General features: G+C 67.6%; 50 protein-coding genes (1 of these 50 running past the window's edge). 34 read left to right on the top strand and 16 right to left on the bottom strand.

Translation table 11 applies throughout. From position 1 onward, the window contains the following. The 3 genes from AC3WOH_RS19510 to AC3WOH_RS19520 all read left to right on the top strand — a co-directional run. Positions 1 to 133, top strand: the 3' end of a protein-coding gene (locus AC3WOH_RS19510; RefSeq protein WP_184857460.1) for a LysR family transcriptional regulator. It extends 776 nt beyond the left edge of the window; the window shows 133 of its 909 coding nt (coding positions 777–909); its start codon lies beyond the left edge, outside the window; it ends in the stop codon at positions 131 to 133. 120 nt (positions 134 to 253) lie between these two features. After that, complete coding sequence (locus AC3WOH_RS19515) at positions 254 to 1,645, top strand: 8-oxoguanine deaminase (RefSeq protein ID WP_492230959.1); 1,392 nt, start codon at positions 254 to 256, stop codon at positions 1,643 to 1,645. 186 nt (positions 1,646 to 1,831) lie between these two features. Next, entirely contained in the window at positions 1,832 to 3,142 is a 1,311-nt protein-coding gene (locus tag AC3WOH_RS19520; RefSeq protein ID WP_492230960.1) for a nucleobase:cation symporter-2 family protein, read from the top strand. Positions 3,143 to 3,151: 9 nt separating this feature from the next. Here AC3WOH_RS19520 and AC3WOH_RS19525 read toward each other — a convergent pair whose 3' ends face one another. After that, positions 3,152 to 3,994: an AraC family transcriptional regulator gene (locus AC3WOH_RS19525; protein ID WP_492230961.1), complete on the bottom strand. Its 843-nt coding sequence runs from the start codon at positions 3,992 to 3,994 to the stop codon at positions 3,152 to 3,154. A gap of 97 nt (positions 3,995 to 4,091) precedes the next feature. Here AC3WOH_RS19525 and AC3WOH_RS19530 point away from each other — a divergent pair, with 97 nt between their 5' ends. Further along, a complete protein-coding gene (locus AC3WOH_RS19530; protein WP_492230962.1) occupies positions 4,092 to 5,519 on the top strand; it encodes an MFS transporter in 1,428 nt (475 codons plus the stop codon). A 62-nt stretch (positions 5,520 to 5,581) separates the two neighbouring features. Here AC3WOH_RS19530 and AC3WOH_RS19535 read toward each other — a convergent pair whose 3' ends face one another. The 7 genes from AC3WOH_RS19535 to AC3WOH_RS19565 all read right to left on the bottom strand — a co-directional run bounded on the left by AC3WOH_RS19535 (position 5,582) and on the right by AC3WOH_RS19565 (position 14,233). After that, positions 5,582 to 5,902, bottom strand: coding sequence for a hypothetical protein (locus tag AC3WOH_RS19535; RefSeq protein WP_492230964.1), 321 nt, complete (start codon positions 5,900 to 5,902; stop codon positions 5,582 to 5,584). A gap of 128 nt (positions 5,903 to 6,030) precedes the next feature. Next, positions 6,031 to 7,566 carry a PepSY domain-containing protein gene (locus AC3WOH_RS19540; RefSeq protein WP_492230965.1) on the bottom strand — a complete coding sequence of 512 codons (1,536 nt, stop codon included), beginning with the start codon at positions 7,564 to 7,566 and terminating at the stop codon, positions 6,031 to 6,033. A gap of 15 nt (positions 7,567 to 7,581) precedes the next feature. Next, positions 7,582 to 9,774 carry a TonB-dependent receptor gene (locus AC3WOH_RS19545; protein ID WP_492230967.1) on the bottom strand — a complete coding sequence of 731 codons (2,193 nt, stop codon included), beginning with the start codon at positions 9,772 to 9,774 and terminating at the stop codon, positions 7,582 to 7,584. A gap of 121 nt (positions 9,775 to 9,895) precedes the next feature. Further along, positions 9,896 to 10,252, bottom strand: coding sequence for a DUF2946 family protein (locus AC3WOH_RS19550; protein ID WP_492230968.1), 357 nt, complete (start codon positions 10,250 to 10,252; stop codon positions 9,896 to 9,898). 78 nt (positions 10,253 to 10,330) lie between these two features. Beyond that, positions 10,331 to 11,770 (bottom strand): aldehyde dehydrogenase family protein, encoded by a 1,440-nt coding sequence (locus AC3WOH_RS19555; RefSeq protein WP_492230970.1) that lies wholly within the window; start codon positions 11,768 to 11,770, stop codon positions 10,331 to 10,333. A 157-nt stretch (positions 11,771 to 11,927) separates the two neighbouring features. Then, positions 11,928 to 13,025, bottom strand: a complete 1,098-nt coding sequence (locus AC3WOH_RS19560; RefSeq protein WP_492230972.1) for a porin — start codon at positions 13,023 to 13,025, stop codon at positions 11,928 to 11,930. A gap of 482 nt (positions 13,026 to 13,507) precedes the next feature. Continuing rightward, on the bottom strand, positions 13,508 to 14,233 hold the full coding sequence (locus tag AC3WOH_RS19565; protein ID WP_184857480.1) for a FadR/GntR family transcriptional regulator: 726 nt from the start codon (positions 14,231 to 14,233) through the stop codon (positions 13,508 to 13,510). A gap of 122 nt (positions 14,234 to 14,355) precedes the next feature. On the opposite strand from AC3WOH_RS19565, the gene AC3WOH_RS19570 reads away from it, so the two are divergent. From AC3WOH_RS19570 to AC3WOH_RS19600, 7 genes are all read left to right on the top strand, one after another. Continuing rightward, on the top strand, positions 14,356 to 15,174 hold the full coding sequence (locus AC3WOH_RS19570) for an NAD-dependent epimerase/dehydratase family protein (protein ID WP_492230973.1): 819 nt from the start codon (positions 14,356 to 14,358) through the stop codon (positions 15,172 to 15,174). Further along, complete coding sequence (locus AC3WOH_RS19575; RefSeq protein WP_492230975.1) at positions 15,171 to 16,064, top strand: SMP-30/gluconolactonase/LRE family protein; 894 nt, start codon at positions 15,171 to 15,173, stop codon at positions 16,062 to 16,064. Before AC3WOH_RS19570 ends, AC3WOH_RS19575 begins: the two co-directional genes overlap by 4 nt. A gap of 63 nt (positions 16,065 to 16,127) precedes the next feature. After that, complete coding sequence (locus AC3WOH_RS19580) at positions 16,128 to 17,105, top strand: TRAP transporter substrate-binding protein (RefSeq protein WP_184857486.1); 978 nt, start codon at positions 16,128 to 16,130, stop codon at positions 17,103 to 17,105. A 95-nt stretch (positions 17,106 to 17,200) separates the two neighbouring features. Then, entirely contained in the window at positions 17,201 to 17,689 is a 489-nt protein-coding gene (locus AC3WOH_RS19585; protein WP_492230977.1) for a TRAP transporter small permease, read from the top strand. A 56-nt stretch (positions 17,690 to 17,745) separates the two neighbouring features. After that, positions 17,746 to 19,038, top strand: a complete 1,293-nt coding sequence (locus tag AC3WOH_RS19590; RefSeq protein ID WP_492230979.1) for a TRAP transporter large permease — start codon at positions 17,746 to 17,748, stop codon at positions 19,036 to 19,038. Between the two features lie 141 nt (positions 19,039 to 19,179). Continuing rightward, positions 19,180 to 20,118: a DMT family transporter gene (locus AC3WOH_RS19595; RefSeq protein ID WP_492230980.1), complete on the top strand. Its 939-nt coding sequence runs from the start codon at positions 19,180 to 19,182 to the stop codon at positions 20,116 to 20,118. A 132-nt stretch (positions 20,119 to 20,250) separates the two neighbouring features. Next, positions 20,251 to 20,628 carry a DUF4288 domain-containing protein gene (locus AC3WOH_RS19600; protein WP_492230982.1) on the top strand — a complete coding sequence of 126 codons (378 nt, stop codon included), beginning with the start codon at positions 20,251 to 20,253 and terminating at the stop codon, positions 20,626 to 20,628. A gap of 47 nt (positions 20,629 to 20,675) precedes the next feature. On the opposite strand, the gene AC3WOH_RS19605 is transcribed toward AC3WOH_RS19600, so the two are convergent. After that, on the bottom strand, positions 20,676 to 21,518 hold the full coding sequence (locus tag AC3WOH_RS19605; RefSeq protein WP_492230983.1) for a hypothetical protein: 843 nt from the start codon (positions 21,516 to 21,518) through the stop codon (positions 20,676 to 20,678). 366 nt (positions 21,519 to 21,884) lie between these two features. On the opposite strand from AC3WOH_RS19605, the gene AC3WOH_RS19610 reads away from it, so the two are divergent. Then, positions 21,885 to 26,114 carry a DUF4347 domain-containing protein gene (locus AC3WOH_RS19610; RefSeq protein ID WP_492230985.1) on the top strand — a complete coding sequence of 1,410 codons (4,230 nt, stop codon included), beginning with the start codon at positions 21,885 to 21,887 and terminating at the stop codon, positions 26,112 to 26,114. A 261-nt stretch (positions 26,115 to 26,375) separates the two neighbouring features. Then, entirely contained in the window at positions 26,376 to 30,032 is a 3,657-nt protein-coding gene (locus AC3WOH_RS19615) for an Ig-like domain-containing protein (protein ID WP_492230986.1), read from the top strand. 47 nt (positions 30,033 to 30,079) lie between these two features. Here the strand turns inward: AC3WOH_RS19615 and AC3WOH_RS19620 are convergent, their stop codons facing one another. Continuing rightward, positions 30,080 to 30,988: a LysR family transcriptional regulator gene (locus AC3WOH_RS19620; RefSeq protein WP_492230987.1), complete on the bottom strand. Its 909-nt coding sequence runs from the start codon at positions 30,986 to 30,988 to the stop codon at positions 30,080 to 30,082. A gap of 127 nt (positions 30,989 to 31,115) precedes the next feature. On the opposite strand from AC3WOH_RS19620, the gene AC3WOH_RS19625 reads away from it, so the two are divergent. From AC3WOH_RS19625 to AC3WOH_RS19655, 7 genes are all read left to right on the top strand, one after another. Continuing rightward, positions 31,116 to 32,102 carry a Bug family tripartite tricarboxylate transporter substrate binding protein gene (locus AC3WOH_RS19625; protein WP_492230988.1) on the top strand — a complete coding sequence of 329 codons (987 nt, stop codon included), beginning with the start codon at positions 31,116 to 31,118 and terminating at the stop codon, positions 32,100 to 32,102. 25 nt (positions 32,103 to 32,127) lie between these two features. Continuing rightward, positions 32,128 to 33,348, top strand: coding sequence for a serine hydrolase domain-containing protein (locus AC3WOH_RS19630; RefSeq protein WP_492230990.1), 1,221 nt, complete (start codon positions 32,128 to 32,130; stop codon positions 33,346 to 33,348). 348 nt (positions 33,349 to 33,696) lie between these two features. After that, positions 33,697 to 36,888: an SIR2 family protein gene (locus tag AC3WOH_RS19635; protein WP_492230991.1), complete on the top strand. Its 3,192-nt coding sequence runs from the start codon at positions 33,697 to 33,699 to the stop codon at positions 36,886 to 36,888. 56 nt (positions 36,889 to 36,944) lie between these two features. Continuing rightward, on the top strand, positions 36,945 to 38,531 hold the full coding sequence (locus tag AC3WOH_RS19640; RefSeq protein WP_492230993.1) for a protein kinase domain-containing protein: 1,587 nt from the start codon (positions 36,945 to 36,947) through the stop codon (positions 38,529 to 38,531). 62 nt (positions 38,532 to 38,593) lie between these two features. Further along, positions 38,594 to 39,727: an aldose epimerase family protein gene (locus tag AC3WOH_RS19645; protein ID WP_492230995.1), complete on the top strand. Its 1,134-nt coding sequence runs from the start codon at positions 38,594 to 38,596 to the stop codon at positions 39,725 to 39,727. Positions 39,728 to 39,850: 123 nt separating this feature from the next. Next, complete coding sequence (locus AC3WOH_RS19650; protein ID WP_492230996.1) at positions 39,851 to 40,408, top strand: hypothetical protein; 558 nt, start codon at positions 39,851 to 39,853, stop codon at positions 40,406 to 40,408. A gap of 139 nt (positions 40,409 to 40,547) precedes the next feature. After that, a complete protein-coding gene (locus AC3WOH_RS19655) occupies positions 40,548 to 40,952 on the top strand; it encodes an SRPBCC family protein (protein WP_492230998.1) in 405 nt (134 codons plus the stop codon). A gap of 23 nt (positions 40,953 to 40,975) precedes the next feature. Here the strand turns inward: AC3WOH_RS19655 and AC3WOH_RS19660 are convergent, their stop codons facing one another. Together AC3WOH_RS19660 and AC3WOH_RS19665 are read right to left on the bottom strand one after the other, a co-directional pair. Next, a complete protein-coding gene (locus AC3WOH_RS19660) occupies positions 40,976 to 41,119 on the bottom strand; it encodes a hypothetical protein (RefSeq protein WP_492230999.1) in 144 nt (47 codons plus the stop codon). 72 nt (positions 41,120 to 41,191) lie between these two features. Further along, on the bottom strand, positions 41,192 to 42,472 hold the full coding sequence (locus AC3WOH_RS19665) for an RCC1 domain-containing protein (protein ID WP_492231000.1): 1,281 nt from the start codon (positions 42,470 to 42,472) through the stop codon (positions 41,192 to 41,194). 161 nt (positions 42,473 to 42,633) lie between these two features. Between AC3WOH_RS19665 and AC3WOH_RS19670 the strand changes: the two genes are divergently transcribed. The 10 genes from AC3WOH_RS19670 to AC3WOH_RS19715 all read left to right on the top strand — a co-directional run bounded on the left by AC3WOH_RS19670 (position 42,634) and on the right by AC3WOH_RS19715 (position 51,045). After that, on the top strand, positions 42,634 to 43,152 hold the full coding sequence (locus AC3WOH_RS19670) for a hypothetical protein (protein WP_492231002.1): 519 nt from the start codon (positions 42,634 to 42,636) through the stop codon (positions 43,150 to 43,152). 63 nt (positions 43,153 to 43,215) lie between these two features. Beyond that, complete coding sequence (locus AC3WOH_RS19675; protein WP_492231003.1) at positions 43,216 to 43,488, top strand: hypothetical protein; 273 nt, start codon at positions 43,216 to 43,218, stop codon at positions 43,486 to 43,488. 101 nt (positions 43,489 to 43,589) lie between these two features. Next, a complete protein-coding gene (locus AC3WOH_RS19680; RefSeq protein ID WP_492231004.1) occupies positions 43,590 to 44,003 on the top strand; it encodes a DUF4279 domain-containing protein in 414 nt (137 codons plus the stop codon). A gap of 169 nt (positions 44,004 to 44,172) precedes the next feature. After that, positions 44,173 to 45,699, top strand: coding sequence for a DegQ family serine endoprotease (locus AC3WOH_RS19685; RefSeq protein ID WP_492231006.1), 1,527 nt, complete (start codon positions 44,173 to 44,175; stop codon positions 45,697 to 45,699). A gap of 141 nt (positions 45,700 to 45,840) precedes the next feature. After that, positions 45,841 to 46,242 (top strand): DUF6088 family protein, encoded by a 402-nt coding sequence (locus tag AC3WOH_RS19690; protein ID WP_492231007.1) that lies wholly within the window; start codon positions 45,841 to 45,843, stop codon positions 46,240 to 46,242. Next, positions 46,239 to 47,198, top strand: a complete 960-nt coding sequence (locus AC3WOH_RS19695; RefSeq protein ID WP_492231009.1) for a nucleotidyl transferase AbiEii/AbiGii toxin family protein — start codon at positions 46,239 to 46,241, stop codon at positions 47,196 to 47,198. The genes AC3WOH_RS19690 and AC3WOH_RS19695 overlap by 4 nt, the downstream gene beginning before the upstream one ends. Positions 47,199 to 47,210: 12 nt before the next feature. Further along, complete coding sequence (locus tag AC3WOH_RS19700) at positions 47,211 to 47,870, top strand: response regulator transcription factor (RefSeq protein WP_492231010.1); 660 nt, start codon at positions 47,211 to 47,213, stop codon at positions 47,868 to 47,870. Positions 47,871 to 48,030: 160 nt separating this feature from the next. Next, positions 48,031 to 49,419, top strand: a complete 1,389-nt coding sequence (locus AC3WOH_RS19705) for an ATP-binding protein (RefSeq protein ID WP_492231012.1) — start codon at positions 48,031 to 48,033, stop codon at positions 49,417 to 49,419. Positions 49,420 to 49,482: 63 nt separating this feature from the next. After that, positions 49,483 to 50,478, top strand: a complete 996-nt coding sequence (locus tag AC3WOH_RS19710; RefSeq protein WP_492231013.1) for a 2-dehydropantoate 2-reductase — start codon at positions 49,483 to 49,485, stop codon at positions 50,476 to 50,478. A 285-nt stretch (positions 50,479 to 50,763) separates the two neighbouring features. Next, the gene (locus AC3WOH_RS19715; RefSeq protein WP_492231014.1) at positions 50,764 to 51,045 is read left to right on the top strand and encodes a hypothetical protein; all 282 of its coding nucleotides are present in this window, start codon (positions 50,764 to 50,766) and stop codon (positions 51,043 to 51,045) included. Between the two features lie 111 nt (positions 51,046 to 51,156). On the opposite strand, the gene AC3WOH_RS19720 is transcribed toward AC3WOH_RS19715, so the two are convergent. Next, entirely contained in the window at positions 51,157 to 51,621 is a 465-nt protein-coding gene (locus AC3WOH_RS19720) for a hypothetical protein (protein WP_492231016.1), read from the bottom strand. A gap of 149 nt (positions 51,622 to 51,770) precedes the next feature. Between AC3WOH_RS19720 and AC3WOH_RS19725 the strand changes: the two genes are divergently transcribed. After that, positions 51,771 to 52,562, top strand: a complete 792-nt coding sequence (locus AC3WOH_RS19725) for a hypothetical protein (protein ID WP_492231018.1) — start codon at positions 51,771 to 51,773, stop codon at positions 52,560 to 52,562. Positions 52,563 to 52,631: 69 nt separating this feature from the next. Then, positions 52,632 to 52,943, top strand: coding sequence for a hypothetical protein (locus AC3WOH_RS19730; RefSeq protein ID WP_492231019.1), 312 nt, complete (start codon positions 52,632 to 52,634; stop codon positions 52,941 to 52,943). Between the two features lie 28 nt (positions 52,944 to 52,971). Here AC3WOH_RS19730 and AC3WOH_RS19735 read toward each other — a convergent pair whose 3' ends face one another. Together AC3WOH_RS19735 and AC3WOH_RS19740 are read right to left on the bottom strand one after the other, a co-directional pair. Continuing rightward, positions 52,972 to 53,436 (bottom strand): hypothetical protein, encoded by a 465-nt coding sequence (locus AC3WOH_RS19735; RefSeq protein ID WP_492231020.1) that lies wholly within the window; start codon positions 53,434 to 53,436, stop codon positions 52,972 to 52,974. Between the two features lie 218 nt (positions 53,437 to 53,654). Next, positions 53,655 to 54,026, bottom strand: a complete 372-nt coding sequence (locus AC3WOH_RS19740; protein ID WP_492231021.1) for a hypothetical protein — start codon at positions 54,024 to 54,026, stop codon at positions 53,655 to 53,657. 409 nt (positions 54,027 to 54,435) lie between these two features. Here AC3WOH_RS19740 and AC3WOH_RS19745 point away from each other — a divergent pair, with 409 nt between their 5' ends. Continuing rightward, a complete protein-coding gene (locus AC3WOH_RS19745; protein WP_492231022.1) occupies positions 54,436 to 54,654 on the top strand; it encodes a DUF4287 domain-containing protein in 219 nt (72 codons plus the stop codon). Between the two features lie 225 nt (positions 54,655 to 54,879). Beyond that, complete coding sequence (locus AC3WOH_RS19750) at positions 54,880 to 55,485, top strand: hypothetical protein (RefSeq protein WP_492231023.1); 606 nt, start codon at positions 54,880 to 54,882, stop codon at positions 55,483 to 55,485. 72 nt (positions 55,486 to 55,557) lie between these two features. Here AC3WOH_RS19750 and AC3WOH_RS19755 read toward each other — a convergent pair whose 3' ends face one another. Then, positions 55,558 to 56,586 carry a hypothetical protein gene (locus tag AC3WOH_RS19755; RefSeq protein ID WP_492231025.1) on the bottom strand — a complete coding sequence of 343 codons (1,029 nt, stop codon included), beginning with the start codon at positions 56,584 to 56,586 and terminating at the stop codon, positions 55,558 to 55,560. Between the last annotated feature and the right edge of the window lie 138 nt (positions 56,587 to 56,724).

Genomic DNA, 56,724 nt, shown 5'->3' on the forward strand with positions numbered 1-56,724 from the left:
GCGCGACCCCCACCTCGCGCGCCAGACCCTGGTGCTGGCGGCGCGCGCCAAGGGGCAGCTCAGCCCCGCGGCCGAGCTCATGGCGGCCAACATCACGGATGCGCTGGCGCGCCTGTTCGCCACGGCACGCTGAAGCCAGGGCATCCTGGGTGTCCACATTTTGTGGACACTGCAAGCGCAATTCGGCGCTATCGCCAAGGCGCCAGCATTCCTAGACTGGCGGCATCGAATCTGCCAAAAGAGAAGCCGCCCCATGAGCACCCTGATTGCCCTGAACGCCGATGTCCTCGTCACCATGGACGCGCAGCGCCGCGAGATCCGTGATGGCGCCCTGGTGGCCGACGGCCCCGCCGTGCAGTGGGTGGGCCCCACGGCCGAGCTGCCGCTGCACTACCGCCGCATGGCCGACGAGGGCCGGGCCCAGGTGCTCGACATGCGCGGCCGCGTGCTGCTGCCCGGCCTGGTCAACACCCACCACCACATGTACCAGAGCCTCACGCGCGCCGTGCCCGCGGCGCAGGACGCGGAGCTGTTCTCCTGGCTCACCAACCTCTACATGCTGTGGTCGCACCTCACGCCCGAGATGGTGCATGTGTCGACCCAGACGGCCATGGCCGAGCTCATGCTCTCGGGCTGCACCACCACCAGCGACCACCTGTACCTGTACCCCAACGGTGCGCGTCTGGACGACGCCATCGCCGCCGCGCAGCAGATGGGCATGCGCTTTCACGCCGCGCGCGGCTCCATGAGCCTGGGCCGCAGCAAGGGCGGCCTGCCGCCCGATGCGGTGGTCGAAGAAGAAGAGGCCATCCTGCGCGACAGCCTGCGCCTGATCCAGCAGTACCACGACGCCTCGCGCCACGCCATGCTGCGCGTGGTGCTGGCGCCCTGCTCGCCGTTCTCGGTCACGCGCGGGCTGATGCGCGAATCGGCCCTGCTGGCGCGTGCGCACGGCGTGTCGCTGCACACCCACCTGGCCGAGAACGACAACGACGTGGCCTTCTCGCGCGAGAAGTTCGACATGACCCCCGCGCAGTACGCCGAGAGCCTGGGCTGGGTGGGCCGCGATGTGTGGCATGCGCACTGCGTCAAGCTCGACCCCGAGGGCATCGCCCTGTTCGCGCGCACCGGCACGGGCGTGGCGCACTGCCCCTGCTCCAACATGCGCCTGGCCTCGGGCATCGCACCGGTGCGCAGCATGCGCGATGCCGGCGTGCCCGTGGGCCTGGGGGTGGACGGCAGTGCCTCCAACGACGGCGCCCACATGCTGGGCGAGGCGCGCCAGGCCCTGCTGCTGCAGCGCGTGGGCCACGGCCCGGCCGCCATGGGCGCGCGCGAGGCGCTGGAGATCGCCACCCTGGGCGGCGCGCGGGTCTTGAACCGCGACGACATCGGCGCGCTGGCGCCCGGCATGTCGGCCGACTTCGTGGCCTTCGACATGTCCGCCGTGGGCTATGCGGGCGCGGGCCACGACCCGGTGGCCGCCCTGGTGTTCTGCACCCCCGCCAACGTGGACACCAGTGTCATCAACGGCCGCGTGGTGGTCGAGCGCGGCCGCCTGCTCACGGCCGACCTGCCCGTGGTGCTGGGGCGACACAACGCGCTGGCAAAGACGCTGTTCGAGCGGGCTGCCGCCGGCCACTGATCGTTCCATTTCCCAACTCCCACCGGGCTGCCCCTTCGCGGGCGGGCCCGGTTGGCCCTGGGCGCATGCCGCCCGCCACTGCACACAAGGAGCCGCTGCCAGACACCCGACGACCCCGTACCGCGCATCCCTCACATGACGACAAGTGCCCACAAAAAAAGGGCCAACGGACAAGGAGACAAGACCATGGAACAACAACTGCTCTACCAGGTGGAGGACCGGCCCCCGGTGCTCGCCACCGCCGTGCTGCTCTCGCTGCAGCACCTGCTGGCCGCGCTCGGCGGCATCATCGCTGTGCCCCTGGTGGTGGGCGGCGCGCTCAAGCTGCCGGCCGACCAGATCGTGGCGCTGGTGAATGCCGCGCTGCTGGGCTCGGGCATCGTCACCATCATCCAGTGCAGGGGCGTGGGGCCCGTGGGCATCCGCCTGCCCTGTGTCATGGGCACCAGCTTCGCCTTTGTCGGCGCGGGCATCAGCGTGGGCCTGGAGCATGGCGTGGCCGGCATCCTGGGCTCCTCGCTCGTGGGCTCGCTGGTGATGATCGTGGGCAGCTTCTTCATGCCGGTGATACGCCGCTTCTTCCCGCACACCGTGACCAGCGTGGTCGTGACCCTGATCGGCCTGTCGCTCACCCCCGTGGCGGTGGACTGGGCGGCCGGCGGCGTGGGCGCGCGCGACTATGGCGCCGTGGGCCACCTGGCGATTGCGGGCTTTGTGCTGGCCCTGGTCATTGCCTTTGTGCAGTGGGGCAAGGGCATTGTCTCGGCCAGCGCCGTGGTGCTGGGCATCGCCAGCGGCTATGTGCTGTGCCTGGCGCTCGGGCTCATCGACTTCACCCAGGTGCGCGAGGCACCGGTGTTCGCCATCCCGCAGCCGCTGCACTTCGGCATGGCCTTCCCGGTGTCGGGCATCGTCGCCATGTCCATCGCCTTCCTGGTCACCATCGTCGAGACCACGGGCACCTTCATGGCGCTGGGCGCGGCCACGCAGACGCGCATCCCGGGTAAGCGCCTGGCCAGCGGCATCCTGTGCGACGGCGTGGGTTCGGCCTTTGCGGCCGTGATGTCCAGCCCGCCGCTGTCCACCTTTGCGCAGAACGTGGGCGTGGTCTCGCTCACCGGCGTGGCCAGCCGCCATGTGGTCACGCTCACGGGCGTGCTGCTGTTGCTGGCCGGGCTGTTCCCGGTGCTGGGGGCGCTGGTGGTGACCATTCCGCAGCCCGTGCTGGGCGGCGCGGGGCTCATGATGTTCGCGATGATCGTCGCGGCTGGCATCCGCATGCTGGCCGGCACCGCGCCCTCGCGCCGCAACACGCTCATCATCGCCGTGTCGCTGGGCTGCGGCCTGGCCGTCACGGTGCGGCCCGACCTGCTGGCGCGCATGCCGGCCTTTGTGCGCGAGGTCTTCGGCTCGGGCATCACCGTGGGCGCGCTGGTGGCCGTGGCGCTGAACCTGCTGCTGCCCGGGCGCGAGCACGAGGAAGACGAGCCCGCCTGAAGGGCGCGCTCAGTCCTCTCGCCCGCTGCGCTGCGCAAAGTAGCGCGCGGGCGAGGTGCCGAACGCGCGGCGGAACATGGCGATGAAATTGCTCGGCGTGGCATAGCCCAGCGCATCGGCCACCTTGGCCACCGGCTCGCCGCGCGCCAGCGCCTCCAGCGCATGTACCAGGCCGGCCTGCTGGCGCCACTGCGCAAAGCTGGCCCCCAGCTCGGCCTGGCACAGCCGGCTCAGCGTGCGCGGCGACAGGCCGGCCCAGTCGGCCCACTGCTCCAGCGTGCGCGCGTCGCCCGGGTCGGCCAGCACGGCTTTGGCAATGCGCAGCAGGCGCCGGTCGGCCGGCATGGGCAGGTGCAGGGGCTCGTGCGGTGCGCTCTTCATCTCGTCAAGCAGCACGGCTGCCACGCGGCGCTGCGGTGCCGTCAGCGCCTCCTGGTTCGTCCAGGCCGCGGCGCGGCGCACCAGGGCGCGCAAGAGCTCGCTCACCCCGAAGACGCAGGGCGCCTGCGGCAGGCCGCGCGCCGCCTCGGGGGTGATGACCACGTTCCAGCCGCTGGTCACGCCGCTGATACTGGCCGTGTGCTCCTGGCCCGGCGGGATCCAGCCTGCGCGGTGCGGTGGCATGAGCCACGAGCCTTGGCGCGTGCGCATGTGCACCAGCCCGTTCTCGATGCAGAACAGCTGGCCTCGCAGGTGGCCGTGCCAGCCGGTCTCGCGCGTGCCCAGCTGGAATTCGCTGGTGGGCTGGTGCGTGCCCCACACGGCGATCAGCGCCGGCCCGTCGGCGCGCTCGCTCAGGTCGCGAAAGGCCTCGTTCACGGAGACGCGGGAATCAGGGGCGGAAGATGCCATGGCCGGATTTCATTGTTTTACGTCCATATGACGTTATCACTCCATGCCCCTCCCGGTCGAGACTGCAGGCTTGTTTTTTTGTTATCGGAGCCTGTCCATGTCCGCTGTTCCCCTCCCTGTCTCCCCGCCCGCGCCGATGCTGCGCCCCCACCTGCCGGCCTGGCTCATCGTCACCATGGCCTGCACCGCCTCGTTCATGGTCGTCATGGACGGCTCCATCGTCAACGTGGCGCTGCCCGCCATCGAGCGCGACCTGCAGCTGTCGCATGCCGCGCTGCAGTGGGTCATCGATGCCTACCTGCTGGCCCTGGGCGGCTGCATGCTGCTGGCCGCGCGCGCGGGTGACCTCTATGGCCGCCGCCCGGTGCTGCAGGCGGGCCTGGCGCTGTTCACGCTGGCCAGCCTGGCCGCGGGCCTGGCCGGCAGCGCGCCCTGGCTGCTGGCGGCGCGCGCCGTGCAGGGCGTTGGCGCGGCGGTGCTGGCCACCTCGTCGATGGCGCTGGTGATGGCCGCCACGCACCACGACAAGGCCGCCCGTGCGCGCGCCATGTCGCTGTGGGCGGCGCTCAACTCAGCGGGCTTTGCCTTTGGCGTGGTGATCGGCGGCCTGCTCACCGACCTGGCCGGCTGGCGCTGGGTGATGTTCGTCAACGTGCCCGTGGGCCTGGCGCTCATGGCCGGTGTCGCGGCCAGCCTGCTGGCCCCGCCGCCACGCAGCACGCGCCCGCCGCTGGACCTGCCCGGCGCCCTGGTCTCCACGCTGGCCAGCGTGGCGCTGGTCTACGGCATCACCCAGTCCACCGAGCTGGGCTGGGGCTCGCCCACCGTGCTCGGCGCTTTGGCCGCAGCGGCTGTGCTGTGGCCGCTGTTCGTGGCCATCGAGGCGCGCAGCGCCAGCCCGCTGGTGCGCCTGTCCATCTTTGCGCTGCCCAACCTGCGCGTGGGCAATGGGCTCATGCTGTGCCTGGGGGCCACGCTCACGGCCTCGGTGTTCCTGGTGTCGGCCATGCTGCAGCATGGCGCGGGCTACAGCGCGCGCGACACGGGCCTGGCCATGCTGCCCATGGGCGTGGCGCAGGCGGCTGCGCGCCTGGTGTTTGCCGGGCGCCTGGCGCGCAACGGCGCGGCGCGCCTGCCGCTGTGGGGCGCGCTGGTGGCCGCGGCCGGCCTGGCCTGGCTGGCGGCGATGCCGGCCGAAGCGCATTTCCTCACCCAGGTGCTGGGCCCCACGCTGCTGGTGGGCGGCGGGCTGGGCCTGGTGATCCTGGCGGCCACCCATGCCGTGACCTCGGGCGTGCCCCTGCAGGACGCAGGCCTCGCCTCGGGCCTGGCCAACACCGCGCGCCAGCTCGGCGGCGCCCTTGGCGTGGCCGCGCTGGCCACGCTCGCCGGGGCCGTGGCGCAGGGCGCCGGCGGTGTGCCCCAGGCCGCGCAGCTGGCGGGCTACCACGCCGCGCTGCTGGCCGCGGCGGGGCTCAGCCTGGTGTGCGGCGTGGTCTCGCTGGCGCTGCGCCGCGCGGACTGATGCCGGGGCCGCGCCCATGAAAAAGCCGCCCGAAGGCGGCTTGCCGATGGGGCCAATCGGCTTTATTCGTGCCAGTCGGCGTGTTTTTCGCAGAGCTTGTTCGTCTCCTTGCCCTTGCGCGTTTCGGCAAAGGTCACCAGGTTGCCCTTGAAGTCGTCGGGCGTCTCGTTCCACATGCAGGTGCACCAGGCCTGCGCCTTGGTCTGGCCGCGGATAGGGCTCTTTTCGTCGCCGCCCTCGTACAGCTTGGCGGCATAGCTCAGGCACTGGCGGTACTGGCCGTCGCCTGCGGGCGGGGTGTTGTAGTCGGTTGCGGCCAGGGCGGACGTGCCGGCGGCCAGCACGAGAAGGGCGCCCGTGAGCGCGGTGCGGATGGATTGCATGAAAGACCTCTGCCAGGTGGTTTTTGGTGTTGAAAATGGCGGGGCCTGGGGGCGCGCGGCAAGCGCTGCCTGCTGCGCGCCACCCAGGTGTTACGCAGTGTATATCCGAGAAACAAAAAGTTTCAAACTTATTTTGCCGCGGGCTGGGCCGCCTGCACCGGGCCACGCCAGGGCCGCACCAGCCGCCGCCAGCCCACCACCACGCCCGTGAGGCTGAGCACCGCGCCACCCAGGCTCAGCACGATGAGCAGCGCATCCCACAGCGGCCGGTGCGCGAGCAGCGGGCCCCAGTCCCAGCTGTGCAGCAGCGCAAACAGCCAGCGGCTGGCGCGGCGGTGGGTGTCGCTTTTGTCGAGCACGGCGCCGGTGTGCGGGTCGATGTGCACCCAGGTGGCGTGTGCGTCGGCAAACACCACGCGCAGCACCGGCAGGGGCTTGTTGTCGCCCCCGCCGGTCATGGTGTGCGCGGCGCGGCTGTAGTAGTGCAGGTCGTACCCGCGCAGCAACTCGGTGCGCGCCACGGCGTCGGGCAGCAGGCGCGCGGCGGCGGCCTGCAGGTCCGCCGGGTCGAGGGCCCGGGCCTGCGCGCTGGCGGCGTCCAGCACGGCGGGCGCGCCCGTGGGGCTGGCGGCCAGCACCAGGGTGTGGCCGGCATGGCGCACCCAGCGCAGCTCGCGCGTGTTGGGCGATGCCGCCGCCAGCAGGGCCTGTACGCTGGCAGCCCCTGCCGGCACGGTCAGTGCGCCGCCGTGCATGGCCTGGGTGCGCAGGGCCGGTGCGCCGCTGTCGAAGAGCTTCCAGGGGTTCATGGACATCAGGCCGCTGAAGATCCAGGTCAGCGTGACGGCGGCGAACAGCAGGCCGAAGACATGGTGCCAGCGCATCATGAAGCCCCGGTAGGGCGAGCGCGAGCCGCTCTTGTAGCGCCGCGTGAAGCGCCAGCGCATGACGCCCACCACCGTGCCCGTGATGGTGAGCACGATGCCTGCGATGGACAGCCCGTTCACGATGTCGGCCCACCAGGCATTGAACACATTGCCGCGAAACGGGTAGAGCCAATGGATCCAGGCGCCCACATAGTTCCAGCCGCGCTCGCTGCGCGTGGCGTCGCGCACCACCTCGCCCGTGGTGCCCGAGACATAGACCTCGGTGCCCGCCGCATCGCCCAGGGCCAGGCGGTGCAGCGGGCGGTGCGCATCGAGTGCGCGCGAATGGGTGAAGGCGTCCTCGTCCAGCGTGCCCAGGTGGCGCGGCGCGCCCTCCGTGGTGCCGGCAAAGGCCTGCGCCGTGGCCGTGGCCCAGGCCGCGTCCACGCCGCGCAGCACCTGGCCGGTGGTGGCATCGACCACCGTGGCCGGTTTGCGTTTGGGTGCGCCCTCGGGCTGCACCAGGTAGACCGCGCGCCCGCCGCTGGCCACGGCCAGGCGCAGGTCGGCCAGGGGCTGGCCGACCAGGCCCGCAGCGCGCAGTGCAGCGGCGGGCTCCAGCGCGATGAGTGCACCGCGCAGCGGCGCCAGGTGCTCCAGGCGCTCGGTGGCCGTGAGCTTGGGGTAGCCCACGTACATCATCACCACGCCCGAGACGAACCACATGGCGAAGAAGGCGCACAGCACCACGCCGGCCCAGCGGTGGACCAGGTACAACCAGCGCTTGGCGTGTTGCATGCTGCGGGCCCTCCGTCAGAACGCGGTGTGCAGCGTCAGGTCGGCCGTGCGCGGCGCGCCCAGGTAGACCTGGTCGCGCACCTCGGCCGCGTAGGTGCGGTCGGTGGCATTGCGGATGCGCGCCGTGAGCGTGGTCGCGGGGCCGAGCTTCCAGCCCAGGCCCAGGTCGAGCAGCGTGTACGAGGGCCAGTACTTGGTGTTGGCCGCATTGCCATAGACCTTGCCCACATGGCGCAGCCCCGCGCTGGCCGTGACGGTGGGCGTGATGGCGTATGACACCCAGAGGTTGGCCACGGCCTGCGGCACCAGGGCCGGCACCTTGCCCGCCATGGAGACGCCACCCTGCACGAAGTTCTCATACCGTGCGCGCGTGAGCGCCAGGTTGCCCTGCAGCTGCCATTGCGCGCTGGGGCGCAGGCCGGCCGACAGCTCCACGCCGCGCGAGGACTGCTCGCCCACCAGCAGCGTGAGGTTGGGGTTGGCCGGGTCCTGCGAGGCGATGTTCTGGCGCCGGATCTCGTACACCGCCACCGTGGCGCTGCCCTTGCCGTCCCAGAAGTCGAACTTGCTGCCCACTTCGACCTGGCGGCCCGTGGTCAGCTCGCTGTTGTTGCGCACATCGGCAAACGAGGCCGAGGCCAGCGAGCCCGAGGGCGGGTCGGCCGCGTTCGAGGCCTGGGCGTACAGGCTGGCGCCGGGCGCGATGTCCCACACCAGGCCCAGGCGGCCCGTGGTGGGGTGGTAGTCGCGGCTGAAAGTGGCGGGCGCGGCGGCGGTCACGGCGCGGCGGTTCACCAGGTCCAGGCCGATGCGCTCGTGGCGCAGCGCGGTCACGAGGTTGAGCCCGGGCACCAGTGCCGTGCGGTTTTCCAGGTACAGCGCCGTGGTCGTGGCCTTGTTGTCCTTGTCGGCGCTGTAGGTCGGCGACAGGCCCGGGATGTCGAAGAAATTCTCGGTGCTGAAGCGGGTCGGGTCCACCGTGCTCACGGTGAGCGATGGTGCCAGCGGAAAGCGCGTCTGCTTGTTCACGCTCACATCCAGGCCAAAGGCCCAGTCGCTCTTGCGGCCCGCCAGCTGGCCCTGCCAGGTGCCTTCGATGCGGTTGCCCAGCAGTGTCTGGTCGTGGCGCTGCAGAAAGGGCGAGCTGCGCGCCACGGCGGTGTTGGCGGCGTTGAAGGTGTAGATCTCCACGTTGCGGTAGTCGCGCAGCGCGTCGTAGGCATAGAAGGTGTTGCGCAGCTGCAGCGCGTCGGACACGCGCCACTGCGCCACCGAGCGCAGCCACTGCACGCGGTGCTCGTACACGCCGTCGGCGCTGTTGTAGTTGGCAAAGCGCGTGGCCGGGTTGATGTGCAGCGCGCCCACGGCGGGGTTGAGCACCGGCGTGCCCCAGTAGGGGCGGTCCACATGGTCCTTCTGGTATTCATAGGCCAGGGTGTGGGTGAAGCCGCCACCCAGGTCCGACAGCAGCGAGGTGGCCAGCTGCGTGGCCTGGGTTTTCGTGCCCGTGGTCCAGCTGCCCGCATCGCGGTGGTTGAGGTCGATGCGCGCGAAGTGCGCGGGGTCGGCGCTGCCTGCGCCACCTGCGATCTGCCGGTTCAGCCCCACGGAGACTTCCTTGAGCCCGTAGGAGCCGCCGCGCACCTGGCCCTCGGCAAAATTGCCGCGCTCGGCCGTCTTGGTCAGGTAGTTGATCGAGCCGCCCACGCCGCCCGAGCCGTAGAGAAAGCTCGACGCCCCGCCGATGGCCTCCACGCGGTCGTAGATCCAGCTGTCCACCGCGCGCGTGGCGCTGCCGTACTGCGGGTTGATGCCGTTGTACAGCTGGGCCACCGAGTTGGCCGTGAAGCCGCGGTAGCTGGCGGCCATGGAGCCGGGCGCGTTGTGCGCGCTGATGCCGGGCACGGCGCGCAGGATCTCCTGCGTGTCCTGCGCGCCACGCGCGTCGATGGTGGCGCGGTCCACCAGGGTGACCGAGGCCGGCGTCTCGCGCGCCGTGAGGCCCAGGCGGCTGCCCGTGGCCACCGGGGTGTCGAGCTGCAGCCGGCCATTGGGCTGGGCCGCGGCATCGACCACGTCGACCGGCTGCAGGGTGGGCGTCTGCGCCGTGGCGGCCAGCGGCACCAGGGCCAGGATGGCGGTGCACAGGGGCGACAGGGGGAAGAAGCGGGCGGGCGCGGCAGCACCGGCCAAAAGGGAACGGGACATGGCAAAAAACTCTCTGGCGGACGGCATGGCACCGGGCTGCCGGTGCGCACCGTCCGCGCACGGACGACGGGACAAGCTGCGCAACCCCGGGCGGTCCGGGGCCACGCGTGCGGCGGTCAGGTCAGAGAGAGGTCGGTGGCCCGCGCGCGGGCAGCGGCGCCGCGGTGATGGCCGCGATGCGCGCCGCCTCCACGGGCTGCAGGGCATGCGCCAAGGGCTGGGGCAGGGGCAGGGTGGCCAGTGCCACCGGGGGCGGGGCGCTGGCGATGGAGCACAGCGGGCAGTCCATGCCCATGCTGCCCATCTCCACGGCGCCATCGTCGGTCTGCACCAGCAGCTTGATGGTGCCCGCGCCCGAGCAGATCACCTCGATGGCCTGCGGGTTCACGAGCGGCGAGGCGATGGCCACGCCCATGGACGCCATGAACCAGGCCAGCACCAGAAGGCGCAGGGCGGCAAAGGTTCGAAGGGCGTGCATGGGGCGCAATTATGCCGGCAAGCCGCCCAAAGCAAATCGGGCGCCCAGGGCGCCCGATTGATTTCCGTCAAGCAGCCATCACGCCTGCGTGTACGCCGTCTTCACCGTGGTGTAGAACTCGGCGGCATAGCGGCCCTGCTCGCGCGGGCCGTAGCTGCTGCTCTTGCGGCCGCCGAAGGGCACGTGGTAGTCCACGCCTGCCGTGGGCAGGTTCACCATCACCATGCCGGCCTGGGCGTGGCGCTTGAAGTGCGTGGCGTGCTTGAGGCTGGTGGTGGCGATGCCGCTGGCCAGGCCGAAGGGCGTGTCGTTGGCCAGGGCCAGTGCTTCCTCGTAGTTCTTCACGCGCTGCACGCTCACCACGGGGCCGAAGATTTCTTCGCGGTTGATGCGCATGCCGGGCGTGGTCTCGGTGAACAGGGCCGGGCGCAGGTAGAAGCCGGGCGCGCCGTCGGCGTTCTTCTCCAGGGCTTCGCCGCCAAAGGCCAGCTTGGCGCCTTCCTGCTGGCCGATGCCGATGTACTCCAGGTCCTGCGCCAGCTGGCGGTCGTCCACCACGGGGCCGATGTCGGTGCCGGCCTTGCGTGCGTCGTCCACCTTCAAGGTCTTCATCTTCTCGACCATGGCGGCCACGAAGCGGTCGTGGATGCCTTCGGTCACCACCAGGCGGCTGCTGGCCGTGCAGCGCTGGCCGGTGGAGAAGAAGCCGCTGTTGATGGCCGCGCCCACGGCGACGTTGATGTCCGCGTCATCGAGCACCACGAAGGGGTTCTTGCCACCCATCTCCAGCTGCACCTTGGCGCCGCGCGGCACGCAGGCCGCTGCCACGCGCTGGCCCGTGCCCACCGATCCGGTGAAGCTCACGCCGGCGATGCGCTCGTCTTCCAGCAGCACCTGGCCCACGTCCGAGCCGCGGCCCATCACCAGGTTGAACACGCCGGCCGGCAGGCCCGCGCGGTGCAGGATGTCGGCCAGCGCCCAGGCGGAGCCGGGCACCACCTCGGCGGGCTTGAACACCACGCAGTTGCCGTAGGCCAGCGCCGGGGCGATCTTCCAGGCCGGGATGGCGATGGGGAAGTTCCAGGGGGTGATGATGCCGATCACGCCCAGGGGTTCGCGCGTGATCTCGATGCCCACGCCGGGGCGCACCGAGGGCAGCACCTCGCCGCCGGGGCGCAGTGCCTCGCCGGCAAAGAACTTGAAGATGGCGGCCGCGCGGCCCACTTCGCCAATCGCCTCGGGCAGGGTCTTGCCCTCTTCGCGGGCCAGCAGGTCACCGAGCTCGGCCTTGCGCGCGATGATCTCGTTGCCCACGGCATCCAGCACGTCAAAACGCTGCTGCGGCGTGGACAGGCTCCATGCCGGGAAGGCGGCGTGCGCTGCCGACACGGCTTCCAGCGCCTGCTCGCGGCTGGCCACGGCGTAGTCGCCGATCACGTCGCGGGTGTCCGAGGGGTTGGTGTTGCGGTAGCCGCGGACGCCTTCGGTCCAGGTTCCGCCAATCAGGTTTGCGTGCATGGTGTGGTGCAGGTAGTGGGAAAGTGGTGGCAACAGTGCCGAACGGGCCGCCGGCCCACCGCACGGGCCTGGTCGCAGCAGCAAGGCGCCTGCGCGAAGCAGTGCATTGTGCAGCGGTTGCCGGTGTGCGGTGCTGGGCGGTCCATTCTGACTTGCCTTAGAAAGCCGTGCGCACGCCGATCTGCGTGACGCTCTTCTGGCTGATGAAATCCTTGAGTCCGCCGGTCGATTGCGAGGCCGACGCATACAGGAAGGTGTTCTTGGACAGCGCGTAGCGCGCACCCACGGCGACCTTGCCCAGGGTGTCGTTCTGGCCGGCCGCGTTGGCGTACTTCACGCGCGTGTAGTTGGCACCCAGCAGCACGAAGGAGCCCACGGGCACTTCCACGCCGATGGTGCTGCCGTCGCTGTGGTCCATGGCGAAGGTGCTGGTGCCGGTCACCGTGAGGTTGTTGCCTGTGAAGGCGCCGTTCACCGAGGTGGTGGCCAGGTCGCGGTTGCGCTGCACGCCGCCCAGCACCTTGACCACGCCGAAGTTGTAGTTGGCCGCCACCGTGAGCGACTTGTTCACGTTGTCGCCCGTGGTGCGCGAGCGGTTCCACTCGTACGACAGCGCGCTGTTGAACGGGCCCTGGGCGTAGCTCAGCTTGATGCCGTAGAAGCGGTCGGCCGTGCCCTCGCCGGGCGCCACCTGGGCGGCGGCCTGGAAGCCGCTGTAGTTGATGGTCTGCACCTGCAGCACGTTGTCGGCACGCGGCGCGTTGAGCCACAGCGGCAGGGCCTTGCCGGCATTGGTCACGCCGGTGCCGGGGTTCAGCGTCAGGGCGTTGGTGAAGGGGTTGCTCAGGCCCATGACCGAGTCTTCCAGGATGTACTGGCGGCCCAGGCGCAGCTCGCCCACCGAGGCGGAGGACAGCCACACGAAGCCCTGGCGCCCGAAGGCCCGGCCGCCCTGGGCGAAGGTGCCGTTGTCGGCATTGAAGCCGTTTTCCAGCAGCACGCCGGCCTTCAGGCCACCGCCCAGGTCCTCCACGGTGCGGATGCCCCAGCGCGAGCCGTTCAGGCCGTTGGTGGTGCCGTCGTTCATCGAGGTCACGCTGCCGCCACCCGAGCGCGCGCCCGCGCTGTAGTGGCTGACGTTGAGGTCGACCAGGGTGAACAGAGTCACGCTCGATTGGGCCTGGGCCGCGGGCGCCGCGGCCAGCAGTGCCGCGCAGGCGGCCAGGGACAGCTGGGAAATGTGCTTCTTTTGCATGGTGTTTGTCTCTCTCGTCTCGTCTCTAGTTTTCTTCAGGGTTGATGAAAGCGTTGGATGGTGGAAATGGCGGATGGGCTCCTTGGGGTGGATGGGGCAGGCCGGGCCCTGCGCCAGTGGGGCGCGGGCCGGCAAAGGCAGAAAGGGGCGGTGGGTGCTGCGGGGGGAGGGGCCGCGGTGCTCAGCCTGCGGTGGCCGCACGGGCCGGCGCAGGCAGATGTCTGACCTCACAGGGTCCCATGCCGGCGGGCGGCGCGCATTTCGGTGGGGTCATTGGACACAGGCTCCCAGGCAATGAGGCGTACAAGGGCCTGCGCCGGGCCTTTCGGGGCGGTGGCGGTGGCCGTCATCTGGCAATTCGTTGTATGTCATCGTACAACAAATTGCCAAAGCGGGTGCTGCGGGTTAGTACTGACGCGCCCGCCTGGGCGGGGCGTCGGCCTGGGGCGTTGGGGGTGGAGGGAGGGGCCAGGCCCCGGGGCTCAGCCTGCTTCGGCCTGGGCGCGGCGGCGGCGCTCGCGGCTGTTGGCCAGGTGGGTGCGCATGGCCGCGCGTGCGCCATCGGGGTCCTGCGCGACGATGGCGTCGTAGATGCTTTCGTGCTCGCCGTTCACGCGGCGCAGGTACTGGCGCAGGTCGCCCTCGCTGTCGCCGGCTTCCAGCCGCGCACGCGGAATGATCATGCTGCCCAGCGTGCCCATGAGCTCGGCGAAATGGCTGTTCTGCGTGGCGCGCGCAATCTCCAGGTGGAACTGGAAGTCCGACGCCACGGCATCGCGCCCCTCGTCCACGGCCTTGGTGACGGCGTCGAGCGCCACGCGCATGGCGGCCACATTGGCCTCGGTGCGGCGCTGCGCGGCCAGTGCGGCGGCCTCGGTCTCCACGCCGATGCGCAGCTCCAGCACCGCGATCACGTCGCGCAGCGTGCTGAACTGCTCGGGCGTGATCTTGAAGCCCGGGGCCTGGCCCAGGCCCAGCACGAAGGTGCCGATGCCGTGGCGCGTCTCCACCAGGCCCGAGGCCTGCAGCTTGGAAATCGCCTCGCGCACCACCGTGCGGCTGACCTCGAACTCCGCCATGATGGCCGCCTCCGTGGGCAGCTTGTCGCCCAGCGCCAGCCGCCCGTCGCGGATGCGGTCACCCAGGGATTCAACCAGCTCCAGGGCGAGGGTGCGGGGCTTGCGGCGAAGGGCGATGGCGGTGTTCATTTCTCGGTGTTATCCCTATGTGATCGGGGGGCGCTTGGGAGTACATTGCATTCGCGTTGTACGACAACTGATGACGTGCAACAGAGCATACCGCCACTGTACCAAGAACCACCTGAATTTCCATGCCTTGTCACCCGACACCGATCCGATTCAACCGCCTGCTGCTCACCGGTGCCGCCGGCGGTCTGGGCCGTGAGCTGCGCACCCGTCTGAAGGCCTACTGCACCACCCTGCGCCTGTCCGACATCGCCGAACTGGGTTCCGAGGCCGCGGGCGAAGAAGTGCGCCCCGCCCAACTGGAAGACGCCGCCGCCATCCACGCACTGCTGGCCGGCGTGGACGCCGTGGTGCACCTGGGCGGTGTTTCCACCGAACAACCCTGGGACGCCATCCTGCCCGCCAACATCGTGGGCGTGTACAACCTGTACGAGGCCGCGCGCAAGCAGGGCGTCAAGCGCGTGATCTTTGCCAGCAGCAACCATGTCACCGGCTTCTACCGCCAGGACGAGGTCGTGGGCCTCAAAGACCCGGCGCGCCCCGATGGCCTGTACGGCGTCTCCAAGGCCTTCGGCGAAGACCTGTCGCGCTTTTACTTCGACCGCTACGGCATCGAGACCGTGTGCCTGCGCATCGGCTCCTCCTTCCCCGAGCCGCGCAACCGCCGCATGCTCGCCACCTGGATGAGCTACGACGACCTGGAGCGCCTGGTCGTCGCCAGCCTCACCGCGCCCGTGGTGGGCCACAGCACCATCTACGGCATGGGCGACAACACCACCACCTGGTGGGACAACACCCTGGCGCGCCACATCGGCTACCGCCCGCAAGACAGCTCCGAGCAATTCCGCGCCAAGGTGGAGGCGGCAGACCCCGCGCCCGACATGGCCGACCCCGCCGTCATCTACCAGGGTGGCCCCTTCGTGCGCACGGCGCCGTTCGAATGAGCGACGCTGTTGAACTGCTGTTGCCCGGGCACCGCGACCAGGTGGGCGAAAGCCCGCTGTGGAGCCCCGCCGAGCAGGCACTGTACTGGGTGGACATCGAAGGCCGCGCGCTGCGGCGCCTGCGCTGGGCCGACCGCCAGCTCACCAGTTGGGCCACGCCCGAGCGCCTGGCCTGCATCGCCCTGCATGCCGATGGCGGCCTCATCGCCGGCATGGACACGGGCCTCTTTCACCTGCGCCCGGCCGACGACGGCACGCTGGCCTGCACCCTGATCTCGGCCGTGCAGCACCCCGAGGAGGGCATGCGCTTCAACGACGGGCGCTGCGACCGTGCGGGCCGCTTCTGGGCCGGCACCATGGTGCGCGACATGGCCCTGGCCCGCCCCGCGGGTAGCCTGTACCGGCAGGATGCGCGCGGCCTCTCGGTGCCCCAGGTCGAAGGCCTGGTCACGCAGAACGGCCTGGCCTTCAGCCCCGACGGCGCCACCATGTACCTGAGCGACAGCCACCCCAGCGTGCAGAAGGTCTGGACGCTGGACCTGCACGACGACGGCAGCCTGGGCCCGCGCCGCCTGTTCGCCGACATGCGCGAACTGCCCGGCCGGCCCGATGGCGGCGCCATCGACGCCGACGGCTGCTACTGGATCTGCGGCAACGACGCCGGCCTGGTGCACCGCTTCACGCCCGCGGGCGTGCTCGACCGCTCGCTCGCCGTGCCGGTGAGCAAGCCCTCGATGTGCAGCTTCGGCGGGCCCGACCTCGATCTGCTGTTCATCACCTCCATCCGCCCCGGCCAGCCGCAGGGCGACGACATTGCCCACGGCGGCGCGGTCTTCGTGGCCCGCCCCGGCGTGCGTGGGCTCGCAGAAGCCCCGTACCGCGCTGCCTGAGCGCCGACGCCGCAGCCGCAGCACCGCACCGTACACCCCCTTTCAACCCAGGAGACAACCACCATGAACGTTCCACACCTTTTTGGCCGCGTGGCGCTGGCCGCCGGCGTGCTGCTCGGCAGCCTGGCCGCGCAGGCCACCGAATTCCGCTCGTCGGACATCCACCCCGAGGACTACCCCACCGTGCTGGCCGTGCGCCACATGGGCGAGACCCTGAACAAGGCCACCGGCGGCAAGCACAGCATCAAGGTCTACGCCAAGGGCTCCCTGGGCATCGAGAAGGACACCATCGAGCAGACCAAACTGGGCGCCATCGCCATGACGCGCGTGAACGTCGCGCCCATGAACAACATCTGCCCCGCCACCATGGTGCCCACCATGCCCTTCCTGTTCCGCGACAAGGAACACATGCGCAAGGTGCTGGACGGCGCCATCGGCGACGAGATCCTGAAGGACTGCGAATCGCAGGGCTTCGTGGGCCTGGCCTTCTACGACAGCGGCGCGCGCTCGATCTACACCGTCAAGAAGCCCGTCAAGACCCTGGCCGACGTCAAGGGCATGAAGGTGCGCGTGCAGCAGAGCGACCTGTGGGTCTCGCTGCTCGAAGCCATGGGCGCCAACGCCACCCCCATGCCCTTCGGCGAGGTCTACACCGCGCTCAAGACCGGCCTGGTGGACGCTGCCGAGAACAACTATCCCAGCTACGAAAGCTCGCGCCACTTCGAAGTCGCCAAGTACTTCAACAAGACCGAGCACTCCATGGCGCCCGAGATCCTCTTGTTCAGCAAGCGCGTGTGGGACACCCTGAGCGCCGATGACCAGAAGGCCATCCGCGCCGCCGCCAAGGAGTCGGTGGGCTACATGCGCAAGATCTGGGACGAGCGCGAAGAAAAGTCCCTGGCCACCGTGAAGGCCGGCGGCGCGCAGATCGTCGAGATCGACAAGGTCGCCTTCAAGGCCGCCATGAAGCCGGTCTACGACAAGTTCCTCAAGGACCCCAAGCTGCAGGACATGGTCAAGCGCATCGACGCCGTGCAGTAAGGAAAAGAGCCAGAGTGAGCCTTGAGGGCAGGCGGCACGGGGAACGAACAGCCCGCCGCCTGCCCCTTTCCAGTTGTTGTTATTGAATGTCCACTATGTACACGCGACTCTGCGCTTTCATTGCGCGCACCTGCCTGCAACTCGGGGTAGGGGGGCTCGTCCTCCTGGTCGGTGCGGTGCTCTACCAGGTCATCGGCCGCTACATCTTCAACGACACGCCCACCTGGGCCGAGAGCGGCGCCGTGCTGCTCGTGCTCTACGTGACCATGCTGGGCATGGCCGTGGGCGTGCGTGACGCAGGCCACATCGGCCTCGAATCCTTTCTGGTGCTGGCGCCCGACTGGCTGCGCGTCAAGCTCGAACTGCTGATCCACGCGCTGGTGCTGCTGTTCGGCGTCGTGATGGCCTGGAACTGCGGCGTGCTGGCCGAATCGGTCGCGCCCTACAAGATCCCCACGCTGGGTATCTCCGAAGCCTTCAAGTACGTGCCGCCCGCCATGGCCGGCGTGCTGGTGGCCATGTTCTCGCTGGAGCACATCATCGCCATCCTGCGTGGCGTCGAGGTCGAGCCGGCCTGGCATTGATGCCCAGCTTCTGAGCCTCCTTTCCGCTCCCTCACGTCCCTACAAAGATCTCCATCATGGCGTTGACCATTCTGTGCGTGACCTTCACGCTATTGCTGCTGCTGGGCGTGCCCGTGGCCTTCTCGATCGGCCTGTCCTCGCTGGCCACCATCCTCTATGAAGGCCTGCCGCTGGCGGTGGGCTTCCAGCAGATGATTTCGGGCATGAACCCGTTCTCGTTCCTGGCCATCCCGTTCTTCATCTTTGCCGGCGAGATCATGATGTACGGCGGCATTGCCGACCGCATCGTCAACTTCGCCAAGAGCGTGGCCGGCCATGTGCGCGGCGGCCTGGGCATGAGCAACGTGCTGGCCTGCACGCTGTTCGGCGGCGTCTCGGGTTCGCCCGTGGCCGACGTGTCTGCCATGGGCGCCGTGCTCATCCCGCAGATGAAGAAAGAGGGCTACCACGCCGACTACGCGGTGAACGTGACCACGCACGCCTCGCTGGTGGGCGCGCTCATGCCCACCTCGCACAACCTCATCATCTTCACGCTGGCTGCCGGCGGCAAGGTGAGCATCGCCGCGCTGATCCTCGCGGGCATCGTGCCCGCGCTGCTGCTGACCATCTGCAACCTGGCTGCCGCGTACTTCGTGGCCGTCAAGCGCGGCTACCCCGCCGGCACCTTCCCCGGCTGGGAGATCGTGTGGATCTCGTTCCGCGCCTCCGTCCCCGGCCTGGCCGTGGTGGTCATCATCATCGCGGGCATTCTGTCGGGGGCCTTCACGGCCACCGAGTCGGCGTCGGTCGCGGTGCTGTGGGCGCTGATACTCTCGGTCCTCGTCTACAAGAAGCTCACGCGTGAGCAGTTCCTCAAGGCTGCGTCCAAGGCCGTCAAGACCACGGGCACCGTGCTGCTGCTGATCGGCATCTCGTCCATGTTCGGCTACCTGATCGGCCTGTACGGCGTGGCCGAACTCACGGGCGATGCGCTCAAGTCCATGAGCACCTCGCCCTGGGTGATTTTCCTGTGCGTGAACATCATCCTGTTCATCCTGGGCACCTTCCTGGACATGGCGGCCACCATCCTGATCTGCACGCCGATCTTCCTGCCCATCTGCCAGCAGTTCGGCATGAGCACCGAGCAGTTCGGCATCGTCATGCTGATCAACTGCGCCCTGGGCCTGAACACCCCGCCCGTGGGCACCACGCAGTTCATCGGCTGCACCATCGGCGGCGTGTCGGTGGGCGAGGTGATGAAGACCATCTGGCCGTTCTACAGCGCGCTCATCGTGGCGCTGATGCTCGTGACCTACGTGCCGCAGTTCTCCATGTGGCTGCCGGACCTGGTTCTCAAAGGTGGTGGGTGAAGCGCAGGGGGCTCGGCGGCGAGGCCGGCCCCCTGCGTCTTTTTGCAATCACCGATAGCATCCACGAGGCGCCTATGGGCGCCTCGTTTCCTTTGGGGCGCACCTGGCGCCTCGTTTTCCTTTTGACAGAAAGATTTCCGCATGGGGGCTGTTTCCCGTTTCGCCGACCGCAAGGTCCTCGTCGCCGTGGCACTGCTGTGCTGCCTGCTCTGGGGCAGCTCCTACCCCGCCATCAAGACCGGCTACGCCTGGTTCGGCATCGCCAAGGGCGACATCCCCACCCAGCTCGTGTTCGCGGGCTGGCGCTTCGTGGGCGCCGGCCTGATCCTGCTGGCCTGGGCCATCGCCAGCGGCCGCAGCATCGTCGCCCTGGGCGCTGGCGCACCGCGCCAGCTGGTGCTGCTCGGCCTGGCGCAGACCGCGCTGCAGTACGTGTTCTTCTACGTCGGCGTGGCCCACACCACGGGGGTCAAGGCCTCCATCATGAACGCCACCGGCACCTTCTTCAGCGTGCTGCTGGCGCACTGGGTCTACCACAACGACCGCCTGAGCCACGCCAAGCTCTGGGGCTGCGTGGTGGGCTTTGCGGGCGTCATGGTGGTCAACCTGGGCCGGGGCAGCCTGGACCTCGATTTCACCCTGCTGGGCGAAGGCTTCGTGGTGCTCGCCGCCCTGGTGCTGGCCGCCGCCAGCATCTACGGCAAGCAGCTCTCGCAGCGCATGGACTCGGTCGTCATGACCGGCTGGCAACTGGCCATCGGCGGCGCAGCCCTGCTGGCCATGGGCTGGGGCGCGGGCGGCTCGCTCACCGGCTTCACGCCCGCATCCACCACCTTGCTGGTCTACCTGGCCCTGCTGTCCTCGGCCGCGTTCTCGCTGTGGAGCCTGCTGCTCAAGCACAACCGCGTGAGCCAGGTCACGGTGTTCAACTTCACCGTGCCCATCTTCGGCGCGGCCCTGTCGGCCGTGTTCCTGGGCGAGGCGCTGTGGGAGTGGAAGAACCTCGTGGCGCTGGTGCTGGTGTGCGCGGGGATCTGGCTGGTGACGCGCGATGCGGGGCCGGGTGGGGCGGGGAAGTGAGCGTGCGGGCTGTACCGGACAGGCCCTCTACTGCAAAATTCGCCGCAACCATGGACGCCATGGCGCAGGCGGGCCCCGCTGGTCGCGGCGCTGCACGCCCGCCACCACGCCTGCCGACCCCAAAGGAACCCCATGACCCACGACAAGAACCATTCTCCGGTGGGCTGGTACGTCGTCTCGTACCTGCTTCGCTTCGTTGAACTGGATGACGATGGCAAGGACGACGAGGAAGCGCGCTTCCTGTCGTGGGAAAACACGGTGCTGGTGCGCGCCGACAACCTCGATGCGGCCTATGACAAGGGCATGGCGATCGCACGCGGGCAGGCGACGCCCTACCGGGGTGGGCCGCAGGGCGTGCCCGTCCAATGGAAGGCCATGGGCATCACCGAGGTGCTGCCTCTGTACGAGCCCCTGGGCGATGGCGCAGAGATCATGTGGACCGAGCGTGCCCCGCGCAAGCTGCGCAATCTGCAGCAGATGGTCCGGCCCAGAGGCTCCTTCCGCCAGTAGCGGTTGGGGCCTGCGCAGGGCGCTGCGCGATCGCGCCCACCACTGCGCTACCGCGCCAGCCGCACAATCCCATACGGATTGAACTTGAAATCGTCCTCTTCGTAGCTGGACGCAAAGGTATGGGCAGCGCGGCGCTCCTTGAGCACCTGCGCCAGCCCGCGCTGCGCTATCTCGTCGACCACCGCATCCATCAGCGCCACCGCCTGCAGCTCCGTGCCCAGCGATTGCGGCACGTACACCTCCGGCAGGCCGACCAGGTGAAAGCCCACGCTTTGCAGGTAGCCCTTGTCCGATATCGGGCGCCGGGCGAAGGCCAGGCGGCCCACCCGTTGCTGTGCCAGCAGGTCGCCGGACTGCAGGGCCTGGGCGCCTTGGCGGACCAGTTCCCGCCAGCGCTCGATCCCGTGCGCGACGCCCGCGCTTTCGCCCTTGGCGGCCACGGCCCCGGCATCGAGCACGCGGCCCACCAGCTGCAGTGCGGCCATCGAGACCTGGACCGTATTCTGCCGGTCCATGGGCGGCCCTAGCACGTAGAGCACGGAGCGGTGGCTGGCGACGGCCTGCTCGTCCGCTGTGCTCCAGGCATGGGCGAGCACCCGGTCGCGGTTCACCTCGAAGGACCGCGGCATGCGCGCGTCGGGCTTGGCGGTGGAATAGTCCCCGTCCACACTGAAGCCGGTCGCGACATCGCGCACCGCAGCCGACGCGGCCTGCTGGAGCGGCGCCAGGTCGGCCGTTTTGCCGAGGAAGCACAGCACATGGCGCGGCCGCACCGACGACGGGGGCTCCGGCGCTGCCGGGGCCGTGGGCGGGCGCGCCTCGGCCTTCTGGCCCCAGGCCCCTTTCCAGCCCAGGGTGGCGGCAAGGCCTGCGGCAATGAGACGGCGCATGGTGTTCAAGGTTCGGTACCTGCTGGTGGTTGAAGGTGGTGGGGTTGGCGGCGCGGCGCGCGGGGGAGCGGGGGGGCTGCCCGCACCGCACCCTTCCGCCACGCAAGTGGCCGCCATCTTACGGCGGTCGGCGCAGGGCCCCCGCCATGCCATGGACCGGGGTCCTGCAATAAATTAACACTTCGTCTTGCCGCAGCTTTCTGGTAGAAAAGGGCTGTCGCGGCAGATCCCGTCCTGCGCTGAGCCAGCGCAGGACGTTGTGCCGTGTCCCGAGCCGAACGCCCCTGCGGGCATCCGGTCCCCCCAGAGCGATCTGCGGCCACAGGCATCCGGTCTCCTGGCCGCCAGCACGAGGATGCAATCAGCATGGCCTACCACCCCCTGGACCTCGCCCAGCCCACCCACGCGCACCGCAGCCCCGTGCAGGTGGTCTTTCTCTTCAACGACCTGCACGACACCGCGGCGCTGGCCACCGCGGCCCCCGACGGGGCCGAGTTGGTGCTGCTCGACGGCATGGGCGACGGCCTGGCGCAGATGGCTGCGCACCTGCAGGGGCGCAGCGGCATCGGCGCCGTGCATGTGCTCAGCCACGGCAGCCCGGGCCGCCTGCACTGGGGCACCACCGTGCTGGATGCCGGCAACGCCGCCGGGCATGCCGACCTGCTGCGCGCCATGGGCAGCGCGCTCGCCGACGATGGCGACGTGCTGCTCTACGGTTGCCACGCGGGCGCGGGCCCGCAGGGGGCCGCCCTGCTGCGCACGCTGTCCGACCTGTTCGGGGCCAACGTGGCGATGTCCACCAACCTCACCGGCTCGGCGCAGCTGGGTGGCGACTGGGTGCTCGGGCGGCAGCACGGCACGGTGCACACCCCGGCGCTGGTGGGCCCGGCCGACTATGCCGCGGTGCTGGCCGTGCCCGCCGACGAAAACTACGACTCCAATGGCATCACCAACTTTGCCACGGCCACCTTCACGCTCGACGGCATCAAGTACACGGTCACGGGCTCGGGCACCTACACCCACAGGGTCTCCAACGACAGCACCCTGTCGGCGCTGGGCAACGACGCGGGTGATTACTTTCTGCGCTTCGACCGTACCAACGTCTCGGGCATTTCCAGCATCAAGGTCGAGGCGGCCGATGGCAGCCCCTTCCGGCTCAATGGCCTGAGCTTCGGTGCATCGGCCGATGGCACCATCACCGTCACCCCCGAAGGAGGCTCGGCCCTGACCTATGCCAGCAGTGGCGCGACCATCCTGCAGCAGAACGTGAACACCACGGCCAATGCCAATTTTCAGAACATCACCAGTTTCACCTTCGCGGGAACCAACCTCTCCCTGGCCCTGGACGACCTGGATTTCGAGCCGGCCGTCGTATCGCTCGCCGCCATCACCGGCGCCACCTACAACGCATCGACCGGGCTGCTGTCCGTCACCGGCACCAACCTCACCAGTGGCGGCAATGTCGATGTCGGCAAGCTCGCCCTGGCGGGCCAGGGCGGCGCCAGCTACGCGCTGACCAGCAGCAACGTCAACGCCAGCAGCGCCACCACCTTCTCGGTCACGCTCAACGCGGTGGACCAGCTCAACGTCAACGGCCTGCTCAACAGCAATGGCCTCACGGCGGTGGACGCCACCGCCTTCAACCTGGCGGCCGCGGCGGGCTGGCAGTCGAGTGCCGCCGCCGACACCGCCGCCAACCCCGTCAGCGTCTCCGGCGTGGCGGCCCCCACCATCACCAGCGCCACGTACAACACCAGCTCCCATGTGCTCACCGTCACGGGCACCAACCTGGTCAGGACCGTCGGGGCCGACAACGATGTCACCGTCAACAAGCTGACCCTCACCGGCGAAGGGGGCGGCACGCGCGTGCTGCTCACCTCGGCCAACGTCGAGGTCACCTCGGCCACCAGCTTTGCCGTGACCCTCTCGGGCGCCGACATCGCCGCGGTGGAGACGCTGCTCAACAAGGCGGGCACCAGCTCCACGGGCGGCACTGTCTACAACCTGGCCGCAGACGACAACTGGAACAGCGTGGTCACGGGCGGCAACATCGCCGACCCCACGGGCAATGCCATCACGGTCACCATCCCGGGGCCGGCGCCCACCATCACCAGCGCCACCTACAACGCCACCAGCGGCGCCCTGGTGGTCACCGGCACCGGCTTCACCGCGCTGGCGGGCTCCGCCAACGACATCGTGGCCAACAAGTTCAGCTTCATCGGCGAGGGCGACACCGCGTACGCGTTGACCACCACCGGCAACGTGGAGATCACCAGCGCCACCGCCTTCACGCTCACGCTCAGCACGGTCGACCGCGTGGCCGTGAACCAGTGGATCAACAAGAACGGCACCAGCTCCACCGGCGGCACGACCTACAACCTGGCCGCCGCCGAGGACTGGGCCGCCGGCGCCGATGCCGCCACCGTGGTGGCCGACCTCACGGGCAACGCCATCACCGTGAGCAACGTCGGCGTGCCCGCCGCCACCAGCGCCACCTACGACATGGGCACCGGGCTGCTGGTGGTCACGGGCACCAACCTGCAGGCCAAGGCCGGCACGGCCAACGACATCGTGGCCAACAAGCTCACCTTCACCGGCAAGGCCGGCGGCACCTACCTGCTGACCGACACCGCCAACGTGGACCTGACCAACGCCACCACCTTCAGCCTGACGCTGAGCGCCGGCGACAAGGCCGCCGTGAACCAGCTGCTGGACAAGACCGGCACCAGCGCCACCGACAAGACCACCTACAACATCGCCTTCGCCGAAGACTGGAACGCCGGGGCCGATGCGGCCGTGGTGATCGCCGACCTCACCGGCAATACCATCACCGTCAGCGGCACGGCCGGCCCCTCCACCACGGTGGATGGCACGCCCGTCATCGTCAGCACCGCGGCCGATGGCACCACCACCACCACGGTGCCCGTGGTCGCCAGCAACCGGACCGACACGCCCGGCTCGGGCACCCCGCTGGCCGACATCCCCATCGTCAAGGCCGCCGACGGCCATGCCCTCGTGTCCGTCAGCGTGCCCACGGGCGTGGGCATCACGGCCGTGGGGCAGACCTTCGTCACCACGGGCTCGGCCGCGCAGGCCGAGCTGCTGCGGCGCATCGACTCGGTGGCGGGCAGCGGCTCCGAACTGGGCTCTCAGGCGCAGGACTTCCTGGGCACCCTGGGTGCCAGCGAAGCGCTGGTGGTGCAGACCATCCGGCCCACCACCGGCACCGGCTTCAACCCCGCCGTGCCGCTGGTCATCAACGGCAGCGCCGCGGCCGGTGACGGCAAGCAGGCCATCGTCGTCGACGCGCGCGCCCTGCCTGCGGGCACTGTCGTCCAGGTCGACAACGTGGAGTTCGTCGCCGTCGTCGGCGCCGTGCGCATCATCGGCGGTGCCGGCCAGAACATGGCCGTCGGCGATGGCGCCGCGCAATGGCTCGTGCTCGGCCCGGGCAACGACACCATCCACGGCGGTGCCGGCAACGACACCGTGGGCAGCGAGGCCGGAGACGACCAGGTCTACGGCGATGCCGGCGACGACATCGTCTTCGGCGGTGCCGGCAACGACACCCTCTCGGGCGGTGCGGGCAGCGACAAGCTCAATGGCGGCACGGGCTTCGACGTGGCGCTGCAGGAGGGCTCGCGCGGGGACTACACGGTGGTGCTGGAGGCCAATGGCATCAAGCTCACCCATACCGCCACGGGCGTCTCCGACTGGCTGGTCGACGTGGAACGGGTGCGCTTCGACAGCGGCCCCAGCCTCACCGTGGCCCACAGCGCGGCCGAAGAGGCCGCGGCCTACCTGTTCCAGAAGTGGCTGGGGCGCGAGCTCACACCCGGCGAGGGCACCATCATCCAGCCCTTCACCAGCACCACGGCGCTCGAAGTGGCCGCCCTGTTCGCCCAGTTCTTCCCGCAGCAAAGCGCCGGCAAGACGCCCGCGCAGCTGCTGGAGGGCATGGCCAGTGCCGGCGCGGTGCGTGTGGACGCGCGCGACACCACCGTCATTGGCGACGCCGGCAACAACACCCTCAGCCCCAACCTGGGCCTGGCGCGCATGGTGGACGGCGGCGCGGGCACCGACACGGTGGTGGTCCCGTCCACCTTCGCGCAGAGCCATGTGCAGCACAACGCCAACGGCACCTACACCCTGCAGCGCCTGACCGATGGCGCCATGCTCGACCTGACGCGCGTGGAGCGCATCAACTTCAGCGACACCAAGCTGGCGCTGGACCTCAATGGCAACGCCGGCCAGGCGGCCAAGCTGCTCGGCGCCCTGGGCGGCCCGGCCCTGTTGACCAACAAGGGCGTGGTGGGCGAGGTGATCCGCCTGCTCGACGCCGGGGCCACCAGCCAGGCCGTTGCGGGCATTGCCCTGCAGCTGCTGGGCGCGCAAACGCCATCGCAGGTGGCGCAGCTGCTGTGGACCAACATCATCGGCCGCGCCGGCTCGCAGGCCGAGCTCAAGCCCCTGGTGGACCTGATGGCCAGCGGCGTCTCGTTCAACGAGGTGACCGTGATGGCAGCCAACCTGGAGCTCAATGCCACGCGCATCGACCTGGTGGGGCTGACCAACAAGGGCATCGAGTTCTCCTGACGGCGAGGCGGTCCCACTCGCCTGGCGGCGATGGGATCGATTTCGCCTGGCGGCGAAGACCCCGCCGCGTTGCCGTCCCCGGTCGCGCGCCGGTGGTGGGGCCCACGCCCACGCCGCGCCTTGCGCGGGCGCGGCGGGCGACGCGCCCGCGCCCGGCCTGGCGCCCATGTCATCAGTTCTGGGGACAGACAGGGCCGGCCAGTGCTGCTACCCTGCATGTAGCAGGCACTACATACACACCCCACGCAGGCAGCAAACTCCATGGCCGCAGCACCGCTGGCGGCACCGGCCCTGCGCACCCCCGCGAACCGCATGAGCAACAGCATCACCTTCAGCGCCATCCACCTCCTGTCCGACACCGGCGCCAGCCACAGCGACTTCATCACCACCACCCAGGTCCAGACCGTCGGCGCCACCCTGAGCGCCGGCTTGGACGCGGGCGACACGCTGTGGGGCTCGCTCGATGGGGGCACCAGCTGGACCGACATCTCCAGCAAGGCCAGCGGCAGCACGCTGGCCTGGAGCGGGGCCGCACTGCTCTCCGGCAGCCACGGCATCGCGCTCAAGGTCAGCGACGGGTTGGGCGTCGACGGTGCCATTGCCAGCCAGGCCTACACGCTGGACCTGTCGGCACCCGGCGTCACCATCACCCACGGCGCGGCCGCACCGCTCAAGGTCGGCGACACGGCGCAGATCACCTTCACCTTCAGCGAGGCGCCCATCGGCTTCGCGGCAGACGACATCACCACCACCGGCGGCACGCTCGGCCCGTTGAAGGCCACAGCCGGCAACCCGCTCGAGTACACCGCCACCTTCGCGCCCCCGCCAGGCGCCAACCACACCACCGCCACGGTCAGCGTGACCGCGGGCAGCTACCAGGACACGGCGGGCAATGCCGGCACGGGTGCTGCCAGCCCGGCCATCACCTACGACACGCTGGTGCCCGTGGCCGCGCTCGTCGGGCAGCCACGGTTCAGCCAGGACTCCGGCAGCAGCGGCGCCGACCTGATCACCCGGGTGGCTTCGCAAACCGTGAGCGGCAACCTCTCCCAGCCCCTGGCGGCCATGGACACCGTGCGGGTCTCCTTCGACGGCGGTGGCACCTGGGCCCCGGCCATCGTGGCGGGCACCACCTGGTCGCTGGACACCGTTCTCACGGCCAGCGGCATGCTGCAGGTGCGCGTGGTGGACACCGCAGGCAACGTCGGCAGCGAAACCAGCACCCCCTACAGTCTCGACCAGTCCACGCCCACGGTCTCGATCACCAGCGATGTCGGCACGGCCAATGGCGTCACGCCGGCCGTCATCAGCTTCACCTTCAGCGAGGCGCCGGTGGGGTTTTCCAGCGGCAACGTCGCTGCCGCTGGCGGCACGATGGGGCCCCTGGCCGCCACCAGCAACCCCCTGGTCTACACCGCCACCTTCACACCCACCACCGGGGTAGCGGCAGGCAACGCCACGATCGTCGTCAATGGTGGCTACACGGACACCGCAGGCAATGCGGGCGCGGCGGGCTCCATCCCCGCGCTGCTGATCGACACCGTGGCGCCCACCGCTGCGGCCGGCGGCGCATCGTTCCTCACCGACACCGGGAAGGCGGGCGACCTGGTCACCAATGTCGCCAGCCAAACCATCTCGGGCAACCTCTCCGCGCCCCTGGTGGCTGGCGACAGGGTGCAGCTGTCGCTGGACCATGGCGCCACCTGGACCCCCCTGACCACCTCCATCGGCGACGTCAGTTGGTCCACCAACCGCACCCTGTCGGGCAGCTCCACCCTGGTCGTACGGGTGGCCGACGCCGCGGGCAACTACAGCGCCCCGTTTTCGGCCGCCTACGCCATCGACACCATGGCGCCCACCGCCACCTTCTCCAGCACCGCCAGTACCGTGGGCTACGGGCAGAGCGCCCAGATCACCCTCACGCTCAGCGACCCGGCCGCGCTCACCCTGGCCGACGTCGTGGTCACCGGGGGGAGCGTCTCCGCCTTCAGTGGCAGCGGCACCCGCTACACCTTCACCGTCACCCCACCGGACGGCAGCAAGCAGCCCATCACCGCCAGCCTGGGCGGCAGCCTGTTCACCGATGAGGCCGGCAACAGCAACTCGGCGGCAAGCCCGCTGATCCTGCAGGTCAACACCAACCCCCCGCCCGACACCGGTACCCCGCCCCCCGCCACCACCATCGACGGTGTGGCCGTGACCACGGCCGCCGGCCCGCAGGGCGCTACCGTCACCACGATCCCCGTGGTGCCGCCGGGCCGCACCGACACGCCGGGCTCGGCCTCGCCGCTGGCCGACATCCCTCTCGTCCAGGGCGCCGACGGCCACCCCATCCTCTTCGTCAGCGTGCCCGCCGGCGTGGGCCTCACGGCCGAAGGCCTGGCCAGCGGCAGCAGCGGCGCCGCGGCCCTGGCGGAACTCGGCCTGCGCATCGAACGCGTCACCGGCCCCAACAGCGAGCTCACCAACGCCGGCAACGTGTTCTACGCCACCCTGGGCACCAATGAGCGGCTGAGCGTGCAAATCATCAAGCCCACCCTGGGCCCGGGCTACGACGGCTCGCAGCCCCTGGTCATCCAGGGCAGCGCATCCGCCGCAGACGGCAAGCAGGCCGTCATCATCGATGCCAGCGCATTGCCCAGCGGCACGGTGGTGCAGGTCGACAACGTCGACTTCGTCGCCGTGGTCGGCAGCGTGCGCCTGGTCGGTGGCGCCGGGCAGAACATGGTCAGCGGCGACGCCAGCGCCCAGTGGATGGTGCTCGGCCCCGGCAACGACATCCTGCATGGCGGCGCCGGCAACGACACCATCGGCAGCGAGGCCGGCGACGACCAGGTCTATGGCGATGCCGGTGACGACACCGTGTTCGGTGGTGCGGGCAACGACATCCTCTCCGGCGGCGCAGGCAGCGACCACCTGAACGGCGGCACCGGCTTCGACGTGGCCCTGCAGCCAGGGGCGCGCGCCGACTACACCCTGTACCTCGAAAGCGGGGGCGGCGTCCGGCTCACGCACAACACCAGCGGCGTCTCCGACTGGTTCGTGGACGTCGAGCAGATCCGCTTCGAGACCGGCCCCATCCTCACCCTGACCCAGAGCGGGGCCGAGCGGGCCGCGGCCTTCCTGTTCCAGAAATGGCTGGGCCGCGACCTCACGCAAAGCGAAGGCGCCGTCATCAAGACGCTGGCAGGCCAAAGTGCCGAACAGGTGGCCAGCGCGTTCGCCCAGCTCTTTCCCACCCAGGCAGCCGGCAAGACAACGGCGCAACTGCTCGAGGGCATGGCCAGTGCTGGCATCGTGCCGGTGGATGTGCGCGAGGTGGCCGCGGGCGGCGACGCCGGCAACAACACCATCACCCCCACGCTGGGCCTGGCGCGGTATGTGGACGGAGGCGCCGGCATCGACACCGTGGTCGTCTCCGCCACGCTGGCGCAGACCTACGTGCAGCACAACGCCAACGGCAGCACTACCCTGCAGCGCCTGACCGATGGCGCCATGGTGGATATGAGCAACGTCGAGCGCGTCAAGCTCACCGACACCCAGCTCGCGCTGGACCTCTCCGGCCACGCCGGCCAGGCCGCCAGGATGCTCGGCGCCCTGGGCGGCCCCGCGGCCCTGGCCAACAAGGCCCTGGTGGGCGAGGCCATCCGCGCGCTCGACGCCGGCATGAGCCCACAGGCCCTGGCCGCCATCGGCCTCACCGCCCTGGGCGCCAGCACGCCCGCGCAGGTGGCCCAACTGCTGTTCACCAACGTGGCCGGCCGCCCCGCCACCAGCGCCGAGCTGCAGCCCCTGGTGGCCCTGCTGGGCCAGGGCCTGTCGGCCAGCGACGCGGCCGTGATGGTGGGCAACATGGAGGCGAATGCCACGCGCATCGACCTGGTGGGGCTTATCAACAAGGGCATCGAGTTTGTGTGAGGGCGGGGGCCGCCCGGCCCCTGCCATTCGCCCGCGCAGGGGCCGCCTCAGCCGCCGCCACCCCCCATGCGCTGCGCACAGAAGTCCCGCACCACCTTGAGCGCCGGCGCCTGCGCTATGCCTTCGAGCGTGACGAAGGCGAACTGCGAGGTCAGCCGCAGCGGGCGGGCCAGACGCAGCTCCACCAGCTCGCCCTGGTCGATGAGCGCGCGGGCGGCTTCGATGGTGCCCAGGAACACGGCGTCGGTGCTGCGCACCACGTCGAGCAGGCAGGCCACCTCGTCGGACTGGATCTGCAGGGTTTTGCCGAACTGCGCGCTGCGGCCAAAGTGGGCATTGAGGCTGTGCACCGCCTCGTCGCTCAGCCCCGTGCCGGCCAGCGGGTAGGCGCGCAGCTGGGCCCACGGCACCGGCGCCACGCCGTGCAGCGGGTGGCCGCTGCGGCACACAAAGCCCAGGCGCATGTCGGGGAACAGCTCCACCTCCAGGTCATCGGCCGGGGGCAGGGTGCGGCGGTGGATCACCAGCGCATCGAGCGTGCGTGCGCGCAGGCTTTGCAGCTGCAGTTCGGCCGGCCCGCTGGAGAGCGTGACCTGGATGCGCGGGTGCCGCGCCAGCATGTGCTGCAGCAGCGGCACCGCCAGCATGGCCGTGGGCGCCGGGCCCAGGCCGAGCTTGACCGCGCCGATCTCCAGCCCCGCCAGCAGGCTGGCGCTGCGCTTGAGCTCCGACACCTCCAGCCCGATGCGCCGCGCCCGCGCCGCCACCAGCACGCCCAGCGGCGTGAGCGCCTTGTGCTTGCCCGCGCGCTCGATCAGCGGGGCGCCCAGCTCGTCCTCCATCGCCAGGATGCTGCGGCTCAGCGCCGGCTGCGTGAGGTACAACTGCTCGGCCGCGCGGCTGAAGGAGCCCGTCTCGGCCACGGCCAGCAAATGCTCGAACTGCTGAAGGTTCATGGTGGGGCTCCAATGGTCATGGGCATGAGTTGTGGTAATGCGTTTTCAAATAATTATGCATTGGACGTACTGCCGCCCGGTGCCTAGCATGGCCTGGCATCCACTCATTGCGAAGGCAGCACGCACCATGGCTTCATCCACACGTCGTCTCTTCTCCGGGCTGGCGCTCGCTCTTGCGGGCCTTGCGGTCATGCCTGTGCAGGCCCAGCAGGCCTACCCCGCGCGCCCCATCACCGTGGTCGTGCCCGTGGCCGCCGGCGGCGCTGCCGATGGCCTGGCGCGCGCCTGGGCCGACCATGTGGGCAAGTCGCTCGGGCAGCCCATGGTGGTGGACAACAAGCCCGGTGCCAACGGCGGCATTGCGGCCAGCTACGTCGCCAAGCAGCCCGCCAACGGCTACACGCTGCTGTTTGGCAGCACGTCCAACATGTCGCTCAACCGCTTTTCGTACAAGACCCTCGCCTACGACCCGGTGAAGGACTTCGACCCCGTGCTCATGCTCGCGGGCACCTCGCAGGTGCTGGTGGTCAGCCCGGCCTCGGGCATCAAGACGCTGGACGACCTGGTCAAGCTGGCCCGCGCCAAGCCCGACACGCTCAACTACGGCTCGGCCGGCAAGGGCAACTCCACGCACCTCAACGTCGAGTTCCTTCTGCAGCACTTTGGCCTCAAGATGACCCACGTGCCCTACAAGGGCGCGGCGCCGGCCATGGTGGGGCTGATCGGCGGCGAGACCCAGGTCACCGCCGATGCCATCACCAGCGTGGTGCCCCAGGCCAAGGGCGGCAAGGTGGTGCCGCTCCTGGTGTTCGGCAGCCAGCGCTCGCCCGCGCTGCCCCAGGTGCCCACGGTCTACGAGGCCGGGCTCAAGGACTTCCCTGCCGGCGGCTGGTACGGCGTGATGGTGCCCAAGGGCACGCCCAAGGACGTGGTGGACCGCCTGAACACCGAGACGAAAAAGTTCTGGGCCGACCCCGCCGTCAAGGCCCGCATGGGCACCCTGTTCATGGACCCGCCCACCGCCTTGGGCCCCGAAGCCGTGGCCAAGACCATGCAGGACGAAGCGGCGGTGTGGGGCCCCATCATTGCGCGCCTGGGTATCCAGAACGAGTGACCAGGTTCCGAGACCCATCACTGTGATGACGACGACGCACCGCACCACCGAGCTCCCCATGACTTCCAACCCGCCTTCCGTCGAACCCACCCGCACCGCCGAGCCCCGCGTGCACCTGCCGCGCAGCGAAGACTTTCTGCTCTGGTCGCCGCCCCTGCAGGCCTACGGCTACCGCATCGTCGACCAGCTCTTTGCCACCCGCACCATCCGCCGCGGCAGCGCGCCCCGGCCCGTGGTGCGCGGGCCCGAGCTGCAACTGCTGCCGCACTACACCCATGGCGGCGAGCCGCGCACCGTCGAAGACTTCATGGACCGCAACGCCGTGGCCGGCCTGCTCGTCATGCAAGGCGGCAAGGTGGTGCTGGAGCGCTACGGCCTGGGCCTGCAACCCGGCGAGCGCTGGAGCACCATGTCCACCGTGAAATCCATGACAGCGCTGCTCGTGGGCGCCGCCGTGCGCGACGGCGCCATCGCCAGCGTGGACGACCCCGTGGTGCGCTACCTGCCGCAACTGCAGGGCAGCGGCTACGCCGGCGTCACCGTGCGGCAGCTCATGACCATGTGCTCCGGCGTCGCCTGGTCCGAGGTCTACACCGACAAGCAATCCGACGTGAACCGCTACAGCAAGTCCCTGGCCGACAAGGTGCCCGGCGGCGTGCTCGCCATGCTGCAGGCCCTGCCCTCACAGCACCGCCCCGGCAGCCACTGGCACTACAACACCGGCGACACCTACCTGCTGGGCTGCGTGCTGTGCGCCGCCACCGGCCAGCCCCTGGCCGACTACATGGCCGCCAAGGTGTGGCAGCCCTGCGGCATGGAAGACGACGCCTACTACACCCTCGAATCCGAAGGCGGCCAAGAGATCGCCGGCAGCCGCGCCGGCATGTCGCTGCGCGACATCGGCCGCCTGGCCGCCCTGGTGGCAGCCGATGGCGTGGTGGACGGCCAGCCCATCCTGCCCCCTGGCTGGGTCGATGCCATGGCCACGCGCGCCTTCGACGTCCCCGAAGACTTCCACCCCGCGCGCCGCTCGCTGGGCATCACCGGCTACGGCTACGGCTGGTGGCTCACCGACGACGGCGCCATGCTGGCCATGGGCCACTCGGGCCAGCGCATTTACATCCACCGCGCAGAGCAGCTGGTGGTGGTGAACCTGGCGGTGTATCCCGAGCCGCGCTATGTGGGCCCGCATGAGCATGATCGGGATGGGGAGCTGAACAGCTTCATCCAGGCGTGCAGGGGGTGAGGGGCTGCAAACAGCAGGGGGAGCAAGATGCTGTTCCGGCGTCACCCGTTTGGGGGGCAACAAATCAATTGCGTTGCTGTAGCAAATGGTTACGATGCACTACGCCCACCTCTAGAGTGCGATCAACCAGTCGGGTCTCGCGGGACGTGGATGGTGATGACACAGCCGTCGTTCGACGCTTCTGCTCGGGTTTTAAAACTCCAAATGGTCCGTCTCCTAGGGCTGCTGCGGAAGATGGGACGGGGGGCGGTGGGAACCTTCGGGGCTTGCACTAACACAGGGGAAAGAGGCCTTCCTCCGTATTAGTGTTCTGGAGCGGTGAAAGCCTCGGCGTGTTGAAAGCGACTGTTGTTCCATTCGGAGCGTGGCACAAGCGGAGTACTGCATTTGATCCAGTTACTGTCGGTGGACGCGATGGTGCGTTCGATAGGAATGTTGAAAGACCAGCCGCTACTGGTTTTTTTAGGGGCAGGTGCTTCCATGAGTTCGGGAATGCCATCAGCCACCCAATGCATTTGGGAGTGGAAGCGGTCGATCTTCCTCACCAACAACCCTGGGCTTGAGCGACAGTTTGATGAACTCTCACTGCCTTCTGTTCGGCAGAGAATTCAGCTCTGGCTGGATTCTCTGCAGCGATTTCCTAAGGAGGGTGCTGCGGATGAGTACTCGGTGTTTATCGAGGAGTGTTACACGCGCAGTGATGATCGCCGCCGCTATTTCCAGAACTGGGTGAAGGCCGCCAATCCCGGCCTGGGCTACCAGTTGTTGGCGGAACTAGCCAGGCGCGGTTTGGTGAGTTCGGTTTGGACGACAAACTTCGATGGACTTGTCGCACGAGCTGCAACCGCCCATGGGGTTGCCGCGGTCGAGGTTGGGCAGGACTCGAAAGAGCGCGCGATGCGTCCGATGGCCTTGGGAGAATTGCAGTGTGTTTCTATGCATGGCGATTACAGGTACGACCCGCTCAAGAACACTCAGGCAGAGCTTGCATCACAGGAGGCTGAACTCCGTGCGGCACTAGTCCCCTTATTGAGGTCCCATCCCGTGCTCGTTTGTGGTTACAGCGGCAGAGACGCGAGCGTGATGGAGGCATTCCTGGATGCATATCGGGACCATGGACAGCAACGCCTGCCCATGTTCTGGACGCAATATGGTGACGCTGCGGCTACCGGCGATGTGGCAAGGGTGCTGGAGACCCCAACTGGCCTTGAACCGCAGCGTTTCCTCGTGCCTGGGGTGGGCTTCGACGACGTACTGCGACGCATCACCTTGCATGTGACGCCACCTGATGATCGGCATCGGGTGGACGTTATCCTCGATAGGTTCAAGGAGGCGCCCACGACACAACGGACGGCTTTCTCCCTGCCAAACCTGCCGGTGAGCGGTCTGGTCAAGAGCAATGCATTTCCGATGCAGCCCCCTGGTGAGTTGCTCGAGTTCGACCTGAGCCAATGGCCAACTCGTGGAACGGTCTGGGCTCAGCTACGAGCACTTGGTGAGGAGCATGGGTTCGTTGCCGCGCCCTTCCGAGGCCGGGTGTATGCGCTTGCCTCACCGCAGCAGATTCACCGGGCTTTCGCCGGAAACCTCGCTTCAGACGTGAAACGAGTGCCACTCAATGACGAGGACCTGCGATACGAGGATGGGACGGCCAACAGCCTAATGCGACGGGCTATCGCTTTGGCGCTGGCAGCGAAATCAGGGCTACCATGCGATCGAGAAGGTCTGATCTGGTACCCCCATAACATTAGAAAGCATTGGGTGGAGCGACGGGAATGGACTGCACATTGGGCTGTCATTCTGCAGGTCAAGACTGTGAGCGGTGCATTGGCGCTTGTGTTGAAGCCGACCCTGTTCATTACCGATGCCGAAGGCAAGGAAGCGCCGCGAATAGTGGCCAACGCAGTCAAAGTAAAAGTACTCGGCTACCAGCACAACGCTGAGTTCAATGTGGCCCTCGAATTCTGGCGCGAGAGACTTCTGCCTGATCGCGACACTGCGCTTCGCTTTCCTGACGTTGATGAAGGTGTCAAGTTCTCCGTCTCGAATCGACCTTTCTTTGCCAAGATCACCGATGAGCGCGCTGAATCGGTCAGGCTGAGCGACAAGCATGAGCGCATAGCCTCTCAAGTGGGGTTGCAAATCAAGGAGCCTCGGCTGGCCTTCTTGCCGAAGTCGGGAAAAGGCACCGCGTTCGATACCCATCCCATCCGGGGTTTGATGCGAGATCGGCCGTTCGACGCATTGTTAACCGACAGCGGCATCGCTCCCAAAATTCGCGTTGCCCTGATCGCTCCTTCGAGGGATGGGCGCCGAGTCAGCGACTATCTCGGCAAACTGCAAGAGACAGTTGCCCCCACCCCTTCAGACGAAGATTACTTGCTGACCTTTCCGGGCTTCAGCAATGCGTTCAAGTGTGGACTGGAGGTGACGCAACCGGGCGGTAAAGGGTTCGTTGGTATAGATGAGCCCGCCGACTGGACGAGGGCGTCCGCACGTGAGCTGGGTGCGCGGATAGCGGCAGCCATTTCCTCATTGAAGGCGGCGGCGAATCCCAGTGTGATCTTCGTATTTGTCCCAGCCCGGTGGACCGCGCTCCGAAGCTATGACGCGGAGGGCGAAAAGTTCGACTTGCATGACTTCGTAAAGGCATCGGCCATCCCACAAGGCATCGCCACTCAGTTTCTGGAGGAGGACACCCTTGAGCACCCGCAGCAGTGCAGGGTTCGATGGTGGCTCTCGTTAGCCACCTATGCCAAAGCCATGCGAAGCCCCTGGGCACTTGATGGCTTGGACAGGGACTCCGCCTATGTCGGCATCGGATATAGCCTGCGGCATCGGCCCGGTGAGGAGGGGAATGTCATCTTGGGCTGTAGCCACCTTTACAGCCCCAACGGACTGGGCCTGCAGTTCCGACTGAGCAAGATCGAAAACCCGATCATGCGCAGAAAGAACCCCTTCATGGGCTTCGACGATGCACGGCGTCTCGGCGAAGGCATAAGAGAGCTTTTCTTTGAGGCCAATCTCAGGCTGCCCAAGCGCGTTGTCGTCCATAAGCAGACGCCGTTCTTGAAGGAGGAGCGCGAGGGATTGCAAGCGGGCTTGGAGGGGGTGGAATGTGTGGAACTCCTACAAATCCACATTGACGACACGTTGCGGTATGTATCGTCCAAGGCCGACAGGACGGGCACTCTGCAGATCGACGGGTACCCAATTCATCGAGGCACCACGATCGTTGTGGACGATGTGACTGCGCTTCTGTGGGTGCATGGCGCCTCGACGGCGCTCAGAGCCAATCGCTCGTACTACCAAGGTAAGCGACGAATTCCAGCACCTCTTGTACTGACGCGGCACGCCGGAACTAGCGACTTGATGACATTGGCTGCCGAAATCCTGGGTCTTTCTAAGATGAATTTCAACAGCTTCGATCTCTACGGACAGCTTCCGGCCACCATTGAGACGTCGAGGCGCGTTGCCAGGATCGGAGCACTGCTCGACAGGTATTCTGATCGATCGTACGACTACCGTCTTTTCATGTGAATCACCGCGAGGAGTTGCCTTTTAGCAGTTTCATTTAGTCCTCGAATGATAACTGCTTGCAACCGCATCGTCGAAAAATACCGGATAACAAATTGGAAAAAATGTCAAACTTCAGACTTGTCGAATACTTCAAAAATACTCCGGAATTGAGTACTGACGTTGGAGAATTCATCTTCGAGGAAATGATTGGTCAGGGCGGAAATGCCCACGTACTGAAATTCAAAAAAGGGCCATTGTTTTTTGCTGTAAAGTTCCTAGAGCACCAAGATGCTCGCAAATTGGGACGCCTTAGAGATGAGTTTTTTAGTACTGCACAGCTTCCAACTCATCCCAATGTGGCGCGGAGCTTTCACTTTGACCAATGCATATTGAGTGGACGCACATTTTCGCTGATCGTCATGCGCCTCTATGGGAAGAGTCTTAAGAAAATTGGCGCTCTGCCTAGTGACTTGGAGGAGGAGGAGCGGGCTAAGCGCGCGATGAAGCTCCTTGGAGACCTGCTGAATGGCCTGGACCATCTACACGCGAGTCAGGTCATCCATCGCGACTTGAAGCCTGAGAATGTTTTTTTTGATGAATCTTCGGATTCATTTGTCATTGGTGATCTTGGGATCGCCCATTTCTCAGAAGATTTTCCTCGTGAATCCGAGACGCGTGAAGGCGAGCGGTTGGGTAACTACCTCTTTAGTCCTAAGGAGCAAGGTATCCCTGGAAATGTCCCCATTCCCGCCAACGACCTGTTTTCGCTTGGGCAAGTCATTCAATGGTTTTTAACAGGCAGCACGCACAGAGGTGTAGGTCGCAAACGATTTTCGACCTCCACGTCCCATCTTGATTTGCGCATACTAGATGCGGTGGTTGATGCGTGTCTTCCTGACGACGCGACTGCCCGACTTCAGAGTGTTGCCAAGGTGGGCGAAATGATAAAAAAAATTAGAAATCCCGGGCGCGATGCTACTTTGCGTGGAGACGATCTGGAGCGTGCCATCTGCATGTCCTACGACAAGATTGATAAAACTTGGTTTTCGACAAAGTTGGAAGATATAACAGATTTCCTCACGAATTTTTCGCGTGAATGCAGAGTTGAGGAATTTTGCTGTGTGTACATGAACGGAGGTGACGATAAAGGCGTCAGATTCATCCGTTTGGAGGGCCATCGTTGGCTCCTCAATAACCTTGATGAACTCCTCATAGAAAACATAATTGCCTACCGAGACCTCAGTCGTAGTTATAGGAGCTTTTTTATCGTTCTCGCGGCTGCGGACGAGCCGTTTCAATGGATGGACTCCGATGGCGCTGTGGTCGGGCGACTTTCACCGAACGAAGATTTCGCCGATGCCGCTACGCTGTTCGATGGGCGCTACATGGACTCAGCCATCCAAGGACGAAGATATTTCAAATGCAATGGTGAGACTATTGAGGTTACTCGCGAAAAATTCTCTTTGCGCCAAAGACACTTAAAGAGGACCGCTTATTTGATTGTCCCTGATCGCTCTGCAGCATCACGCATGACGGATAGAACTCCGATGGAGAATTTACTCAAGTCGGTGGCTGTATCAGGGTGTCTAGACGAGAAGACATTGTCAGATTATCTCAAAGCGACGCGGGATCACCACGGCGATGAACTAACCATATGGGACTGAACCTCCCGCGCCGGGTATGCTGGTGGATACCGTTCTCCCCCTCCCCCGCATAAACTCCCCCCATGCCCCACACCCTCCACCGCGAAGCATTCCAACAAGACCTGCACGGCCAGCGCACCGACCTCTACACCCTGCGGGGCGAGGGCGGGATGCAGGTGGCCATCAGCAACTACGGCGCGCGGCTGGTGCAGATTGCGGTGCCCGACGGGCAGGGCGGGTTGGTGGATGTGGCGCTGGGCTATGACAGCCTGCAGGGCTACCTGGACGGCCAGCTCTCCATGGGCGCGCTCATCGGCCGCTGGGCCGGGCGGGTGCGCAACGGGCAACTGGCGCTGCCCGGCGGTACGCTGACGCTGCAGCTGCCCACCAACAGCGGCCCGCACCACCACCATGGCGGGCCGCGCGGCAGCCGCTTTCAGGTGTTTGCGGTGGACGAGGTACAGGCCGATGCCATGGTGCTGAGCCATGTGTTTCGCACCGAGGATGACGGCGTGCCCGGCACGGTGCGGCTCACGGTGCGCATCGCCGTCACGCCCGACAACGCGCTGCAGATGGCCTGGACGGCCGAGGCTGGGGGCGATGCGCCCACCATTGCCAACATCACGGGCCATGCCTTCTTCAACCTGGCGGGCCATGGCAGCACGCACCGCCACCAGTTGCAGGTGCCGGCCAGCCACTATGTGCCGTTGGCGCTGGACCTGTGCCCGCTGGGCCAAGTGGAGGAGGTGCAGGGCACGGTCTTCGATTTTCGCGAGCTGCGCACGGTGGGCGAAGCCATCGCCCAGCCTGCCAACCCCTCCAGCGACCAACTGGCCCTGGCCGGTGGGCTGGACCATTACCTGGTGCTCGGCAGCGGCGTCTCGGCCCGCGCGCCGTTTGCCTTGCCGGCTGGCAGCCCGGGCCTGCGCCTGGCGGCCCGCCTGCGCGAGCCCGTGAGCGGGCGCAGCATGCAGGTGTGGAGCACGGCGCCCGGCGTGCAGGTGTACGCAGGCCACGGCCTCAAGGCCGACCCGGCGCGCGACCGGGGCCGCGGCGGCAACGCCGAGGGCACGGCCGGCTGGCTCTGGCAGCCCGGCGACGGCATCTGCCTGGAGCCCATGGAGTACCCCGATGCGCCCAACCACCCGGCCTTCCCCAAGCGCTGGCTGGCGCCGGGCGAGGTGGAGCGCGGGGCCATCGTGTACCGGTTCATGTAGTGACCCGCGGGCCTGGCGGCCAGCCATCGCGCTTGCGTTAGCATGGACCCCTGCGCGGAGCCATCCGCCCCGCAGCCAGGCGCTGCCGTCGGCGATCGACGGAGCTCTCATCTGGCTGCGCCCATGACCACTACTTACCCACCCATCTTCCCCGCCGCGCTGCAGCAGGCCGCCTTGGCGCTGCTCGACGCACATCCCGCCGCAGGGTTTGCGTCTGCCATTCATCCCGGGTTCACTGTCTCCGTGCACGGGGAGCCGTTGAGCGCTCCTGGCCGCATCTACTGCGAGCCGGGCGATCTGCATGCGGCGATCGTGCAATCCAGCGGTGACACCCGGTTGCTGGCGCTCAGCCTGGGCACCCGGCATTGGAACGGGTATGTCCGTGAGGAGTGCCTGTGGCAGATCGTTGCCGTGGACCGGCCCTGGCTGGCCCCGTTCGTCGTCCAGCTCCTGGGCGAGTACGTGATCGAGATCGTCGAGGTGATCGCCGCGGACGTCCACGAGCGCGGCCCGGAGCGGCTTGCCGTATTTGCGCAGGAGAACCCGCGGTTCATGGCCACCACCCGGCGGCGTGCCACGAGTTATTGGCATTGCTACCACCGCAGCCGCTTTCCTGCGCTGCAGGCTTATCCGGCCATCATGGCCCTTGATGCGATCGAGCGCATGGCGCGCGGTGCGTAGCGGCGGTGCGCGCCGTGCCTGCGCTGCGCATGTCGGCTCTCCTGGACCGCAAGGGCGTGGATGAAGATGTCCGAATTCGGCGAGCCAAACTGCCAGCTTTTGCAGACACTTCGCCTGTCCAACCAAAGCGGAGGCGGCCGTGGCGTACTTCTCTCACACCATTTTGCTCAATGTCGGGGCTGACCAGGCCTGGGATGCACTGCGTGACGTTGGCAACCTGCACACCCGCCTGGTGCGGGGTTTTGTGGTCGAGTGCGAGTTCGACGGCAGTGCCCGCATCCTCAAATTCGCCAATGGGGTCAGCGCCACCGAGCGCATCGTCGCCATCAGCGAGTCGAATCGGCGCGTCTCCTGGTCGGCGATCAGTGAGCGCATTGCACACCACAACGCCTCTGCCCAGGTGGTGCCGGAAGGTCCGGGGTCTTGCCGGTTCATCTGGTCCGTGGACGTGCTGCCCGATTTAATAGCCCCCAGCATCGAGGCCATGGTGCAGGCGGGCCTCCAGTCCATCCAGCGGACGCTTGAGCAAGAAGGCGCCGCCTGACCTGTCGCGTCGCTGTGGCTTGGCTATTTGCGCGCCTCGCGCACCCACCGTGCCAGGGTGCCCAGGTCCTGCAACTGGCCGTTGGTCTCGGGGCCCAGGTACATCAGGTGGGGCGTGCCGTGGCCGTTGACGGCGAGGGTGCGGCCGTTGGCATAGTGCCGGCCCACATAGTTGCGCCCGGTCTCGTCGAAGCGCTGCCTGCCCAGTGCGGGAAAGGTGGCGGGCAGGGTGCGCTCGGCTCAGTCGAGTACGCGGTAGGCGTCCTCCAGCGGCGCCAGCGCGCCCACGGCAAATGGCGTGGCCGAGCGTGGTGGGTCGCAAATGGCGAGGGAGAACGTGGGGTTGGCGGACGGTTGGTAGCCGGTGTTCGGGTAGAACGCCCCGTAGGTGCGGCACAGGTTGTGCCCCAGCGCGGGCCCGGTGCCCCAGCACTGCACATAGCCGCCATCGAGCGCCGCGCAGGCATGCGTGAGCCCGGCGCTGAGGGCCGTGGCGTCGGTGATGCCCACCACCTGGCCGAAGGCCGTGGTCACGCCGTTGGCCAGGTAGCCCACGCCGAGCTGGTAGTCCGCAGCGTTGCCCCAGCAGTGCACGGTGCCCGCCACCATCAGCGCGCAGGCAAAGCCGTAGCCGGCGGCCACCGCCTTGGCCGGGCCGGGCAGGCCGGCCACTGGCACGGGCGTGGTCTGCGTGCCGGGGCTGGCGGCCGTGCCCAACTGGCCAAAGCCATTGCGGCCCCAGCAGGCCACCTGGCCGCCAGCGCGCAGCACGCAGGCGTGGCCATCGAAGAGGGAGACGTCCACCGCGTCGCTGATGCCGGGCAGCACCTGGGGCGCGCCGGGGTCGTCCTGCGGCTGTGCCAGCAGGCTGCCTGTGCCCACGCACACCACGCTGCCGGGGCGCAGCACCGCGCAGGTGCTGGCGTTGCCCGCCGCAATGCGCACGGCGCCCTGCAGGCCCTGCACCTTCACGGCGTAGCCCGTCATGGCCTGGGCAGGCTGCAGCAGGCCCAGCTGGCCCTGGCCGGCATCGCCCCAGCAGTACACATCGCCCTCGCGCGTGAGGCCGCAGGCATGGCGTGCACCCACGGCGATCTGCGTGGCGGCCAGCAGGGTGCTGCTGCGGTCCGCATTCAGGTAGCGCAGCGGCTGGCCCGGGTTGAGCGGTGTGTTCGCCCCGGTCTGGCTGAACGCGTTGCTGCCACCCCAGCAGATGACCGAGCCGCTGGCCACCGAGGCACTGGGCGCTGGGCCGCTGGCCAGCAGCGCGCAGCTGAAGCCGTTGCCCGCCCGGATGTCGGCCAGGCCCGTGGGGTGGACGGCCTTCACATCCAGCGGCACCGCGCCCCAGCAGGTCGCCACGCCCGCGTCGGACACCGAGCAGGAGTGCTCGGTCCCTGCGCTGATGGTGGTGGCCAGCGCCGGGGTGGGCGCGGTACACAGCAGCACCAGCCATGCCGCAACCGGCACCAGCAGCCTCGGCAGGGCGGTACGCAGGGGCAAGGCGCTGAAGGGGTGCATGGCGGTGGGGCTGGGGAGTGAAAGCAGTTCCGTTCCATTCTGGGGCAGGGCTGCGTGCGTGGGCCATCCCCCATTTGCCGTGCGCCGCTTGGCGGCCGGTGCTCGGGATGGAAGGGTTTGTTCCAGTACAGTAGGCCTGCCTCCACCACAGTGATCGAATCATGCGTATTCAGGCCTTGCTCAATGACCAACCCGCTGGCACTGCTGGCCTGGCCACCGGCGGCTTTGTCAGCGCGCACCTGAACACCGAAGTGCGCAGCACCGAGCCTGGCGTTCGGAATGTGTTGCGCCTGGTTGGCATCGAGACCCACCCCACCGAGTCGGTGCATATCGATTGGCCGGTTGTCAACGTCAAGGAAGGCGATGTCGTCACGCTCAAGCTGCTGCCAGACGGTCCATGCTCCGAGCCGGCCCAGGTGATGCGCAGCTCCGAGGCACCATCGAATCTGTTCACCAACACAGCGCTCGCCAGCCGCGTTCTGGCCGTCTGCTCGGCGTTTGAGGAGCAGCTTGCAGGGCTCCTTGCTGAAGCGGTGTCTCTGGAACCACCCACCGAGGCCGCCAAAATTCAGCGTGCGCATGTCGAAATCGCTGCCAGTCTGGGGGAGCACCTGATCTACCCCGTGTACCGCAATCACGCGTCGTTAATACCACCAGGTTTGCAGGGAGAGGTACTGTGAGGTTTGCCGTTGCTTTTCGCCAATCGCAGCGGGGCAGGTCTTCAACGATGACAAGGTACAGCCATGCCGCCTGAAGATACCAATGGTTGCCCGGTGGAAGTCGGCACAACGGTGCAGATCCTCTCCCTTTCCGGCCAGTGGCTGGACGATTTGCCCGGGGAGGAACGGGCCGATGTGCTGTCGATGATCGGCGAAGTATTCACCGTCGAGGAGATCGACAAGTACGGGCAGCCGTGGGTGCGCAAGTCCTGGCCCGATGAGGCCGAGGGCCGGTGCCACGGCCATTCAATTGCGCTGGAGCCGTACGAGATGGTGGTGGTGCAAAATTCTGTCTAGCGTTTCGCTGCGCAGCCCCCAGAAGAGACCTGTGTCCAAAATATCCACTCGCCGCACCCATCCCGCAGGGGCCGCACAGCACATTGCGCGGGGCTGAACTGATGCAAGAGCGCCGGGACGTCTATGCGTACTTTTGGGTCGAGGGCTACCTTGTCTCCCACGCCGACATATCGGCTCGCCTTGGCCTCACGCCAAGCTCTACCCGCAGCCTGGGCGAGCAAGGACGCAACGGTACGCCGGCACGGGCCAACAGGTGGGAGCTGCTGAGCCCACTGGCGCGTGGGGAAGGGCTTCTTCAAGACTACCTGGAATCGCTCCTGGATCTTTTGGAGGGCCGCGCAGCCGCTGTCCGCGAGCTGGCTTCCGACTACTCCGCTGGCATCAACTGTGTCGGGTACTACCACGGTGCCAACCCCGGCCTGCATCTGTCCCGCCCATTGATCGCGCGCCTGGCCGCACTGAATTTGCCAGTGGACTTTGACCTGTACAACTACGGTCCCGACGGGACTGCGTGACGCGCTGCGGCACCCGGCATCCGCGCGTACCGCAAGAGACGGCAAGCCGCTATTGCCCTGCCAGAACCGCTTCACCCAACGGCGCCAGGCGCCTAAGTTTCGCCTAAGTGTCCACCCAGAAACTGCCCTCCATCACAGCAAATCCCTTGCTAGGAAAGGCAGATTCACCATGGACACCTCCAGCTTTGTCGCATCCACTCCCCGCCGCCTGATCGCCGCGCTGGTGGCCGCAGGGGCCCTGGGCGCCGCGAGCGTCGGGCTCATCAGCGGGCACCAGGCGCGGGCCTCGGCACCTGCGCCGGCGCCCGTGGTGGCGCAGGCCGCGCTGCCCGCCGGCGCGGCCCTGCCCAGCTTTGCGCAGATCACCGCGCAGAACGGCCCGGCCGTGGTCAACATCAGCGTGACGGGCAGTACCCGCGCCTCCCTGAACGGCGACGACGATGACGAGCAGCCCACCGCGCGCCAGCAAAAGCGCCAGGCGCCCGGCCTGGACCCCGATGACCCGTTCTACGAATTCTTCCGACGCTTCGGCGTGCCCGGTGCGGGTGGTGGTGCGCAGCCCAATGTGCCCACGCACGGCCAGGGCTCGGGCTTCATCGTCAGCCCCGACGGGCTGGTGCTGACCAATGCCCACGTGGTCAAGGGCGCGAGCGAGGTGATGGTCAAGCTCACCGACCGGCGCGAGTTCCGCGCCAAGGTGCTGGGCGCCGACCCCAAGACCGATGTGGCCGTGCTCAAGATCGACGCCAAGAACCTGCCCACGGTGCGCCTGGGCAGCACGCGTGATTTGCAGGTGGGCGAATGGGTGCTGGCCATTGGTTCGCCCTTCGGCTTCGAGAACAGCGTGACGGCCGGCGTGGTCAGCGCCAAGGGCCGCTCGCTGCCCGATGACAGCCTGGTGCCCTTCATCCAGACCGACGTGGCCGTGAACCCCGGCAACTCGGGTGGCCCGCTGTTCAACGGGCGTGGCGAGGTGGTGGGCATCAACTCGCAGATCTACAGCCGCTCGGGCGGGTACCAGGGTGTGTCGTTCGCCATCCCGATCGAGCTGGCCGACAAGATCAAGGGCCAGATCGTGGCCACCGGCAAGGTGCGCCATGCGCAGCTTGGTGTGGCCGTGCAGGAGGTGAACCAGGCGTTTGCCGAGTCTTTCCAGCTCGACAAGCCCGAGGGCGCGCTGGTGGCCAGCGTCACCAAGGACAGCCCGGCCGACAAGGCCGGCCTGCAGGCGGGCGACGTGATCCGCCAGGTGGACGGCCAGCCCATCGTGGCCTCGGGCGACCTGCCCGCCTGGGTGGGCCAGGCGCAGCCCGGGCAAAAGGCGCGCCTGTCGGTATGGCGCCAGGGCAAGCCCGTGGAGCTGACCGCCACCCTGGGCGATGCCAGCGACAAGGGCAAGGCCGTGGCCAAGGCCGACGAGGCCGTGGGCAAGGGCCAGCTGGGCCTGTCGCTGCGCCCGCTGGACGCCGATGAACGCCGCGAGACGGGCCTGGGCGCAGGCCTGGTGATCGAGCAGGCGCGCGGCCCGGCCGCCGCCGCCGGCGTGCAGCCCGGCGACGTGCTGCTGGCCATCAACGGCGCCCCGGCCAAGGACATCGAGCAGGTGCGCGCGGCCATGGCCAAGGCGGGCAAGTCCGTCGCCTTGCTGATCGAGCGCAACGGCGACAAGATCTTTGTGCCGGTGCGCCTGGGCTGATCGTTCTCGCGTGAAAGGGGCTGCTTCGGCGGCCCCTGTCATGCATTGCGGTAGATGATCGTGGTTTGCGAGAAAAAACAGTTATGTTTCAATGACTTGCAGCCCATGGCATACTAAGGTCAACAAGCAGGAGCTGCAGCTATGTACATCGTAGACCGCCTCAAGCGTTCTCTGGCGAATCGCAACGCCGATGTCTTCCTGCGTGCGGAGTTCGATTCGTTCGGCAGCCCGGCGCAAGTGGGTAGGGCGCTGGCGGAGCTCAGGGATGAAGGCGTACTGGTCAAGCTCGGGGTTGGCGTGTATGCGAAGGCCAAGCCCAGTGTGCTGACGGGCAAGCCGATCCCCGCGAAACCCCTGGAAGTCCTGGCCCCTGAGGTGCTCAAGAAGTTCGGAATCCAGGCCGGGCAATCACGCCAGACCCGCGAGTACAACGCTGGCACCAGTACCCAGGTGCCCTCGGGCATCGTTCTCAACACGGGCAAACGCCGTATCCAGCGCAAGCTGGGATTCAACGGCAAGCTGGTTCAATACGAGCGCACATGAGGGTGCTTGCCAACGATCGTGCCGAATTGATCGAAGCGCTGGTCGCTGAATCGGGCCTCGGCGGTATCACCACGTCCTTGCTTGAAAAAGACGAGCATCTGACCGATGCGCTGCGGGCCATATTTGCCTTGCAATTTGAATGCGTGAGCCTGGTGTTTTGCGGTGGTACGAGCTTGTCGAAAGCCTACGGCCTGATCGAGCGCATGTCTGAAGATGCCGACCTCAAGGTGGTGCTCACCGATGCTGGGCGAGCCTTGAGTCGCAGTGCGCTCAAACGCTATCTCGGCGACGAGGTCCGTGGGCGCGTGGCGCGGGCACTTGCCGACATGGGCCTGGTCGAAGATGCCGAGCGCGCGCGAGCGCTCAACGAATACCGCTACATGCACTCCCAGTGGACCTATGAGCGCCGATACCCTGTCAGTACCGGGTTGCGGCCGAACCTGCAACTGGAACTCACCATGCGTGCTCCGGCGCTACCGCCAGCGCGCGTTCCGCTGTGGGCATTGGCCGATCGACTGGCAGGCATCAAGGGAACGCCTTTCGAGGTGTTGACCATTTCCGTGGCCGAGAAAGTTCTTTCGTTCCTGCGCCGGTTTGCGCAGCACCGTTCCGGCCAGATGCTGCAGGCCTGGGATACCGCGCTGGTGCGACACATCTACGACGTTCATTGCATCGTGACGCGCGACCCTGAAATCGTTGACGTCAGCGCACCGGCATTCAATGAATTGCTGGCCGGGGACGTGGCCGAGTTTGGCAGGCAACAGCCGGATTTCGCGGAGAGCCCCGTTGCCGTGCTGGCGAAGGCTCTTACCCAGGTGCGCGCGGAAGCACAAACCCACGCGGAGTACGAGTTGAATCTGCTGCCACTGGTCTACGGCAACTTCAAGCCCCATTTCAATGAGGCGTTTGCCTCCTTCGAGCGCGTAGCCCGCAGGCTCCTTGGCATTTCGAATTAGCGCTTGGCCCCCATGCGACTGCTGCTCGTTGAAGACGACCCCATGATCGGCGAAGCCGTGCAGGACCTGCTGCGCGCCGAAGGCTATGCCGTGGACTGGGTGCGCGATGGCGACGCCGCCGACACGGCCCTGCGCGCCAATGCCTATGACCTGGTGATGCTGGACCTGGGCCTGCCCAAGCGCGACGGCATTGCCGTGCTGCGCGACCTGCGCACGCGCAAGGACCGCACGCCCGTGCTGGTGGCCACCGCGCGCGATGCCGTGGCCCAGCGCATCGAGGGGCTCGACGCCGGAGCCGATGACTACGTGCTCAAGCCCTACGACCTCGACGAGCTGCTGGCCCGCATCCGCGCGCTGCTGCGCCGCGCTGCGGGCCGGGCCGAGCCGGTGTACGAGCACAAGGGCGTGAGCATCAACCCCAGCACGCGCGAGGCCAGCGTCAACGGCGTTCCCGTGGTCCTCTCGGGCCGCGAATGGGCCGTGCTGGAGCCTTTGCTGGCGCGCCCTGGCCTGGTGCTGTCGCGCCAGCAGCTCGAAGACAAGCTCTACGGTTGGGGCGACGAGGTCAGCAGCAATGCGGTGGAGGTGTACATCCACGGGCTGCGCAAGAAGCTGGGGGCGGACATTCTGCTCAACGTGCGCGGTGTCGGCTACCTCGTACCGAAAATGTGATGGCCCCCCCTGAGTCGCTTCGCGCCTTCCCCCTCTCTCTCGCATTGCTGCGCAATGCGGGGAGGGGGACGCCCCCAGTGCGGCGGGGCGGCCCTTGCACGGGGGCACTGGCCAAGGCCGCGCCCTGTTTGTCTTCCGTGGGCGGTGGGCGGGCACGATGATGGAACGACTGGCAACCCCTTGGCGCAGATCGCTGAAGGCGCTGCTGCCGCGCTCGCTGCGCGCACAGCTGCTGGTCTTTCTGCTCGCGGCCATTTTGCTCGCGGGCGCGGTGCAGGGCGCGCTGGCCTACCGCAGCGCGCTGGACGAGGCCGACACGCTGTTCGACTACCACATGCAGCAGACTGCGCTGGCCCTGCGCTCGGGCCTGCCGCCCGACATGCGCGAGCTGGGGCAGGGCCTCTCGGGCGAGGACGAGAACCACGAATTCATCGTGCAGGTGTGGACCAACGAGGGCCTGCGCATCTTTGAATCGGCCGTGGGCGCCGCGCTGCCGCAGATCGCGGTGCTGGGCTTCACCAACGTGCAGGCGCGTGGCGGCACCTACCGCGTGTTCTCGCTGCAGACACGCGCCCAGGTCATCCAGGTGGCGCAGAACATGGCCGTGCGCAGTGGCATGGCGCGCACCCTGGCGCTGCGCACACTGGCGCCGCTGGCGGTGATGGCGCCGCTGCTGGTGCTGGCCGTGTGGTGGGGCGTGAGCCGGTCCCTCGCGCCCGTGGAGCGCGTGCGCCGCCAGCTCGCGCGCCGCCAGGCCGATGACCTTTCGCCCGTGAGCGACGAAGAGCTGCCCGACGAGGTGCAGCCCCTGGTGACCGAGCTCAACCTGCTGTTCGAGCGCGTGCAGGGCGCCTTCGCCGCGCAACAGCACTTTGTGGCCGACGCCGCGCACGAGCTGCGCTCGCCCCTGGCCGCGCTGCGCCTGCAACTGCAGGGCCTGCAGCGCGCAGGCCACGACGATGCGGCCCGCGCCCTGGCGGTGGAGCGCCTGTCCGCCGGCATCGACCGCGCCACGCGCCTGGTGGAGCAGTTGCTCACCCTGGCCCGGCAAGAGGCCGCTGCTGGCAGCCCGACCGAAACGGTGGACCTGCGCGCCGTGGCCCAGCTCGCCCTGGCCGACGCCGCCCCCGCAGCCCAGGCGCGCAGCATGGACATGGGCCTGCTCGACTCCGAAGCCGCGCCCATCCCCGGCCGGCCCGAGGCCTTGCGCATGCTGGTGCGCAACCTGCTGGACAACGCCGTCAAGTACACGCCCGAAGGCGGCCAGGTGGACCTGCAGATCCAGCGCACTGCCGATGGCGCCATGGAGCTGGTGGTCGAAGACAGCGGCCCCGGCATCGCGCCCGAGCACCGCGAGCGCGTGATGCAGCGCTTTGTGCGCGAAACCGCCACCGCCGACAGCGCCCCCGGCAGCGGCCTGGGCCTCGCCATCGTGCAGGCCATCGCCCAGGCGCATGGCGCCACGGTGGCGCTCGATGCTTCGGCGCGGCTGGGCGGGTTGCGGGTGGTGGTGCGGTTTCCTGTCGCCGCCACGACTCAGGTCGCATAGGCAGCACACGCGGCGGCTGCATGGCCCCACAATGCGCCTCAACATCAAAGGGGGCTGCATCGTATGAACTTCATCGTGTTGGGCGCAGGCGCCATCGGCTGCTATGTGGGTGGGCGCCTGGCGGCGCAGGGCCAACGCGTCTGCCTGGTGGGCCGCCCCCACGCCATGGAGCCCCTGGCACGCGAGGGCCTCACCGTCACCGACCTCGACGGCTACCGCGCCCATGTGCCCGCCGCGCAGCTGCGCCTGGCCGGCACCCTGGCCGAGGCCGCGCCGGGCCCGGGCACCGTGATTCTGCTCTGCGTGAAAAGCGGCGCCACCGAGAGCGCCGCGCGCGAGCTGGCTGCCGCCTGTGCGCCCGGCACACCCGTCATCTCGCTGCAGAACGGCGTGGACAACGTGGCCCGCATCGCGGCACAGGCCCCCGCATTGAAGGCCCTGGCCGGCATGGTGCCCTACAACGTGGTGCTGCGCGGCGCCCAGGTGCACCGCGCCACGGCCGGCGCCATCCAGCTGCAGCGCGATGCCGCCACCGAGCCCGTGGCGGCCGTCTTCAACGCCGCCGGCCTGGCCACCGTGCTGCCCGAGGACATCCGCGCCGTGCAATGGGGCAAGCTGCTGCTCAACCTGAACAACCCGGTCAACGCCCTGTCCAACCTGCCGCTGCGCGAAGAACTGCTCGACCGCGACTGCCGCCAGGTTTTTGCCGCCCTGCAGACCGAGGCCCTGGGCGTGATGGCGCGCGCCGGCATCACCCCTGCGCAGGTCACCGCCGTATCGCCGCACATGCTGCCCAGGGTCATGCGCCTGCCCAACTGGCTCTTCACCCGCCTGGCCAAGCGCATGCTGCAGATCGACGCCAGCGCCCGCTCCTCCATGTGGGACGACCTGGAGGCCGGCCGCGTGACCGAGATCGACGCGATCTGCGGCGCGGTGGTGCGTCTGGCCGCGCAGCACGGTGCGCAGGCACCGCTCAGTGCGCGCATGTGCGAGCTGCTCAGCGGGCCGAGGCTGCGGTTGACGGGAGGGGAGATGAAGAGGGCGGTGGGGCTGGGGTAGCCGCTTGCATTTGGGGGGCCGATGCGTGCCGCACAGAGTTGGACCGCCCTCTCGTTGCCCGCTACGATAGTGGCAAGGGGCCAGCAGCCATCCACCATCAGGCATTGACATCGGTATCTGCTGAGGTGCGGGGAGGAGCAGAAAAAGTTACTCGAAACGATCCGGCGCATGGGGATCTGCTTCCTGGTTGCAGCCACCATTGGAGCCGCGGTGTCATTGGTGAAATCTGCAATCACACCGAAAGTCTGAATAGGCGAAAAGCCGCGATCAAGGAAAAGGTTCCATGTGAGCAAGTTGCTTCGTCTTGCAGAGTTCTTGATCTGTTGCAGTGGTCCCGGCTGTTTTATATACACCCGGCACTGGTTCGATAAAACCCTTCGGGCCGGGAAGGCCGTGCCGGATGCCGATTACACAGTGCTCGTGACCAACCACGATGGTCTGTACCGATATATCACGGCTGCGCAGAACGCCCATTACGAACGCCTGAACTGGGCCACTGGGGTGTTGATGGTCGTGTTCTTTGTCCTGTGCTATCGAATGCAACGTCGGCAAGAGCAGGAACTCTAAAAGCGGATAGCAAAACTCAGCGAAGCGGTTCTGGCTAGGCGCTGCGCCGCAGGCAGTACGAGTAGTACGACAAGGCGCAGCAACGACGCCAGAAGAGTTTTGTTAGCCGCTCTAAGAGCCACCAGTGGCAGAGCCATCCAGCGGCGCATGCTCATAGTAGAAGCTGACTCCCATCTCGGCGCCGTGCAGCGACAGCAGCGCTACGGCTTCGTGCGTGATCAACGGGCCTCCACCCGTGCCGTTTCCGCCCCAGAACATGGAAAACCAGTAGGTGTAGCCCTGGGCTGTCAGCGCAGAAAGCAGCGAGCCTTTCGTCAGTTGACCCAGCAGCCAGGCCAAGTGGACATGGACGTCATCGCCCGCCACCCTTCCATCCGTATCCAGGTTCCACCAGTAACGAGGAAGATTGGGTTGCTCCCTGAAACCTGCGGCTCTCATGCGCTGGCGGCTTGCCCGGCGCTCGGCAGACTCCTGGTCGGTGAACTTGAACTTCTTGACTGCCGGGCCTCGAAACATGCCCATCGGCAGGCTGGCGTGGTCCGATGAGTGGATGATCAATGTGCAGTAGCAGGTCACAAGGCTTCCCGGTTCTTTGTCGAAAGTCGAAGTCTAGTAGGCCAATGGGTGCAGTCCAGCCGGTGTACCCACCGTCTTGCTCCTCGGGAATGCGTTGGCGGCGATCATTGCGCGTTGTGCTGAAATTCAGGCTGCTCCCCATTCTGATCATGCACAAATCCATCCTCCTTGCCGCCACGCTGCTGGTGCCATCGCTGCCCGCCTTCGCCGCACCACCGCGCATGGAAACGCTGGCAGTCACCCAATCTGAAGAGGGGTCGGCGCGCGGCTGCACGCCCGACCAGCTCTGTGTCGCCATCGCCCCCTCCCAACCTGGCTGTGAAGGCCAGGCCTGCACCACCGACGTCAGCCTGCAGCTGCCTGGCGGCCAGCGCGATCCAGCCCAGGCGGCCTACCGGATGGCGGGCGTGCCGACTGCGGGCGACAGCGTGTCGATGGCGCCATGGCCGCAGCTCATCCGCTTCGAGGGCGGCATCCTGGCAGGTGTGCTGGTGCAGGAGCGCAGCATGTACTCCGGCGGCGGTGCCAGTGCCACCACGCTGCACCTCATCGCCTTCGTGCCCGGCCAGCCGCCGGTGCAGGTGCTGAGCGTGCCGCACAGCGGCCATGCGTCGATACGCGCGTGCTTCAGCGAGCGCGACATGAAGCAGCGCGCCGACGCCTGCCACGACGAGTACACCTTCGATGCCACATTGGCCCTGGCAGGCACAACCGCTGCGGGCATGCCGGTGCTGCGCTACCGCAGCAAGGCCACCTCGTTCCCGGGGCGTGTGTCGCGCTCCAAGGATTCGCTGGCCGCGCGGCCCCTGCGCCAGCGCGACCTCGTGACCGTGACCGACCCGCAATGCAGCTACCAGCGGCTGTACCGCTTTTCTCCGCAGGCCGGCGCCTATGTGCCCGATGCGCCGGTGCCCGACTGCTCGAACTACACCGTGCCCTGACCTCGCATGGTGCAGCCCCGGGGGCCATCGGCCTGGGCGAGTGAGTGAGCGGCGATACTGCACATCACCATGAGCCTGTTGCATGCGCTTCGCCGCGACCGCACCCTGCCGCGCTGGCTGTCTCCTGCGCCATGGATGCGCACTACCGCCAAGGCCCTGTGGGCGGTCTTCAGCTGCCTGTTCGGCATGGGGTTGGCTGCGGCCGCCCCATTTGCGCCGTTCGGTGGTTTGCTGCTGGTGCTGGTGGGCGCTGCCATCGCCTTGGATGGTGCACCCAAGGTGCATTTCCATCGGTATGCCATCGATGGCATCGGGGCGCGGCTCTACGGCGCGGCGTGGTTGCTTGCGGGCCTGGCCTTGCTGGCACGGCATTGGCTGTGATGCGCCTGCGCGCGTGCCGCCGTGGCCCTCACGGCCGGTTGTCCGGATCGGTACGTCGCATGAGCAATTGCCCCATGCGCGGCGACACATGGAACTGTTCCTGCGACGCAGAGGCATCGGTGCACGACCAGTAGGCCACCGTGCCCGCATGCAGTTCCCAGTTCGCCAGCAGCAGCGGTGCGATGGACTCCCAGGAGCGCTCTGCCTGGGGATCGTCCTGCAGATCGTCCAGGCACTGGACCATCATTTCCATCAGCGAAAAACGCTCGGCGTTGGTGAGGTCCGGGCAGTCGCGGTAGGCGGCAGTGAATTCCTGGATGCGCTGCGCGTCGGCAACTTCCCACTCCCAGTCTTGCATGTCTGGCGAAAACGGCAGGCCGAACCGCCTTGCCAGCGACTCCCGGGCGGCGGTGGTGGGAAAGGAGCGTGGTTCTTGCATAGGCGGCGTTTGGCTTCCGGACGGCCGTCTTTCAAGCAACTTGTGGGTGGACACGGTGTGCAGGTAGCAGGTCCAAGGGAAACGGTATTAGACACGCAAGGCTTGCTGGAGATGGCGGATGCGTGCTTGTCAAATGCCCCCGCGGCCTGTTCATTCCCTGGGTCTCTTGCGCCAGAGAATGGCCAGGACGCCGTGCGGGCCCGTCCGCACCCCGAGTCAGCACGGTTCACGGCCGGGGCTCCAAGGCAGGGCGCACAAGGATTCGACGGACGTCACCGGTCCCACACCAAGGCCTTCCGGGACTTGTTCAGGATGTCCTGGCAGCCGGCGGCCACGTCGTGCACGCCCAGCATGCCCAGCAAATGCGCGGCAATGTCCGGTCGCATGCCGATCGCGAGGATGCCGTGCTTGGACACCTGCACGGTTTTCACCGCCGTGTATTCGTCGAAGGATTCGCGCACGATGGCCTCGTGCAGCGAAGCCACATGGCCCGAGCCGCAGGTGCCCGACACCCGGTAGATGGTGAGCGGCAGCATGTCCGTCGGCACCTGGCCCCAGGCGGGGGCGGAGAGCCAGGCACCCAGCAGCGCAGCGGCAGCGGCGGCTCTGAGCAGGCGGGGTGATCGCAGGATGGTTGGTGGCATGGGCACGCCCTAAGAGCGGCTAACAAAACTCTTCTGGCGTCGTTGCTGCGTCTTGTCGTACTACTCGTACTGCCTGCGACGCAGCGCCTAGCCAGAACCGCTTCGCTGAGTTTTGTTATCCGCTCTAAGCAGTGGAGTCTGGAGCGCATGATCTCAGCCGGTTCGCCGCACGTCCACCAATAAACGGCAGGGGCCATGCCCAGACAGTCAGGCCGCCTGTGCGGCCCGCAGAAGCTACGATGGCGGTGAGCGCACGGGAGAGCGCTGACCAACGGTACTCCGCAGATTTTTTTCGAGCAGCCTGTCGATATCCCGCCGCTTCGTTCGTCGTAGGTTCAGGCACGCACGGCACCTGCCGGGCGCAGCGCCTGCCTTCCGACCAAACCCCATCCACCCAGGAGACCATCCCATGCCCGATTCCAGCGCCAGTCCCGTCAAGGGCCCCGCCTCGTACTTCCCCTCCATCGAGGCCAAGTACGGCCAGCCCATCAGCCACTGGATGGAGGTGCTGCGCGCGGCGGGCGAGCGCAAGCACATGGAGTACGTGGCCCTGCTCAAGACCGACCACGGCATGGGCCATGGGCATGCCAATGCGCTGGTGGCGGCGTTCCTCGCGCAGGGCCGGTAGCGGCTTGCCCGCGCGGCAGCGCAATGGCAGTGCAGTGGACAGAATGTCCACTGCCAGGGGGCCGCGATTGCGTACCATCAGGGCGACCCCGGCGCGGGGTTCCGTTGCTTGCTGCTTGCCTGTGTGACAGATCGCTGCGGCATGGTTGCGGACGCTGCGGATGCACTACCGCACCGGCCAACCACCTCCATCCGATTTGTCCATCACGCAAGAAAAAAGGAATCCATGTCCCTCACACTCCATCTGCTCCTGCCCATTCGCAAAGAGGCTTTCGAGAACCCCGCCAACACCCGCAAGGCGATCGACCTGCTGGTGCAAAAGGGCCTGGTCTCGCTGGACATGCCCACCGAGGGCTGGATCCATCCCTACGACCGTGAGCAAGATGATTACGGCGCGAAGCAACTGCCGTCCACCACGCTCGGGCAACTGCGCGATGCGCTCGATGGCTTTCGCGATGAGATCAACTTCGACGTGGGCTTCAGCCGGTACAGCGCGGAATACAAGGACTTCGAGGCGCAGGGCCGGCTGCCGGGCATCAACGCGCTGACGGAGCAACTGCAGGACCACATGAGCGCGTTCTGCGAAGAGCACGACATCGACGAGACGCTGGATGTGTATGGGAGCGTGAGCATCGGCTTCCTGGGCGAGGAGGGCGAGGACGACCTGGGCGCGATCCGCGGCATCGGCGTGTTCTGCGATGGCAACGTCGCGTCCTTCATGGAAGACGCCGGCTACCTCGACGCCGTCAAGGAGCTGGAGATCTACGCGCTGTTCCAGGAGTTGGCGGCCATCTATGGGGAAGGGGAGACGGCCCTGCAGTTCCGGGGTTGAAGCCGTAGGGCGCGCTCCGGCAGGCGGCGCTGCCTGGCCTGGCCTGCTGCCTGCGCAGGCCTGTTGCGCGGCCTACTGCAGGTACAGCTGGCCGTTGAACTCCACGATGTCGTTGGCATAGCACTGCCCGCCCACCCGGTAGATGGCGCGGCCCGCAACGCTGTCTGACACCATGCGAAAGTAGTGCACCAGGTTGGTCACGTAGGTGCCCTTGGCGCTCACATTGCACTCGCCACTCAGGTAGGGCTTGATGCCATCCATCTGGAAGCCGACGTACAGGTAGTTGCCCGACTCCTCGACGAACACCATGCCCTGCGCCAGCGCCGCGGGGGCTTTCATGGCCTGCGACCAGTCCGGGTAGCGGGCGCCATCGTCCGCGCCCAGGTGCTCCACGCGCAGCGCGGTGAGGTGGTCTGCCAGGCGCGCAAAGTCCGCCCCCGGCGGGGTGGCGTGGGCCTTGAGCTTGCGGTGCAGCGCCGAGCGCGCCTTCTTGCCCTTGATGCGCAGCTTGAGGATGAGCCCGTCCCGGTCGGTGTGCCGGGTGAGGAAGTCGCTCCAGTGGTCCACCTCCACGGCCTGCCGTTCCTTGTACGCCGCAATGCGCGCCTGGGCTGCCGGCACATCGTCGGCCCACAGGACCAGCACGGGCTTGGGCATGCTGGCCCACCAGGCGTCCTCGGCCTCCCGCTTGTCGTGCGCCGGATCACTGCTGCCTTCCCAGAAGACCGAGCGAGCCCAGGTGCCCGCGCCGTCGTTGAAGGCATACGTGTCATAGCCGTTCTCGTGCGACAGCAAGGCCCAGAACTGCGGCGTGGTGTTGCTGTTGTTGTTGTCGCTGCTGCCCGCCTCGCGCAGCAGCGCGAACAGGTCCTCGCAGGCGTCGCCGAACAGGTCCAGCCGGTAGAGGTCCTTGGCGATCTTCTTGCCGGCGAGGGTGGTCGCTCTGTCCAGCGCGCCGGGCGTGTGCACGGTCGGGCTGCCGAAGACAGCCGCCAGGGTGGCCAGCGCGCTCGCATCCAGCGTGCCGCCGGCTTGCGCCAACCGGGTGCCGGCCTCGCTGTCGGAGGTCTTGGCGATGATTTGCAGGGAGATTTCGGGCATGGGGGTGTGGGGGCAGAGGGATCGATGGGCCGAAGGCCGAGAGGCCGGCGCATGCAGTCTAGGGCCCGTGGTGGCCGGGGCACTGGACATGTTGTCCATCGGGCCGGCAGGCGGCTCTTTGCCCTTGGCGCCGGGATG

The sequence above is a fragment of the Acidovorax sp. FW305-C-20-28 genome (assembly GCF_058783375.1).

Bases quoted from the DNA above. Each gene is read 5' to 3' on its own strand.
- AC3WOH_RS19675 (WP_492231003.1), top strand. From the start codon at position 43,216: ATGCCGCCTGAAGATACCAATGGTTGCCCGGTGGAAGTCGGCACAACG.
- AC3WOH_RS19755 (WP_492231025.1), bottom strand. From the start codon at position 56,586: ATGCCCGAAATCTCCCTGCAAATCATCGCCAAGACCTCCGACAGCGAG.
- AC3WOH_RS19565 (WP_184857480.1), bottom strand. From the start codon at position 14,233: ATGAACACCGCCATCGCCCTTCGCCGCAAGCCCCGCACCCTCGCCCTG.
- AC3WOH_RS19590 (WP_492230979.1), top strand. From the start codon at position 17,746: ATGGCGTTGACCATTCTGTGCGTGACCTTCACGCTATTGCTGCTGCTG.
- AC3WOH_RS19550 (WP_492230968.1), bottom strand. From the start codon at position 10,252: ATGCACGCCCTTCGAACCTTTGCCGCCCTGCGCCTTCTGGTGCTGGCC.
- AC3WOH_RS19710 (WP_492231013.1), top strand. From the start codon at position 49,483: ATGAACTTCATCGTGTTGGGCGCAGGCGCCATCGGCTGCTATGTGGGT.
- AC3WOH_RS19645 (WP_492230995.1), top strand. From the start codon at position 38,594: ATGCCCCACACCCTCCACCGCGAAGCATTCCAACAAGACCTGCACGGC.
- AC3WOH_RS19650 (WP_492230996.1), top strand. From the start codon at position 39,851: ATGACCACTACTTACCCACCCATCTTCCCCGCCGCGCTGCAGCAGGCC.
- AC3WOH_RS19620 (WP_492230987.1), bottom strand. From the start codon at position 30,988: ATGAACCTTCAGCAGTTCGAGCATTTGCTGGCCGTGGCCGAGACGGGC.
- AC3WOH_RS19525 (WP_492230961.1), bottom strand. From the start codon at position 3,994: ATGGCATCTTCCGCCCCTGATTCCCGCGTCTCCGTGAACGAGGCCTTT.
- AC3WOH_RS19600 (WP_492230982.1), top strand. From the start codon at position 20,251: ATGACCCACGACAAGAACCATTCTCCGGTGGGCTGGTACGTCGTCTCG.
- AC3WOH_RS19520 (WP_492230960.1), top strand. From the start codon at position 1,832: ATGGAACAACAACTGCTCTACCAGGTGGAGGACCGGCCCCCGGTGCTC.
- AC3WOH_RS19595 (WP_492230980.1), top strand. From the start codon at position 19,180: ATGGGGGCTGTTTCCCGTTTCGCCGACCGCAAGGTCCTCGTCGCCGTG.
- AC3WOH_RS19570 (WP_492230973.1), top strand. From the start codon at position 14,356: ATGCCTTGTCACCCGACACCGATCCGATTCAACCGCCTGCTGCTCACC.
- AC3WOH_RS19530 (WP_492230962.1), top strand. From the start codon at position 4,092: ATGTCCGCTGTTCCCCTCCCTGTCTCCCCGCCCGCGCCGATGCTGCGC.
- AC3WOH_RS19695 (WP_492231009.1), top strand. From the start codon at position 46,239: ATGAGGGTGCTTGCCAACGATCGTGCCGAATTGATCGAAGCGCTGGTC.
- AC3WOH_RS19535 (WP_492230964.1), bottom strand. From the start codon at position 5,902: ATGCAATCCATCCGCACCGCGCTCACGGGCGCCCTTCTCGTGCTGGCC.
- AC3WOH_RS19665 (WP_492231000.1), bottom strand. From the start codon at position 42,472: ATGCACCCCTTCAGCGCCTTGCCCCTGCGTACCGCCCTGCCGAGGCTG.
- AC3WOH_RS19730 (WP_492231019.1), top strand. From the start codon at position 52,632: ATGAGCCTGTTGCATGCGCTTCGCCGCGACCGCACCCTGCCGCGCTGG.
- AC3WOH_RS19540 (WP_492230965.1), bottom strand. From the start codon at position 7,566: ATGCAACACGCCAAGCGCTGGTTGTACCTGGTCCACCGCTGGGCCGGC.
- AC3WOH_RS19705 (WP_492231012.1), top strand. From the start codon at position 48,031: ATGGAACGACTGGCAACCCCTTGGCGCAGATCGCTGAAGGCGCTGCTG.
- AC3WOH_RS19750 (WP_492231023.1), top strand. From the start codon at position 54,880: ATGTCCCTCACACTCCATCTGCTCCTGCCCATTCGCAAAGAGGCTTTC.
- AC3WOH_RS19605 (WP_492230983.1), bottom strand. From the start codon at position 21,518: ATGCGCCGTCTCATTGCCGCAGGCCTTGCCGCCACCCTGGGCTGGAAA.
- AC3WOH_RS19630 (WP_492230990.1), top strand. From the start codon at position 32,128: ATGACGACGACGCACCGCACCACCGAGCTCCCCATGACTTCCAACCCG.
- AC3WOH_RS19680 (WP_492231004.1), top strand. From the start codon at position 43,590: ATGCAAGAGCGCCGGGACGTCTATGCGTACTTTTGGGTCGAGGGCTAC.
- AC3WOH_RS19700 (WP_492231010.1), top strand. From the start codon at position 47,211: ATGCGACTGCTGCTCGTTGAAGACGACCCCATGATCGGCGAAGCCGTG.
- AC3WOH_RS19580 (WP_184857486.1), top strand. From the start codon at position 16,128: ATGAACGTTCCACACCTTTTTGGCCGCGTGGCGCTGGCCGCCGGCGTG.
- AC3WOH_RS19610 (WP_492230985.1), top strand. From the start codon at position 21,885: ATGGCCTACCACCCCCTGGACCTCGCCCAGCCCACCCACGCGCACCGC.
- AC3WOH_RS19725 (WP_492231018.1), top strand. From the start codon at position 51,771: ATGCACAAATCCATCCTCCTTGCCGCCACGCTGCTGGTGCCATCGCTG.
- AC3WOH_RS19515 (WP_492230959.1), top strand. From the start codon at position 254: ATGAGCACCCTGATTGCCCTGAACGCCGATGTCCTCGTCACCATGGAC.
- AC3WOH_RS19670 (WP_492231002.1), top strand. From the start codon at position 42,634: ATGCGTATTCAGGCCTTGCTCAATGACCAACCCGCTGGCACTGCTGGC.
- AC3WOH_RS19685 (WP_492231006.1), top strand. From the start codon at position 44,173: ATGGACACCTCCAGCTTTGTCGCATCCACTCCCCGCCGCCTGATCGCC.
- AC3WOH_RS19560 (WP_492230972.1), bottom strand. From the start codon at position 13,025: ATGCAAAAGAAGCACATTTCCCAGCTGTCCCTGGCCGCCTGCGCGGCA.
- AC3WOH_RS19575 (WP_492230975.1), top strand. From the start codon at position 15,171: ATGAGCGACGCTGTTGAACTGCTGTTGCCCGGGCACCGCGACCAGGTG.
- AC3WOH_RS19585 (WP_492230977.1), top strand. From the start codon at position 17,201: ATGTACACGCGACTCTGCGCTTTCATTGCGCGCACCTGCCTGCAACTC.
- AC3WOH_RS19545 (WP_492230967.1), bottom strand. From the start codon at position 9,774: ATGTCCCGTTCCCTTTTGGCCGGTGCTGCCGCGCCCGCCCGCTTCTTC.
- AC3WOH_RS19615 (WP_492230986.1), top strand. From the start codon at position 26,376: ATGGCCGCAGCACCGCTGGCGGCACCGGCCCTGCGCACCCCCGCGAAC.
- AC3WOH_RS19690 (WP_492231007.1), top strand. From the start codon at position 45,841: ATGTACATCGTAGACCGCCTCAAGCGTTCTCTGGCGAATCGCAACGCC.
- AC3WOH_RS19740 (WP_492231021.1), bottom strand. From the start codon at position 54,026: ATGCCACCAACCATCCTGCGATCACCCCGCCTGCTCAGAGCCGCCGCT.
- AC3WOH_RS19555 (WP_492230970.1), bottom strand. From the start codon at position 11,770: ATGCACGCAAACCTGATTGGCGGAACCTGGACCGAAGGCGTCCGCGGC.
- AC3WOH_RS19625 (WP_492230988.1), top strand. From the start codon at position 31,116: ATGGCTTCATCCACACGTCGTCTCTTCTCCGGGCTGGCGCTCGCTCTT.
- AC3WOH_RS19745 (WP_492231022.1), top strand. From the start codon at position 54,436: ATGCCCGATTCCAGCGCCAGTCCCGTCAAGGGCCCCGCCTCGTACTTC.